Below are 57,671 nucleotides of genomic sequence, written 5' to 3' on the forward strand. Positions count from 1 at the left end.
CTTGCCGCAAGGCGAGATGCTCGACTTCGGCGACTCGAACGTGATCAAGGTGCGCGCGGACAACGGCACGACCACGTATCGCTTCTACGCCGGCAAGCGCCACGCCGCGAACCTCTGGATCGAAGGCGCGAGCAAGACCTGCGCGCCCTGATCGCGCTGCACTGACTGACACTGATCGATCGTCATTTGGCTTATGTAATCAAGGCGTTGCGTCATCTGAAAGACACATTGGCGCAAGCCCGATTACATCGGCTTACGTGCAGTAACTCCATGTAGTATGGCGACACATTTTCGCGGGCGGGTTTTAAGAATCGTTTAAGTCTTCGTCCGCATCATCGCGTCACCCATAAAGAAACGCAGCAGGAGGTGCCCGTGTACTGGACAGGTTCGAAGCAACCCGCAACAAAAGAAGCAAGCAGCGAGAAGACCACCAAGCCCGCGAAGCGCACGATCCTGCGCCGCCTGCTGAGCCATCATGAACTGGCCACGCTGCTGGTGCTGCTGCATGCCCCTATCGACGCGCACGCCAAGCCCGAGCTTTCCACCTTGCAGGAAGCCGGTCTGGTTGAGCAGGTGCCCGGCGACGCCGTGGCAGGCGCCGCTCAGATTCGTCTGACGCCCGAGGGCAACGCAGTCTTGCAGGGGCTCGGCCTCGCACGCTAACGTCACGCAAAGCCACGCGCGAATCACCCGCAGCGGGCACGAATCGTAAAACGGCGGCACGCAAAGGCGTGCCGCCGTTTTTTTACGCCCCGTTTTTACCGCCCGCTGGACGGTAGTGCCCAGACGGCGCGATCAAGCCGCCTCGCGCCCGCGCGGCACATGCCGAAACGGTGCGACCCTAAATAGATCGCAGTCAATCAGCGCTCAGCGCGTCTCCCAGAATACTCAAATGTTTAATTCACAGCCGCGCATCGCGCTTCGATGAAAATCACCCACAGTATCGTTGCAGCACCGGCATTCGAAGCTGGCAATCCCACCGTTGCAAGCGCAACTGTAGAGTCCGCAGCCTTCGCACCCGGCCCGCTCTCCTCTTTTGATCAGACTAAAGATTTCTGAGCGCTGACCGATAAGCCGCTCAGAGAATCGAATGCTGTCCGTGCCGTTGCTATCGCCCACTTTGGCCAAACGCACCTCGAATACACGACTTTAAAGCGCATTCATCTCAGTCTTATAGCGGCCGCTTAAACCGGGAAAACACTGATCGTTGATTCAGTCGTTTTAACTACATTAAAAACGTGACCGTCATTCCATACGCTTCATAGCCATCCCTGGTCAACACAGCCAGAAGTTTTTACGCCACGGCTAGCACGATTGCTTCGTATGCTTTCTCACAGACGCACTGGCTTGGCGTTCTTATCTTGATCCTTAGCTTTAAAGGCGTTTTATCCGCGCCATAAAACAACGCACGCGATAACAGTAGTTTCCCTGGGGGTGGGGTCATGGGAACAAAAAAATCCAATCTTCGATGGCCTATTCTTTTATTAATAGGATTCCTAAGTTCTAGCTCGGACGCACAGGAAGTATTTCTCCAGGGAGGCACACAGGGAGTTGGCATCGGCGGGGCCATTGCGATCGCATCGATGGCGGGAATTCGCGCAGACTTCAACGCGTTCAGCCTCCATCACGACTTTACGATCGCAGGCATCCGCTACAAGGATGACCTCGATCTGAGGCAAGGCGGCGTCTACCTTGACCTGTTCCCGTTTCGCGACAGTGGATTCCGGATAGCGGTAGGCGCGCGCTTCAACGGCGATCAACTGACCGGTACGTCGACGCCAACGAATGGCACGTACTTCTTCGACGGCAGAACGTACCGGGCACGCCCGGGCGAATATGCGGTCGCGGAAGTCCGCTACCCGACCGTCATGCCGTACCTCGGTATCGGCTACGGCCATCATCAGGTGACGAAAGGATTCGGATTCTTCGCGGACCTGGGCGTGGCCTATGGCGTACCCAATGCGTCCTACACTCTGTCGCCCAAGTTGATACAAATGGCCGGCCCTGCGATGAGCCAGCAGATAGCGAGCCAGGGGCTCAGCGAACTACAGGCGAAAGTCTCGCCGTACCGCTGGTATCCGGTCGTTCAGATCGGCGTGTCGTACCACTTTTGACGAGCGGCAAATCCCGACTGGCGGGAGCATTAAAACGGCGGCACGCAAAAGCGTGCCGCCGTTTTTGTGTGCCTTCGTTGCCAGCCCGGCGCCCTGAGGCGATTGCAATGATCGCCGCGATCAGGCCGCCTCGCGCTCGAGCGGCGCCTCGTCCTGCAAGCGCAGCAGACGGTAGCCGCTCTTATAAACGGGTTGCAGGCGAAAGCCGTTGTGCTCCTCGATGTCGAGCAGCACCCGCAGGCGCGACACATGACTGTCGATCGTGCGCGTGAGCGTGTGCAGTTCGCGGCCCCAGACCATCGCGTAGATATGATCGCGCGACAGCACGCGGCCGACGTTGGCGAAGAACAGCGAAGCCAGCCGGTATTGCGTGCCCGACAACTCGACCGCATTGCCGTGCACGGTGACGAGTTGGCGGCGCATGTCGAAGTGGTACGGCCCGGCGTCCAGCATCGGCATGTCGTAGCGCTCGGGAAACGCGCGCCGCAATAGCGCGTTCACGCGCGCACGCAGCACCGAGGCGCAAATGGGCAGGCTCACATAGTCGTCGGCGCCCACCGAGAACGCACGCACCACGCTGTCGTCCGAAGCGTCTTCGGACGCGAACAGCACCGGAATCTGGTTGCCGTTCAAGGCGCGCACCGTCTTCAGCAGATCCGCGCCGGAGAACCGCGTGCCCTGCCAGTCGAGCACCAGCATGTCGACGGTCGAAGCGGCCAGCGCCTTGGCAAGCGAGATGCCGTCGCTGAACGGCATGCACGCATGGCCGCTCTGGACGAGCGCCCGTTCGATCTGCCCGCGCTGGACGGCGTCGCGCTGAAGGATCGCGATACGCATAAGTAAACCTCTCATGTTCGGATAAAGCGGGTGCAATTTTGTGGAGAAGTGCAAAGTCCGCCCATAAGAGGAGTCTGAATTGCAGTACCTCGCAGTCAATTCCTGCAAAGGTGTCGGTAGATGGCCATGATTCCGACATCCGCGACGATGCCAGGCGCATCGTCGGCTTCCTGTAAAATCGCCGGCTGGCTAGAAGTCGTCGACGCGCGCCCCTCCTCATAGCCTACCCGGCCCCGCGCGCGCCGTATCCCGTGCCCACCCGCGCCCGCCTTCCGACCGCCGCCGCCCGACGCGCCACCCGCGCGCTCGCCGGCGTGACGCCACGCGACATCGATAACAACTTCTCGGTATTGGGACATTTCGGCAATGCAGGCAACGGATCTGGGCGCTCGTGCGAGCGCCCCGGCGCGCGCGCTCACGCGTAGCGACTACAAGACGCTCGGTCTTGCCGCTCTCGGCGGCGCACTCGAGTTCTACGACTTCATCATCTTTGTGTTTTTCGCCCCGGCCATCGGCCAGTTGTTCTTTCCGGCGGCGATTCCCGACTGGCTGCGCCAGTTGCAGACCTTCGGCATCTTCGCGGCGGGCTATCTGGCGCGTCCGCTCGGCGGCATCGTCATGGCGCACTTTGGCGACCTGCTCGGCCGCAAGCGCATGTTCACGCTCTCCGTACTGCTGATGGCGCTGCCCACGCTCGCGATGGGTTGCCTGCCGACCTACGCGACGCTCGGCGCGTTCGCGCCCGTGCTGCTGCTCGCACTGCGCGTGCTACAGGGTGCGGCCGTGGGCGGCGAGGTGCCTGGCGCGTGGGTGTTCGTCTCCGAACACGTGCCGCGCCGCCACACCGGCTATGCCTGCGGCACGCTGACGGCGGGCCTGACCTTCGGCATCCTGCTCGGCTCGCTGATCGCCGCGACGGTCAATCATCACTTCGCGCCCGCCGAGATCGCCTCGTATGCATGGCGCATTCCGTTCCTGATTGGCGGCGTTTTCGGCCTGTTTTCGGTGTATTTGCGCCAATGGCTGCACGAAACGCCTGTTTTCGCCGAAATGCAGGCGCGCAAGTCGCTCGCGGACGAAATCCCGCTCAAGGCCGTGCTGCGCGACCACCGCGGCGCCGTGATCGTCTCGATGCTGCTCACATGGATGCTGTCGGCCGCCATCGTCGTCGTGATCCTGATGACGCCGCCGCTGCTGCAAAAGCAGTTCCATCTGGACGCCACCACGACGCTGCTCGCCAACTGCGTCGCGACGGTATTCCTGACCGTGGGCTGCGTGAGCGCGGGCGCGCTCGCCGACCGCTTCGGCGCGCGCCGGGTGCTGGCGATCGGCGGTATTGCGCTGGCGATCGCGTACTACACGCTGTTCCGTCAGGTCGCCGTCGATAGCTCGTTGCTGATGCCCCTCTACGCCGTGGCCGGTTTGCTGGTCGGCACGATCGGCGCGGTGCCCTTCGTGATGGTCAACGCCTTCCCGCCCGTGGTGCGTTTCTCGGGCATCTCGTTCTCGTACAACGTCGCGTATGCAGTGTTCGGCGGCCTCACGCCGATCGTCGTCGCCCTGCTGATGAAGTCCGAACCGCTCGCGCCCACTTACTATGTCGCCGCGATCTGCGTGCTGGGCGCCTTGACCACGCTGTTCTTCAAGGATCCGGTCCGAGAGGATTGATTCGCCCGTTTGCATCGGCCAAAAAACGGCGCCGGATCATGATCCGGCGCCGTTTTTCGTTATCTGGCGATCGGTTCCGGGAGCACTTCGACCTTTCACGCCGGATTGAAACGTCGAAGCACCCTGCGTCCTAACATAAGACGCATGAATACCGCACACCCCACCCCGCCCGCCGCCCCGCACGTCCGCTTCACGCCCGCGCTCATGCGCGTGGTCGCGACCGTCAGCGTGGGCTTCGTCGTCACCCAGCTCGACGTCACCATCGTCAATATCGCGCTCGCGCGTATCGCCGCCGATCTGCACGCGAGCGTCGCGCGGCTCCAATGGATCGTCGATGCCTATACGCTCGCCTTCGCGGTGCTGATGCTCTCGGGCGGCGTATTAGGCGAGCGCTACGGCGCACGCCGCATGTACGCCATCGGCATGGTCGTGTTCGCGCTCGCCTCGCTGGCCTGCGGACTCGCGGCCAATCCCGCCCTGCTGATCGCCGCCCGCGCGCTGCAAGGCGCCGGGGCCGCCGCGATGCTGCCGAACTCGCTCGCGCTGCTCAACGAGGCCTGCCGCCACGAGCGCACGCTACGCGCCCGCGCCGTGGGCTTCTGGACGGCCGCAGGCGCGATCTCGATCGCCGCCGGGCCGGTTGCGGGAGGCTTGCTGATCGCCGCGTTCGGCTGGCGCAGCATCTTCCTCGTGAATCTGCCGCTATGCGCGGCGGGGCTAGCCGCCACGCTGGCCTGGATTGCGCCCCCGCGCAGCCAAGCCAGACAATCCGATCAGACGACCTCGGCTCCCCAACGCTCGCGTAGCCTCGACGTGCGCGGCCAGTTCCTCGCCGTGGTCGCGCTCACGGCCTTCACGGGCGCGGTGATCGAATGGCGGCCGCTCGGCGTCGCGCACTGGGCCGTCTGGGGCGGCCTGCTGCTGGCCGTGATGGCAAGCGTGGCGTTCGTCGCATGGGAGTCGCGCAGCGCCGATCCCATGTTGCCGCTCGCGATGCTGCGCAACCGCACCTTCAGCGCGGCCGTGCTGTTCGGCATCTGTGTGAACCTGACCTATTACGGCACCGTGTTCGTGCTGGCGCTCTTCCTTCAGCACGCGCGCGGGCAGACGCCGCTCCAGGCCGGCCTCACATTCATCCCGCTCACGGGGGGCTTCCTGCTCTCCAATATCGCCAGCGGCCATGTGGTCGCCCGCTTCGGAACACGTCTGCCGATGATCGGCGGCGCGCTTGTCGCGGGGTTGGGCTACGCCCTGCTGATACCTGTCGATGCGACTACGCCGCTCGTCGCGCTACTCGCGGCCTTTCTGCTGATACCCAGCGGCATGGGCCTCGCGGTGCCGGCGATGACGACGACGGTCCTGGGTTCGGTCGAGCCTGCGCGTGCCGGGACGGCTTCGGCGCTCCTGAATACCGCACGCCAGGCAGGCGGCGCCGTGGGCGTGGCCGCGTTCGGTGCGCTGACGGGCAGCGGCGCGGCGAGCGAAGTCGTAAAAGGCTTGCACGGCGATGCCGCCATCTCGGCTGCGATGCTGTTGCTCGCGGCCTGGCTGGCGTGGACGATGCGGCCGGACACGGCGCAGACCACCCAGCCGTCGACGGCAACACCGGGCATGAAGGTCTCGCGCTGAATCTGGATCGCGCTTCCTTCATACGAATCAATACAAAGAAGGCCGCATGACGCGGCCTTCTTCCAATATCAGATGGACGATTCGCGCCGGCTTACAGCGACGCCTCCTGGATCGCGCCCGTGCTCAGCGCACGCTCGATCAGCCCTTCCTTCTGCGCCTTGTTGATGGCATGGGCGATCAGCCGATCCGGCTCCTCGAGTTCCGCCTTGAGCGTGCCCAGCAGCCCGGTGGAATCGAGGATCACCAGCGTCTTCGCCGTATCGGCGGTGCTGATCAGTACACGGCGCGTGCCGTCTTCGGCGAGACTCGCGCAGAACTGCCCCGTCTTGCCGCCCACGTTGTAATCGAAATTTTGTATCAAAGCCGGCTCCCTGTTTCCAGTGGACTCGATGGATCGCGTCCGTTATCGACAAACTGTGCCGCTCAGCCGCGCAAACCGCCGCGCGGCGCACGCAGTCCATCAATGGAAGCACGTCCCGCGCCCGTTACCGTCAGCAGCAGGAAACCGCCAGCGATCGCGATGTTTTTCCAGAAGTGCACGACCGCATCCTGCTGCAACGAGGCCTGGGTGACGTTCCAGAAATCGTGGCCGAGAACAGCCGTAACAATAGAGTACACAGCCAGCACGAAAGCGACGAAACGCGTACGCACGCCAAATACAAGGGCAAGGCCGCCCAGCAATTCGATGGCCGTTGCGACCGGCGCGGTGAACTGCGCGTAGGGCACGCCATGCGCGTGCAGATAGCCGACGAAGCCCGCGTACCCCAAAAGCTTCATGGCGCCGCCCCACAGAAACAGTATCGCGAGCGCGAGTCGGGCGATGAAGATGATGAGGGAATCGGCGGGACGTGTCATGGAGGGCTCCGGTATGCAATAACGCAGTGACCGTGCTCGCGCCCTACAGTTCCCCGCTTACTGGATTACGTGAATATGAGAGACGTCTTCGGGGACAGTTCACTGCTCACGCTGCGCCTGCCGAATCGACGCAAATTGATTCGGAGTCCAATTGATTTTGCGTGTCATTCAAACGAGGAGTGCGGTATTCAACCGATGCGGGCTTACCCGCGCTTGCTGCCTGTTTCAGCAGATGATTTACCCGCGGGCACGCTCAATGCTTATGGTGCATGCCGTGAGAGCGATGAGCATCGAGCCAGCGAGTCACACGCTGCTCCAGCGCCCCACCGTAGCGGCGCGAGATCGCCCACATGCCCACGCAGACGAGCAACATCACCGCCGGACCCAGCAGATAAGCAGCAACCGTTTCCCTCATGGCCGTCTCCTTCGCCAAGCCGCCAGACAGAGTGTGAGTCTAGATTCTAGGCGATCAAAAGTCTCCCGATAAGCATCCTGCGCGAGCGCCGCAAGCGTTCATTCGCGCGGATTTCTTATGTCGCTGCGGAGCGTGTCATGAGCACGTAAGGTAGGCAAACATCGAGGCCCGCAGCCCGCAGCGCGCAGCGCATGACGTCCAAGGTAATGGAACGCACGCAGCGTTTCGTTAGAATCGGCCCCATGACCCTGCTCGCTCCCACCTGGTTTGCACCGCCCGCTGGCGAGGCGCGCCGAAGCGTCGGCGAATTGCTGCGCGAATGGCGGCTGCGCCGCCGCATGAGCCAGTTGCTGCTCGCCACTGAAGCGGAAATCTCAACACGTCATCTGAGCTTCGTGGAGTCGGGGCGCGCAACACCGAGCCGGGAAATGGTGATGCATCTGGCCGAGCGCCTGAGCGTGCCGCTGCGCGAGCGCAACGCCCTGCTGGTCGCGGCGGGCTACGCACCGCTCTATCGCGAGCGCGCGCTCGACGACCCACAACTGGCGGCGGCCCGCGAAGCCGTCGAACTCGTGTTGCGCGGCCACGAACCTTATCCCGCGCTCGCCGTGGACCGGCACTGGAATATCGTCGCGTCGAATTCTGCGCTCGCGGCGCTCATAGGCGAAAGCTCACCCGCCTTGCTGGCCGCACCCGTGAATGCGCTGCGTCTGTCACTGCACCCCGAAGGCATCGCGCCGCGCATCGTCAACTGGCACACGTGGCGCGCGCACCTGCTCGCCCGACTGCGACGCCAGATCGAGGCAAGCGCCGATGCAGCCCTCATCTCGCTCCACGACGAACTGGCGGCCTACCCTGCCCCGGCCGGCGCGTTGCCCACTACCGCCGAGCCGATCCAGCACCACATCGCCGTGCCGCTGCACATACGCACCGCACTCGGCGAGTTGTCGTTCTACAGCACGACCACAGTGTTCGGCACGCCCGTCGACATCACGCTTTCCGAGCTCGCCATCGAAGCGTTTTTTCCCGCCGATCCGCAAACCGCCGCAGCACTGCGCACCCTCGCCTCGTAAGCGCCGCCCAACGGCTCAGAGCCTACCCACAGCGCTGGCCCCCGAATCTGTCGCAACAACGCCACAGAAACGCCCTAAAAGGCGCTTGGCACGTTTATTTATGCGATTTACATATACGTGTAAACGAGCACCCGTACAAAGCGCGTCAACGCGACGCAGACTCGAGGTTTCTGTCACATCTTGACAAAGCCAGTTACACAGGGTCGAAACACCTGTTACAGATTAATCCTCATACGTATTAACTACTCACTGGGTATTTCTTACCTGTCAGCGTAATTCCTTTCAAAACGTTTATTCGGCATATGCAGGTGCAGCAGTCTTTTCCGATTCGTTGCGCATGCATCGACAACACCATCAAAGCCCTTATTTCATGGGGTTTTCCACGAATCGCCCCGTCCCGTAAAGCTTTGTAGACGGCTGTCACAGAAACGCCTTCAATCCGCAGAAAAAGTTACCGAAAAGATTTGTAACAGCCGGATTATTTTTTTGAGAAGGGATTGATTTCTGAGATTAGTCCTCATACAATTCGCTCCAACGTGTTACTAGTTGTAACACGTTGTATCAAAGAGTCAGGCGCCGCCACGAATGAGCGGACCGACCCAAGAGCCAAAAAAGTTACAACGGCGAAAAACGCCGGGGGGTTAATCGGGGCTTCGGAAAAGAGAGAAATGGACCGTAGCAGCGAGACGCTGGATTCAATCCGCGAAATTAATTTGTCGTATCTGATGCTCGCACAGCGCATGCTGCGCGAGGACAAGCCGGTCGGCATGTTCCGACTGGGACTGTCGTCGGAACTGGCTGATCTGCTTTCTGGTCTGTCGCTCGCACAGATCGTGAAGCTGGCCGCTTCCGACCAGCTTCTTTGTCTTTTCCGCTTCGACGACCATGCCATGTTGTCCGCACTGACGCAGACAACCCGGCATGCCGACGTGGCGGCTACACACGCGGCGATCCTGCTTGCAGGTCAGCCGGCTGTGCAATTCGCCTGAGGGACGGGTCATGACGACGAACCGCCGCAGCCTCACCGAAGACGCGCAGGAAGTATTTCGGGCGATCGCGTTGATCGAGCTGGGTGCGCGCATGCAAGTGCTGGAAAGCGAGCTATCGCTTTCGCGGGACCGCATGATCCGCCTCTATCGTGAGATTCGCGGCGTATCGCCGCCCAAGGGTATGTTGCCGTTCTCGGCGGACTGGTACATGACGTGGCTGGCCAACATCCACGCCTCGTTGTTCTACAACACGTACCTGTTCCTCAAGAACGAAGCGCGTTGCTCGCATCTCGACGCGCTGACCAAGGGGTTCCGGCTGTATCTGGAACACTGCCGCCACAGCGGGACCGAGCCGGTGCTCGATCTCACGCGTGCGTGGACCTTGGTGCGTTTTTTCGATGCGGAGATTCTGCAGATGACGCCTTGCTGCCGTTGTGGCGGTAAGTTCGTCGCGCACAAACACGACCTGCAGCACAACGTCGTGTGTGGTGCATGCCAGCCGCCTTCGCGTGCCGGCAAGACGAAGAAGGCGGCTGCAGCGCGACGGGGCGCAGAGCAGACCGAGCGCGACCTTCCGGTGGAAACGCCGGATGGCATCGCCGAGGCTGCATAAGCGTAGGAGAGCCAAGATCCGGTCTACCGGACGCAGCAGCAAAGACCTAGACGCGAAGCCGTCCGGCGCTCCGAGGGGCGACGGACGGCGAAGCGCATGGTGCGCCGCCTTTCGGCGCCGCCCACCTCGGTTTCAATTTCCCCCGAAGGTCTGCCAGACCAGCCACAGGTTCGCCGCCGTGATGACGGCAAAGAGCAGCCACGCGATCAGCCGCGTCGGCAGCCGGTTCGCGAACACGCCCATCAGGGTGCGATCGTTCGTCATGCGGATGAGCGGCCAGAGCGCAAACGGCAGTTGCAGGCTCAACACCACCTGGCTGGCGACCAGCAACTTGCCGACCGCCCCATTGCCCAGCCACCACACGCCGATAAAGGCGGGAATCAGCGCCAGTACGCGCGTGATGAGACGCCGCTGGTAGCACGGGATCTTCATGCGCAGGAAGCCTTCCATGACCACCTGGCCCGCCACGGTGCCGGTGAAGGTCGAACTCTGTCCCGACGCCAGCAGCGTCACCGCGAACAGCACCGCCGCCGCGCCGCTGCCGACCACCGGCGCGAGCAACTTGTAGGCGTCCTCGATCTCGGTGACCTGGGTGTGCCCCGTCGCATGAAAGGCCGCCGCCGCGAGAATCAGGATCGCCGCGTTGATGAGCAGCGCGAGCACGAGCGAGACGATGGTGTCGAGCCGCGACAGACCGATGGCCTGGCCAATGCTGGCTTCGTCGCGCTTCACGGCGCGCGTCTGCACGATCGACGAATGCAGGTAGAGGTTGTGCGGCATCACCGTGGCGCCCAGGATGCCGATGGCGAGATAGAGCGGCTCCTGCCCGGCGATCGCGTGCCAGGACGGCACCGCGCCCGCGAATACGGAGGGCCAGTGCGGCTTCACGAGCGCGAGCTCGATCACATAGCCGAGACCAATGGTGGCGATCAGGCCCGCCATGATCGCTTCGAGCGTGCGGAAGTTCTTGCCCTTGAGGCCAAGCACGATAATCGTGTCGAACGCGGTGAGCGCGATGCCCCACATCAGCGAGCAGCCCAGCAGCAGATGGAAGGCGAGCGCGCCGCCCAACACCTCGGCGAGATCACAGGCGATGATCGCCAGTTCGGCGAGCGCCCATTGACCCAGCACGACGGGCTTGCTGTAACGCGTGCGCGACAGTTCGGCCAGATCGCGTCCGGTGACGATGCCCAGACGCATCGCGAGGCATTGCAGCGCCATCGCCGCGAGGCTCGACAGCACGACGACGAACAGCAGGCTGTAGCCGTACTTCGAACCGGCCTCGATATCGGTCGCCCAGTTGCCCGGGTCCATGTAACCGATCGACACCAGCAGGCCGGGCCCGGCGAATTGCAGAAACTTCTTCCAGAAAGGCGCGCGCGGCGAGACCGCCACGCTGCCTTGCACTTCGGACGGGCAAAACGGCGCCGTCGCCGTGGTGGGTAGTCTGAACTCCAACGGTGCGATCCTCGAACGGGTGATGAGCGCGCGGCGAATGAGACGACGCTACGTGGAGCGCGGCGCGCGATCGGTCCCTCAAGTGTACAGCGTCGGCTCCGGCAGTTCGCGCGTGAGGGCGTGGCGGCCCACGTCGCGCACGCGATAGTCGAGCGGGTCATGGAGCGTGTGCACGCGCGCGTTGCGCCAGAAGCGGTCGAGCGCGAGTGCCGCGCTGGTGGCGCGCGCACCGCAGGCGTCGAAAAGCTGTTCGCCCGCATCGAGCGCCGCGCGATGGGCCACGATCTTCGCCTCGGAAACCGCGAGCGAGACTTCGGCCCGCGTCGCCGCGTCGAGGGCGTCGCCCTGCTCCCACGCTGCGTCGAGAATGGACGCCGCACGGTCGGCCAGCACAGCCGCGGAGAGCGCCTTGATGCGCATCTCGCCAAAGCGCTGCTGGAGGTAAGGATCGTCGGCGGCGCGCGGCACGCCCGAGTTGATCCACGGGCGGCCATTGGCGAGCACGTAATTGCGCGCTTCGACGAGAGCGCCTTCCGCGATCCCCACGAAGAGATTGGTCAGCACGAGTTGCGACACCAACGTGCGCAGCGACGCGCGCGGCGTGTCGGGCCGCAGCAGCACCTCGGCGGCACGCACCTCGACGGCGTCGAACGAGACCGTGCCGCTATCGGTCTGACGCTGCCCGATCGGGTCCCAGTCGTCGTGCACGGTGATCCCCGCGCGTGTGGTCGGCACGACAGCGAACACGGGGTTGCCGGTGGCGGGGTCGTGCCCGCTCACGGTCATCATCTGCGAACCCGTGGTGCCCGAACAGAAGCCCTTCTTGCCGTGCAGACGCCAGCCGCCCTTGCCCTGCGCTTCGTCGGTCTGGGCGACGAGTCGCGTATCGAGCGGATTGACGGCATTGCCCCACCACCAGCGATGCTCGACCGTGCCTTGCAGCCAGTTGGCGCGCTGCGCGGCATTGCCCCAAAGATCGACGGTCGCCACCTGCAAGAACTGGAACCCGAGCAGATGCGCGAGCGCGCTATCGGCGCGCGCGATCGTGCGGATGGTGTCGTAAAGCCTGACCCAGCGCGTGCCGTCCTTGCCGAACTCACCGCCGAATTCGTGCGGCACGGCGAGCGCGAGCAGCCCCGCATCGGCGATCAACTGCTTTTCAGCGGCGGCGTGCCCGCCTGCGAGGTCGCGGCGCGCGGCGCTTGAGCGCAGGGCCTCGATCAGCGTCGCGAGACGTGCATCGCCTTTTGTCTGCGTTGCGTGATCTTGCGTGGAGGCCTGTGATAGCGGCGGCCGTGGATCGTTCATGCCAGGATTCCCGAATGAGTTGCGCGGTGCCTGAGCGGGGCGAACGCACGCCATCCGCTCGAGCTTCGATCAAACGATGATAGTGGCGCGCACCGGGATGGTCTACGAACGGTTTACGCAAATGAAATCGCGGCTGGCGATATGCAAATGCATACCGGCCAGCCGCGAAGCAAGCGCAGACGTGAACTTAGCGCGACGCGAGCGGTGCGGGCGGCGGTGCGCCGTCCGGTTGCGCGGCGGGCTTCGCGTCGCCCCATCCGCCGCCCAGCGCGCGGATCAGGTTGACGGTCGCCACCGCCTGCGAGCCTTCCAGATGGCTCGCCTGCAACTGCGACACCAGCACCGAACGCTCGCTGTCGATCACGTTCAGATAGCTCACTTCGCCCTCCTCGTACTGCGTGCGCGAGAGATGCGCCGCGCGCTCCGAGGCATTCACGGCATCGTTCTGCTCGCGAATCTGGTCGTCGAGCAGACGCAGGTCGGAGAGGTTGTCCTCCACCTCGCGGAACGCCACCAGCACCTGCTGGCGATACTGCGCGACATCCTCGTCGTACTTCGCGCGCGCCTGGGCAAGATTGGCCTTGCGGCGGCCGCCGTCGAACAGCGGCACCGTGAGCGCCGTGCCCGCGAGCGGCCCGAGCAGGAACGCGCGGCTAGACCACATGAACAGATCGCCCAGCGTAGTCGACTCGAAGCCGAATGCGCCGGTGATATCGAGCTTCGGGAAGAAGGCCGATTTCGCGAGACCCACGCGCGCGTTCGCGGCGGCCATCGCGCGCTCGGCGGCGGCGATGTCGGGACGGCGTTCGAGCAGCGTCGAAGGCAGCCCTGCCGGTACACGCGCCGTCACCGGCACGAGCGGCGTTTCGGCGAACGTGAAGTCGGCGGGCGCCTTGCCGAGCAGAATCGCCAGGCTATGCTCCGACGCCGCGCGCTGGCGCGCCACGCCCACGGCGTCGGCACGCGCGCTCGCGAGTTCGTTGCGCGCCTGCGAGACGTCCAGTTCGCTGATATCGCCTTCCTTGAAGCGGCGCTCGACGAGCTTGAGCGCGTCCGCGCGCAGCGTCACGGTGCGGCGATACAGATCGACATCGGAGTCGAACTGGCGCAGCTGGAAGTAGTTCTGCGCGACATCCGCCTGCAAGGCCAGTTGCACCGAGCGGAACAGCGCCTCGCTTTGCTGCGCGTCGGAGCGCGCGGCGTTCACGTTCGAACTCACGCGGCCGAACAGGTCCGCCTCATAGCTCGACGTGGCCTGCGCGCGCCAGAGCGTTTGCGTCGGCACCTGGGTATTCTGCGGCAGATACTGCGAGGCCGGCGAAGCGTGTTCATAGGTTGGCCCGAAGCCCGCATCGAGCGACGGGAACCACGAAGCACGCGCCGCCTGCGTCACCGCACGCGCCTGCTGCACACGGGCGGCGGCCGCCTTGAGATCCTGGTTGGCGGCCTGCGCCTGCTCTTCGAGCTGGTTCAGCGTGGGATCGCCGAACACGGTCCACCACTGGCCGCGATGCGCATCGTCGGCGGGCTGCGCGGGCGTCCACGAGCCCACGTCGTGCGGGCCCGCGGGTTGCGTCTGCTGCGGCGCTTCCTTGTAGGCATCGGGCACGCCCGCGTCGGGCACCTTGTAGGTCGGCTCGAGCGAGCACGCCGCGAGCCACGCGAGCAACGCCACGCCCAGCGCGAGACGCGTACGGCGCCACAACGGACTGCCCATGCCTTGCGCGAATGAATAGTTAGTCATCTTGATCATCCTTCCTTACGCATCCACCGTGTGCGGCTCGTGACGCGCGTTGTCCTTCTGCGCGACGTGGATCTTGCCGCCCGCGAGCGTACGCAGCACCACGTAGAACACCGGCGTGAGCAACAAGCCGAACGCGGTCACACCGAGCATGCCGAAGAACACGGCGATACCCATCGCATGACGCATTTCCGAACCCGCACCCGACGACAGCACGAGCGGCACCACCCCCATGATGAACGCGATGGACGTCATCAGAATCGGGCGCAGACGCAGACGGCTCGCTTCGATCGCCGCCGAAAGCGGCGTATGGCCGTCATGTTCCAGTTCGCGTGCGAACTCCACGATCAGAATCGCGTTCTTCGACGCCAGCCCCACCAGCACCATCAAACCAATCTGCGTGAAGATGTTGTTGTCGCCCTGCGTGAGCCACACGCCGGTCAGCGCGCACAACACGCTCATCGGCACGATCAGGATCACCGCGAGCGGCAACGTGAGGCTCTCGTACAGCGCGGCGAGCACGAGGAACACCAGCAGCACGCTGATCGGGAACACCCACACGCCCGCATTGCCCGCGAGCACCTGCTGATAGGTCAGATCGGTCCATTCGAACTTCACGCCGCGCGGCAATACTTCCGCCGCGATGCGCTCGGCCGCCGCCTGAGCCTGGCCTGACGAATAACCCGGCGCGGGACCGCCGTTGATGTCGGCGGCGGTGTAGCCGTTGTAGCGCACCACCATTTCGGGGCCGTACGTTGGCGAGACCGTCACGAGCGACGAGAGCGGCACCATATCGCCCGCGGCGTTACGCGTCTTCAGTTGCAGAATGTCGTCGGCCTTCTGGCGGAACGGTGCATCGGCCTGCACGCGCACCTGATAGACACGTCCGAAGCGGTTGAAGTCGTTCACATAGAGCGAGCCGAGGTAAATCTGCATCGTGTCGAACACGTCCGTCACCGGCACGCCAAGCTGCTTGGCCTTGGTGCGGTCGAGATCGACGTTCAATTGCGGCACGTTGATCTGATAGTTCGAGAACGTCGGTCCCAGTTCCTTCGTCTGCGACGCGCGCTTCACGAAGTCCTGAGTCGCACGGTTGAGCGCCTCGTAACCGAGCGCACCGTGATCCTCAAGCTGCATCTTGAAGCCGCCGAGCGTGCCGAGGCCGAGCACCGGCGGCGGCGGGAACACGGCAATGAACGAGTCCTTGATCGCGCCATATTGCTGGTTCAGCGCACCCGCAATCGCACCTGCCGACAGCGCCTTACCCTTGCGCTCCTTGAACGGCTTGAGCGTGACGAACACGATGCCCGCGCTCGAACTATTCGTGAAGCCGTTCACCGAAAGACCCGGGAACGCCACCGCGCTCTCCACGCCAGGCTGCTTGAGCGCGATCGCGCTCATCTCGCGAATCACGTTTTCCGTACGGTCGAGCGAGGCACCGTTCGGCAGCTGCGTGAACGCGATCAGATACTCCTTGTCCTGCGCGGGCACGAAGCCGCCGGGCACGATGCGCCCCATCAACACGGTCGCGCCCAGCAGCACCACATAGACCACGAGCATCGCGCCCTTGCGGCGCAGCACACCGTTCACGCCGCGCCCATAGCTTTCCGAGCCGCGGTGGAAGACCCTGTTGAAGCGCTTGAAGAAGCCGCCCAGCACACGGTTCATGCCACGCGTGAGCCAATCTTCTTTCGCGTCGTGACCGCGCAGCAACAGCGCCGACAATGCAGGCGACAGCGTGAGCGAATTGAACGCCGAGATCACCGTCGAAATGGCGATGGTCATCGCGAACTGCTTGTAGAACTGGCCCGTGAGACCGCTCATGAACGCGAGCGGCACGAACACGGCCACGAGCGTGAGCGCAATGGCGATAATCGGCCCGCTCACTTCCTGCATCGCCTTATACGTAGCGTCGCGCGCGGCCAGTCCACTTTCGATGTTGCGCTCGACGTTCTCCACCACCACGATCGCATCGTCCACCACGATACCGATTGCGAGCACCATGCCGAACAGCGAGAGCGCGTTGATCGAGAAGCCAAAGGCGAGCAGCAGCGAGAACGTTCCCACGATCGAGACCGGCACGGCGATCAGCGGAATGATCGACGCGCGCCACGTCTGCAGGAACACGATCACCACGATCACGACCAGCGCAATCGCTTCGAGCAGCGTGTGAATCACCGCCTCGATACTGGAGCGCACGAACTGCGTCGGGTCATAGACGATCTTGTAGTCGACGCCGGCGGGCATGTCCTGCTTGAGATCGGCCATCGCCTTGCGCACCTGGTCCGAAATCGCGAGCGAGTTCGCGCCCGGCGCCTGGTTGATCGCGAGCGCCACGGCCGGCTTGTTGTCGAGCAGCGAACGCAGGCCATATTCCGAAGCCGCGAGTTCGATACGCGCAATGTCGCGCAGATAGGTCACGCCGCCATCGGGATTGGTCTTGACGATGATGTCGCCGAATTCGCTTTCCGTGCGCAGACGGCCGCGCGCGTTCACGTTCAGTTGCAGCGGCGTGCCGGGGACGCTCGGCGAAGCGCCGATCACACCCGCGGCGACCTGCACGTTCTGCTCGCGAATCGCGTTGACCACGTCCTGCGCGGTCAGATTGCGCTGCGCCACTTTCTGCGGATCGAGCCAGACACGCATGGCGTAGTCGCCCGAACCCCACAACTGCACTTCGCCCACGCCCTGAATGTTCGAGAGCCGGTCCTTGACGTTGAGCAGCGCGTAATTGCGCAGATACGTCATGTCGTACTGGTTGTTCGGCGAGATCAGGTGCACCACCATCGTGAGCGTGGGCGAGCTTTTGATGGTCGTGATGCCCAGACGCTGCACGTCCTCGGGCAAGCGCGGCAGCGCTTGATTCACGCGGTTCTGCACGAGCTGCGTGGCCTTGTCCGGGTCGGTACCCAGACGGAACGTGACCGTGAGCGTGAGATTGCCGTCGCTATTGGCCTGCGACTGCATGTAGAGCATGTTCTCGACGCCGTTGATCTGCTCTTCGAGCGGCGCGGCCACCGCCTCGGCGATCACCTTCGGGTTCGCGCCCGGATACTGCGCGTGGACGACCACCGAGGGCGGCACGACCTCGGGGTACTCGGAGATCGGCAACTGGAAGAGTGCGATCACCCCGGCCAGCAGGATCAGCACGGACAGCACGCCCGCGAAGATCGGCCGGTCGATGAAGAATTTCGATATGTTCATGGGTCGCTCTTTGATTCGGATGACTAACTGATAGAGAGGATCACGCATGCGGCGTCGTGCGCCGCATGCGAATCGCTACGCGTCAGGAAGTCTTTGCGTCCTTGGCAGGGGCGGATTGCGTCGCCATTGAAGAAGCGGCGTCGCCGTCCGGATCGCCGTTCATCGGCACCATATGCGAGCGCACCGCCTCGCCCGGACGCACGCGCTGCGTGCCGTTGACGACCACGTGATCGCCTGCCTGGAGACCGTCCGTGATCACGCGCAGGTTGCCCTGCTGGCCCGCGATCTGCACATTGCGATACGCCACCTTGCCCGCGCCATCCACCACGTAGACGAACTTCTTGTCCTGGTCCGTGCCGATGGCCGCTTCATCGACGAGCAGCGCCGCATGCGGCGCGCTGCCGCTCACCTTGATGCGGGCGTAGAGGCCCGGCACGAGTGCGCCGTCTGCGTTGTCGAAGCGGGCGCGCACGCGGATCGTGCCCGACGAGGTATCGAGGCGGTTATCGACCGATTCGATCGTGCCCGAGCGCGAGTAACCCGTTTCGTTCGCGAGTCCCAGATCCACCGGCACCTTCGAGCCATCCTTCATGCGGCTGATGTAGTCGAGGTAGGTCTGTTCGTCGGCGTCGAATTCGGCGTAGATCGGCGACACCGAAACCAGCGTCGTGAGCGGCGGCGCGCTCGCGCCCGCCGACACCACGTTGCCCACGGTGATTTCCGCGCGCGACACGCGGCCCGCCACCGGCGCGACGATGCGAGTGAAGCCCAGGTTGATCTGCGCGGCTTCGAGCGCGGCCTGTGCGGCCTTCAGGTTCGCACTCGCTTCGCGAGCGGCGTTCTGCTTTTCATCGTAGTCGCGTTTGGCGATGGCGTTGTCGCCAATCAGGCGCTGCGCGCGCTCCCAGTCGCTCTGCGCGTAACCGGTGCGCGCCTGCGCGGCGGCCACTTGCGCGGCAGCCTGATCGACGGCGGCCTGATACGGGCGCGGATCGATCACGAACAGCGTGTCGCCCTTTTTCACGAGCGCGCCATCGCGGAAGTTCACCGAGACGATCGTGCCCGACACCTGCGGACGGACATCGACTTTCTCGATGGCGGCCAGACGCCCCGAGTAACTCTGCCAGTCGGTGACGTTGCGCTTCACGACGGCGGCGACATCCACTTCGGGCGCGGGAGGGGCTTCGGCGGCGACGGCCGTGTGCGTGTCGAGGCGCATGGCGCCCAGGGTGCCGAGTCCCGCGACGACGAGTACGGCCACCACCGCAAGCGCGATGCGCGAACGGGAATGCGAGTTAAGTGACATGGCGGGCTCCAGAATGATGAGTGGTTCTTGTTCGTTGAATTCGGTCATCGGCACGCATAGCAAACGCTATCAACACGTTCCGGCTTCGAAACAGCAGCGGAAAAAGCGCACCGCTTCGGCAAGCGCTTCGGGGTGCGCACCAATCTGCGCGTGCGAAACGCTCGGATAGCGCACCACATGAGTGCGCACGCCCGCATCAATCAGGCGCGAGGCGTATTTCTCCGCTTCGATATGCAGTACGTCGTTTTGCGCGGTGACGATGAACGTCGGCGGCAAACCGGCCAGACGCGAACATTCGAGCGGCGCCGCATACGGATGCATGCGTTGCGCCGCCTCGGGCAGATAGGCGCGATAGCAGGCCGCGCATTCGCTCGCCGAAATATCGGAGGCGAGCCGTGTTTCGTCGCCCAGACGCGTGAGGCTGGGATCGAGCATCGGCGCGAACAGTGCTTGCGCCGCGAGTTTCAGGTCGCCGCGATCGCGCCCGATAAAGGCGAGCACGTTGGCGATCTGGCCGCCCGCGTCATGGCCCGCCGCGATAATGCGCTTCGTGCTGCCGCCAAAGGCGCGCGCACGCGTGAGCACCCATTGGGCGGCGCGATACGCGTCTTCCGGTGCGGCCGGAAACGGATATTTCGGCGCAAGCGAATAGCCCACCGAAACCACCAGCGCCGGTAAGCGTTCTGCGAAATAGCGCCCGGCAGTGTCGGCGTCGTCGAGCGTCCCGCGCACGAAGCCGCCGCCATGAAAATAGAGCAGGACCGGCAGATTGCTCGCGCCCTGCGGACGGTAGAGGCGCAGCACGATGTCCTGCACGTGGCCTTCGATCGTCACTTCGCTCACCTCGAGCGCTCCCGCACGGGCCTTTGGCGCAGGCGCGGCGGCGAGACGGCGCGCGGCGGGCACGGCCCGGGATTCAGTGTCAGACTCGGCGCCTCGCGCAACCTCAGTCGCGGCCTGATCGGCGGAAACCCACGGCGTCGAGCGTTTAAATGCATCCATGTCGAAACGGCGCAAAGCGCGAAAGTAAATTCGAATGGTGCGAATTGTGGGTTCGGCAGACTTGCAAATAAATGCCTATAATCCGGCAACACAATTCGGCGCACCTGAACAATGTGTTCCTTTTGTCGTCCGGCTCGCCCTTGCGAAGCACCGAGCGACTTGCGTCCGATGTCTTTTGGAGAATGGCAATGGACCGCCTTCAGGCCATGCAGGTGTTCACCCGCGTCGTGGACACCAACAGCTTCACCCGCGCCGCCGAAACGCTCGACATGCCGCGCGCCTCGGTCACCACGATCATCCAGAATCTCGAAGCTTTCCTTGGCGTGCGACTCATGCACCGCACCACGCGCCGTCTTTCGCTCACGCCCGACGGCGCTGCGTATTACGAGCGCTGCGTGCGCATCCTCGCGGATGTCGAGGAAACCGAGACCACATTCCAGGATCGCAACCGCAAGCCGCACGGCAAGCTGCGCATCGACATGCCGGGTTCGATCGGACGCCTGATCGTGATTCCGTCGCTGTGCGAATTCCACGGGCGTTACCCGGATATCGACCTGCAACTCGGTTTGAGCGACCGTCCCGTCGATCTGCTGCAAGAAGGCGTGGACTGCGTGGTGCGCGTGGGCGCGCTGCAGGATTCGTCGCTGGTCGCACGCCGCATCGGCATTTTCGAAGGCGTGTCGTGCGCGGCGCCCTCGTATCTGGAGCGCCACGGCACGCCGCAGACGCTCGAAGAACTGGCCGAGCATCGCGCCGTGAATTATTTTTCGAGCCGCACGGGCCGCGTGATCGACTGGGCTTTTCTCGTCGACAACAAGGAAGTCGAGGTCAAGCTCAAGAGCATGGTGTCCGTGAACGATGCGGATGCCTACGTAACCTGTGGTGTCGAAGGCTTCGGGCTGATTCAGGCGCCGCGCTACATGGTGCTGCCACATCTGAAATCGGGTGAACTGGTCGAGGTGCTGCCCGACTACAAGCCGCTGCCGATGCCGATTTCGGCCGTGTATCCGCACAGCCGCCATCTTTCACCGAAGGTGCGCGTGTTCGTCGACTGGATCGCAGAGGTGTTCGACCGTTGCCCGCTGCTCTCGGGCCGCGCCTCGCTCGACAAGACCTGCACGATGCGTACGCTGGAAGAGCGCGAATCGGCGCCTAACCTCGAAACGCCCGTGATCACGGAGTGGGCGGCCTGATTTTTCTGGCTTTACAGCCGGGTCCCAACGGGGTTCTGGCCCCGCTCAAACGCGCGCCCGCAGGCCATCTGCCGGCGCGCGTTTTAGTTTTCCCTCGATGATTGTTCCGGAATTTCGACAATTCCTTTCGCGTTAGAGACGTTTATCGCGCGAGCGCATCCCCCTACATTTGCACCTGTCGCCACGCCGCCCGATTCATCTACCGGCGCTCACGGCACTACAACACAGGAGCAGATCATGAAACGCACTCTCGCAAGCACCCTTGGCGCTACGCTCATCGTTACGCTCGCGGCCAGCGCATCGGCGTTCGCGGGCGGCATCGGCCGCTCGGGCACGTATGGTCCGCAAGACACGCAGGGCAGCGGCACGCAAGCGACGACACAGGTCGCGCAAGCCGAGCCTGTAGTGAGCAACGACAACAGCGCCCCGAAAACGCGCGCTCAGGTAAAGGCGGAACTCGTCGCGGCATATCGTGACGGCACTTTGCCCGCGCTGAACAAGACGAGCTATCCGGATCAGAGCCTGATCGGCCGCACGCAGGCGGAGCGCATCGCGCTACAGGAAGGCCGCAACAACGATACGACTCGCGTGGCCCGCGCCGGCGAATAAAGTCAGCGAACGAAGTTCAAGCACGACATCGAAGCATCAAACTCGATAAGGATACCGAATCATGATTCCGCAATCTTCAGAACTCGACAACTGGGACGCAACCACGCCGGTGTGGACGCCGTTCCGTCACTAAGCACAGGATCTCGCTCCTTAAAATGCAGGAAGGCCCGGCAGTCTCACGACTGCCGGGCCTCGGACGTTGTGGAGCCGGCTTCAGCGGTTCACGAAATCCGGCTCGAAAAACACCCAGCGCACCACTGGAAAACGCGCCTGCAAATCGGCTTCGATCTCGTTGATCGCTTCGACCATCGTGCGGCTGTGTTCGTAGTCGAGCATTTCGCACTGGACCGCCACCATCACCTCTTTGCCCCATTGCAGGGTAATCAGGCTGATGATGCTGCGAATCTCGGGCCGCGCGCGCAGATACGCCTCGATATCACGGCGCATTTCCGGGCTCGCGGATTCGCCCACGATCATCGACTGCACTTCACGCGCGATGAACCAGGCGATCAGCATCAGCAGCACGCCGATGGCAATCGACCCGCACGCATCCCAGATTGGGTTGCCCGTGATGACGGTGAGCAGCACGGCGACAAACGCGATGGCAAGACCCGCCAGCGCGGCGATGTCTTCACCTGCCACGACCAGCAGATCGGAATCGCGCGTTTCGCGTGCCCAGCGCCACAGCGATTTGGTGGGCGAGCCCTTGCGAATCTCCTTCATCGCGCCGTATAGCGAAAACGCTTCGAGCGCCACCGAAATGCCGAGCACCGCAAGCGCCACATACACGTATTGCAGCGGTTCGCGCAGAATCAGCCGGTGTATGCCTTCGTAAACCGAGAACGCACCGCCCACGAAAAACAGCAACAGCGCCACGAGCAGCGAATAGAAGTTGATCGCGCGGCCCGTGCCCATTGGGTGCAGCGGCGTGGGCGCCTCGCGCGACTGGCGCAGGCCGAAAAGCAGCAACAATTGATTGCCGCAGTCGGCGGTGGAATGGATCGCCTCGGCGAACATCGAGCCGGAACCCGTGAACGCCGCCGCGGCGAATTTGCAGACCGCAATACCGGCATTCGCGGCCAACGCATAAAAAATGGCTTTCGGCGATTCTCCGCTCATACGACCTCGACGCGCGCGGGGCCTGCACTCAATTCGCCGATCACACATGCCGAAGCGAAGCCATCGGCATGGAATACGGCGAGCACGCTTTCCACCTCTTCAGGCGCGCATGCGACCAGCAGGCCGCCCGAAGTCTGCGGGTCGGTCAGCAGCGTGCGTGCGGTCTCGGGAAGATGCGGCGCGAGGATCACGCCATCGCCATACGACGCCCAGTTGCGCCCCGATGCGCCCGTGTACACGCCCTGCTCGACGAAAGCTTCCACGCCCGGCAGCCACGGCAGATCGGCATAGCGCACACGCGCCGTGAGCCCCGCACCGCGCGCGATTTCAAGCGTATGGCCAAGCAGGCCGAAGCCGGTCACATCGGTCATCGCGTGCACGCCGTCGCGTTCGCCAAGCGGCGCGCCCGGCGTGTTGAGCTTCGTGGCGGCGTCGACCATTGCCTTGTAGCCGCTCGCGTCGAGCAGATCTTTCTTGAGCGCGGCGGAGAGCACGCCCACGCCCAGCGGCTTGCCGAGCACGAGTACGTCGCCTGCACGCGCGGAGGCGTTGCGTTTGACGCGTTCGGGATGCACCACCCCCAGTGCCGCGAGGCCATAGATCGGTTCGACCGAGTCGATCGAATGACCGCCTGCCACGGGAATTCCCGCCGCCGCGCAGACATCCTCGCCGCCACGCAGCACCTGCGCGATCACCTCGTGCGGCAACACGTTGATCGGCATGCCGACCAGCGCGAGCGCAAGGATCGGTTTGCCACCCATTGCGTAGACGTCCGAAAGGGCATTAGTGGCGGCGATGCGGCCGAAGTCATACGGATCGTCGACGATCGGCATGAAGAAGTCGGTGGTCGCGACGATCGCCTGCTCGTCGTTGAGCTTGTAGACGGCGGCGTCGTCGGCCGTTTCGGTGCCGACCAGCAGATTCGGGAACGCGGCGGTGAGCGGCGTGCTGCGCGCCAGCAGCGCGGACAGCACGCCCGGCGCGATCTTGCAGCCACAGCCGCCGCCGTGCGAGAGGCTGGTGAGGCGCGGCACGGCAGCGCCGGTGGGGGAGCTTTCGTTCATATCGGGAGATTGTCCTGTTAGGGCCAGCTCGAGCAACGTTCCCTATTATGGAGCAATCACCCATCGCGCGATTCGCGATGCGCGCCTCTACGCCCCGACTTGCGCCTTGGCCCGACAAACAAAAAAGAGCCCGGCAGTCTTTCGACTGCCGGGCTCCCGAACGAAAAGCGCTTAACCGCAGCGCCCTTCCACTACCCCCGTAGCATTACCACTGATAGCCTGCGCCCACGGTCACGCCGGTGTTGCCCTGCGAGCTGGAGCTAGCAGCCAGCTTGCCGACCCACTTGTTGTTCTCCGTGACGTAGGAGATGCCAAGCGCCATGCCATTCTGGCCGCCGACATGCGACGCGCCCGCAGCAACCATCGTCTTGCCCGGTTGCGTCGGCTGCGGCAGACCCGCCACCGCCATGGCCGCCGCAGCAGCGCCGAACGCTTGCTTCTGGACGTCGCTGACCTGCTTCTGGACGCCCGCGATGCGCGAATCCACATAGCCTTGCGACTGCGACGAAGCGGCGTTGAGCTGGTTGACGTTCACCGCGTCGGTGCCTGCCGTACCGGCTGCCACGTTGGTGATCTGGCGCTCGTTGCCCGCCGAACCGACCGAAACCGTGTTGTCGCGATCGGCAACGGAGCCTGCGCCCAGTGCAACCGAGTTTGCGGCGCTGGCGTTGGCATTGGCACCCAATGCCGTAGCGTGCGTGCCGCTGGCCACTGCGCCTTCCGTGGCGCGATCGCCATTGGCGGCGACGAACGGGTTGACCGCGTTGGCGGCTTGCTGCGAAACGGCCGACAGGGCGTCGTTCATCTGGCCGACGTTCACCGCGTCGGTGTCGGCCGTACCGGCCGCCACGTTATGCAACCCGACCGGGGTGGTAGCGCCTGCGCCGCCCAGCGTGATCGAATCGTGCGCCGACGAATCGTACGAAATGGCATTCGCCATCTGGCCGCCCAGGTTCGAGACGTTGGTCTGCAGATCGGCGATATCGCCCGTGTTCTTTGCCACTTGCTGGTTCGTTGCGTAGAGCTGCGAACCGTTCACCGCGTCGGTGCTGACCGCGCTGATGGCGCCTGCTGCCACGTTGTGCAGTGCCACCGGCGTCGTTGCGCCAACGCCGCCGAACGTGACGGAGTCATGCGCCGACGAGTCGTACATCACGGCATCCGCCGTCAGGCCTTGCAGGTTGCTGATCGCGTCGGTATTTGCCGTGGTGCGGGCGTCGACGTTCGAGAGTGCATCGCCAGCGTTGCTGAAGGTCTGGCCACCCACCGCGTATTGCGGCGCCGAAATCGAGCCATCGGCGTTGACCGACGAGCCGCCGCCCAGCGCGCTAGCCGTCGAACTCGCGACGCCGTACAGTTGCGAGCCGTTCACGGCGTCGAAACTCGATGCGTTCACCGCACCCGCTGCCACGTTATGCAGCGCGACCGGGGTCGTTGCGCCAACACCGCCCAGCGTCACCGAATCATGCGCCGACGAGTCATACACCACGGCATCGGCCATCTGGCCTTGCAGATTGCTGATCGCGTCCGTGTTCGCCGTCGTGCGGCCGTCGACGTTCGAGAGTGCGTCGCCAGCGTTGCTGAACGTCTGGCCGCCCACCGCGTATTGCGGCGCCGAGATCGAGCCATCCGCGTTCACCGACGAGCCGCCGCCCAGGGCGCTAGCCGTCGAGCTGGCGAGACCGAACAGTTGCGAACCGTTGATCGCCTGCGTGCTGGACACATTGACCGCACCCGGCGCGACGCCGGAGAGCAGGACGTTGCCGCCCACGGCCTTCATGGTGAGCGCCGCGACGCCGTCCGGCGACATGGTGATGGTGCCCTTAACCGCGTTGAGATCGATCTGCGTTCCGCCCGCATAGATCTGCGCGGCGTTCTGCGAACCCTGCACAGTGCCGTCGAGCCAACCCGGGCCCGCACAGCCCGATGCCCCAGTATTGCCCTGGTTGTCCGTGTAGGTGGTGCCGGTGGTGTTGGTAAAGCAGACACCTGCCGCCATTGCGAGTCCAGGCGCGGCGAGCGAGCCCAACGCGATACCGAGCGGCAACAGCGCGGCTTTCAGGGCAATCGACTTCTTTTCCCGCACCGAATTCCGGCGTTGTGCAGCCGCGTTCGAGATCTCACGATGATTCACTTTCATTCGCATTCCGTATTAATATGAAGTACCAGAAGCACCACCTCCGTTCCTGAGGCAAGGTGTTCAATTTCGTTGGTAAAAAGATAGATCAGGTAGAAGCGGATCCTGCTACGCACTCAGATTCACCGCATGATTCAAGAAGAAGAACCTGCGAATGTCGAATGAATCAGCCTCGACGAAAATAGTATTCCCTTCGTTTAGCCTGCTCATATCGAAAGGATTCGATAATCACCGCGACGTTGGGAGAAACGCTTTTTCGTGCCGTGGATCATCGGGTTGCAAAACTCTACGTACCGCGGTACGAAAAATTCAGGATCAGATAGGGGGCACGAATAAAAACCAACCGTTCCGATTCATCGGAGGCGCGGCACGAAGGCCTGAGCCGGGCGGCTCAGCGTTGGACGAAATCAGGCGCGAAGAACGAACGTGCTTACGCAGGGCATCACGCCGATCGTGTCGAGCAGCCACTGCGGATCGTCATGCGGCAAATCGTGTCCGGCCCACTCATGCACGGCATGCGACGCACCCCATGCTCGCGCCAGGCGCGCCGAGCACACCGGATTCACGAGGCGGTCGCCACGCGACGACACCAGTAGCAGCGGGCAGCGCGGCACGCCTCGAACCGTATAGCTCGCGGCAGCAGCGAGTTGACGCACGGCGTTCGCGCGACTCACGGGCGCACTCGCGCGGATCGCGCGCCACGCGTCGAGGTCTGCAGAAAGCGTATCGAAGCGCGCGCAGGTACGAAGGTGGATCGCCGCCTCCGCGATGCCTTCTTTGCCGGTCTCGCGCCAGTGCCATGCGGCGCGCAGCAGCGCAGGCCACGCGGCGGGCCGCAGACGCTCGTAGAAGCGGCTGTAAGGCCGCATGCTCGTGTTGATGAGCACGAGTTGTGCGATCTCGCCGGGATAGCGCAACGCCCATTCGGTCGCCACCATGCCGCCCAGTGACATCGCCAGCACCTTGTATGGTGGCCGTGCGCCCAGGCGCTGAACCTCGGCACGCACGGCATCCACGTAGGACGTAACGGCAACGGGCGAGCGCAGGTGCGCGAGCGTGCCATTACCCGGCAAATCGACCGGCAGCACCGCACCGCGGCGCGCTTCGAGTAGCGGCGCGAACGCGCCCCAGTGGCGCGACTCGCGCGTGAGGCCTCGTAGAAGAATCCACGGCGCGCTCATGGGCCGGTGGAGCCGGGGTTGCGATACCAATGGCCGATCGCGCTTTGCAGCACCTGCTGTCGCGCCACGCCCTCGGGCAGCCAGCGAGAGGAGGAAAACGCCGCGCGCGTGAGGAAATCGAACAGATTCGCGTGCCGACGCAACACGCGCGCCGTGCGGTGCTGCATCACCGGATTGAACATGCCCTGGCGTGAAAACAACTGGCGCGGATTCTTCTTGATCCACAGCCAGGAACCGAGTTCGAGCGTGAGCGGCAGGAACACGTTTTCCGCAGGCGCGCGGTCATACGCGCAGTCCCAAAGATCGCCGTGCAGCAGGTATTGATGGCTCTGCGGCTCGAAGGCATAGCCGTGATGCGGATGCGCGCGCTCGAACATCGTCTTGAGCACGTACATCTCGGGCAGATGGCGCATCAACTGGCGCGTGCGCGCGTAGGGAAACCAGATACTGTCACTCCAGCCGTAGCCCGAATGGCAATCGAGCGCGAACGCGAGCGGCCGATGCGCGAGTTCTTCGTCGACGATCTTGAGCAACGCGCTCGCCTCGGTCTCCATCGGCGCGCCGCGCCGGCCGCGATACCACGGCAGCCACGAACCCAGGCGCTGGCCGCCGGCGAGAAACGGCACGTGTTCGTCGGCGTCTTGCGGCGCGTTGCGCATAAGATCGACGCCGTTCGGATTGGCGCGCGTGGCGAGCCACATGCCGCCTGGATTGACGATCGGCATCATCACGAGGCGCACCGATTCGAGTTGCCGCATCAGCAGTTCGTCCCACGCGAGACGCCCGACCAGCGCGCGCATGTAATCGAGCACGAGTTGCGAGCCGATGCGCTCCAGCCCGTGAATGCCGCCAAAGAAGCCGATGGCGGGCGCGGCCGGATCGCGCGAGCCCACCGCCGCCACATAGAGCGAGAACGCGCGACCGCGCACTTCGACCTCGCCCGCGCTGCGGATGTCGAACCAGCGCGCGCCGGCGTCGAGCAGCGTTTTCAGGTCCTCGTATTCCGCAAAGCTGTCGGGTAGGAAGCTATACATAACGCGATATATGTACGGTGGGAACGGCTGAAACCCTTACCCGGCGCGGGCACGCACGCAGTCTGCCCTATGTTTGTTGCGGTTGCGCGCACAATGATGTGGCACTAATTGTAGATTGTCGGTGACCTGGCGAACGGTGACGGGCGAGTTTAATGTGCACGCGCGCTGCCACCCTCATCGCGATGACCAGCCGCTTTCTGGCGATAGGGCTGTCCGGTCAGGATCGGCTACGGAAAGTCGCCGGAGATCTGCGCCCACGCGTTGTAACGCCGACCTCGTACTTCCGCAGCAACCAGCCGTTCGCCACCTCTCCGCCGATCGCTAACAATCACAACTCCGATGCCGCGTGTAGCAACGGGGCGCATTCGGCTAGTCGCGCTAGCGCTGGACGCTAGGGATAGCCCTACAGGCAAGCAGATGTAGCTTTCCTACACTTCACAAGCGGCTTTTGATATCCCTAGCCGCGACGTGGAAACTTCAAAACCGCGGACTCGCCTCTGCGGTTTTTTTTGCCAGCTCGCCGCATAGCATCGACCTAGATTCGATCAACGAAAGCGGCCTCATTCGAGTACTGCGGTTTGCCGGTTCGGGCTGAAAAGCAGCGCGACAATCTCGCGTGTCGGCACGCTTGCAATGAGCGTCGCGATCTTCCGCGGTCGGAACCAGCGACAACGCAGTATCTCGTTGCTAGGCTCCGCCCGGGCATCGTCGGGAAGCACCGAGACAAATACATGATGGCGCTTGTTGAGACCACCGAACTGGAACAGGTAGTCAAGCCCATAGCCTTCCAGACACGTCTCTTCGCTTAGTTCGCGCCGGGCAGCTTCGACGGGAGATTCATCACGCGCGATCGTCCCGCCGGGCAGCGACCATCGAGACCGGCCTCGCTCAACGAGAAGAATTTTTTCACGCTGCCAACACACAACGGTTGCTCTCTCTTTCATGCTTCCAGGTTTCGTTGCAGGTGCTATATTTTTTAGACGAATCGAAACGTTGCTCAGGGAGATTGGTCCCCGGCTAGTACCGGGGGCCACTAAATGGGGGGCAACGATCGCGCCCGTGGCCGCGATGAGAGGCTGGCGTACCGGGTACGTTATTCTGCCGGGGAGAAAAAAATATGAAAACTCGCTCACCGCTGCAACTCTGCGCACCGATGGTCATCTTTGCGCTTGCCTGCGCGTTGTCGATTTCGACCTGTGTACTCGCGTTCGTCTGGATGACGATCGGCGTGTGCTGCCTCGGCTACCGACGCCTTGATGAATTTCCAGCCGAGGGTATGCCTCGTGCCTGGCGCCAAGGGCTGCGCGGCGCATGTCTACACTTCTACCATCTCGCGTGGTGGCCGTGGTACATGCGTAATGAATTTCGCCAACTGTTTAGTCGTATTCAAGGATCTATTTTTGCGCGTCGCACGCAAACCGGCGAGCCTGAAGTATCAGGCGAGAATGAACGCACGGATCAACAGTGAGTACGATGGCGGCTAAGCAGAAAAGCATACTGCAACTGTCCACTGATCCTCAGTGTCGCGATCGCGTCCAGTGGCACCACTCGTGGTGATCGAGGTTTCGAAGAAGATCGGCACGTCGTCGCTCGCGACGATAGTGCGCAAGAACCGCGTAGGTGGCAATCGCCAGCACCATGACACCGACAACCATACCCAGCAAGGACTCGTCCACGGCAGGCTCCACGGGCGCACATTGGTCACTGCCCGTCCACACGGGCAACACGCACCAAGAATATAGATTGCCTTGATGACATGCGATCTGTGCGTTCGCGCACCAAGCGCCTATGGATTCGGCCGAGTAGGAGCATTTCGGAACAAGTGGCAGGTTGCTGGCTGACCAGCAACCGTTGGGTCAGTGCCCTTCATGGCAGAACAGGTCATCAACAAGCTTGCACGCAGCGCTGTAGCCCCCCATCAGCGCGTCGGCTTCTGTTGTGAAAGGTCGGCCACCGGCTTCCCCAAAGCGCAGCGGCGAGAACGTTGCGACCGTATTGGATGCCTGAAAAATCCTGACGATTGCGACATAGCCTATGCGCCGCGGCACGGGCCGCATGGCGCCGAGCGTGAAATCGGACTCAACCGATATCTCAAGCATGAAGCCCTCATAGTCGTAACTACGCGTCATGACGGCCTCCAATGCGCTCGAATTTCACAATCATCTTTGCCCCTAATTCAGCCGCACAGAACGCGGATTTTTACCAGGGCGTCATTGTGACATTTTTATGACAATTTCGCAGGATCATCTCGGCGTGAGCCTCGATGTCGTCGTCCCGGAAGCTATCTGCGGTCGCAACCCCAGATCCCGGATCAAGCGATTGATATGTGATGCCGAATAGCGAATGCCGAACTCCCGCTCGATAAAGTCCCGAACAAGGTCATGCGTCCAGGACCTCCCTGCGAGGCCTTGACGGCGCGGAGTCGTCTTGATTGCCAAGATGATTCGCTCTTGCGCCTCAGGCGCAAGCCCACGGCGGCGGCCCACGTCGCCAAGCGCCATAAGTGCCGCGACGCCACCGCTTGCAAAGAGCGTCTGGTATCGCCGCGCAGTAAAGCGACTCAAACCGAGCTTCTGCGATACCAGTTCCATGCTGATGCCCGACGCCAGCATCCGCGCAGCGCGGGCGCGCCGGTCCGTCCACGGTGGGCCGTGGATTATGTCGTTTGCGCTCATGGCAACTCTCCCTGAATCACCCCCAATAATCAATGCCCCGGCGAACAGATGCCATCGGGACTAGACCGTACATCGAAGGGAGATTTGAACTACCGGAGGTCAAGAGACTAATGTGTTGGTCGCATCGCAGGATGGAGCGATTCCGCTTTTTCCTTGCCGACTGCCATAGCGGCGACGCTTGCGAGGCCGGGATCAGGCGCATTGGGACACAGCCCTTCGAAAATTGGGACCGCATTCGGATCGTCGGCGCGCGCAACCTTGTAGCGGCCATACCAGAGGCCGCTTGATCTCCGGCCGATGAGTGTTGTCACCTGGAAATGACCTACGATCTCCGTTGCCATATCGATCTCCTCTCTTCGAAGAGAGAAGATCGTAGCATGGTCAAATTGTGGCTATGGCGCTCGAACCACCTCTGCGAACCACTGCTCGCCGATTGAGTATCTCTTCTTCAAAATATGAATGACGGCAAGCCGAACCCGTGCTGTTGGCGCGTAAATGATAAAGATGTCTCCCTTCCGGGCGCGGGCCAGTTGGCCGCCCAACTGTTGCCCCACGTCGCGATTAGAACTTAGCACTGCGACGTGTATTTCCCCTCTGGCCTGAACGCCATCCAGATCGCTCAGTTTTGTAATGCCTTCGCCACTACGAACTTCAACAGCAATTTCCGGCTCATCGAGGACGCACGAAAAAACGTCTTCAACGTTGTTCAAACGTGCGTTGTCGAGGCCCATTGCCTTCTCTCAGGTTTAGTTTTGCTCTAGCTTGGCTGCCATCTGAATTCCTCAGACAACAGTAGCGCAAGATCTCGCCCCTTTCAATATGAAAGAATGGGGCAGCTACCATGCAAACGTTTGCAGGTGGGTTGGGAGCGACAAAACCCATATCGCATAAGGAGCTTTTTCGCGCGGTGTGCGGACACCCCAGTGAATTCGATGTGGGCTTGCTTCTGTCGTGGGCGCCTTATTCTTCCTGCTTTGCGCGTTCACTCGGCGAGATCTAATTCAGATCGCAATGAGAGTGCCGTCTCGAGCGGCCGCCGCCTTGCGTGAACGGTCTATGGTGGTCGTCGTCTGCCAGTGCTACGCGCTGCCTATGTAGCGTTCGGTTACGCACGACGTCCCTCGCCTTTGTCAGCTGCCGGGCTAAGAGCAGTCATATGAGAAGTTCGGTTGAGTGACCGCTCCAAGCCAGTTAGCCGTCGTCAGTTCGCCCGCATATGTCGACTGTCAGGTCGATGCACAGGCAACGTATGGATTATCGGGTTGCAGCGCTAATGCACCCGTCAGGCCACCCCAGCTGGACCGAACTTGAGGTCATACTCAACGCGCGTCACAAGCAGTCGGTTAACGCATTTGACCTCGACCGCTCCATCCGCAATGGGGTATCCGAACAACGCCAAGTTGGGAACAATCTTCGATTGCTCATGCTCTGCGTATCGAGCGATCACTCGGCCCGATAGTCCGTAGGCAATCTCGAAGGGGATTGCCCCGGTTCGCAGGAGGCTAAAGTACGACGGGTATACGATACCGTCGAAGCCCGACTCGGCTGCCATCAGGGAGAGACGTCGCGTAATGTCGTAAGAGTGGTTCGCTGAGAGAAATAGCATGTGCACGGACATGTCAAGGCTCTCAAACTCTGTCACGCCTTCGGGCTCGCGCAGAACCTGAGACAAATCGAGGAACTTCAACGGACGCGTCGGCGCAAGCGTTGCCACATACGTTTCATCCTCAGCAGAGACACGGCACTCATGCACGCATACCTGCAAGTCCGCTGAACCGTAGAGGACTGGATGGCCAAGGGAATCCAGTCGTCCCCTGCCACTAAACTCCTTCGGTGGTGCATCGTATTCAGCGGGATCCTCTGGGTTCTTTGGATTCACCCGAAGCCGAAAGAAGATGTCCTTTGGTGAGAGCTCCTTATCCGGATACTCGTTTAGTATTCGCCGGAAAACTGCGTCCCGTCGTTGTTCATCTTGCATCTCCTTGAGAGGCTCGACCTCCCCGAGCATCCACAAGCGCGGCCCATAGGGGAAGATTCCGATATTGAGTATCCTCTCCAATAGCGAGAGGTCACTCTTGAACCACGGAGGCACACTCACGGCACTGGCCTGCTTGGTGTTGAACGCAAGCGTAGGTGCACCTCCGAAGCGCATCCTGCGAATTGACCCCCGGTTGAAGAAGGAGCGTGCAGCATCATGGAGCGCAGTTCTGTTCGCTTTCCACCCGTTGCGTTGGCCGCAGTTCGGACATGCGGAGTCGATACGTTCTCCGCGGCGCGCGACCTCTAGGCTCAAGCCGAAATCCGAGAAGCAGCCCGAGCAGCAAACATGGTCCGGGTGATTGTCTTGAAGTGGGCCATCGCACTCAAAGGCCATGATTGCCTCAAACACTTGTTTGAATTGCTCGTCGTTGTCCATGTTCCCAATGCGATGCATCTTTGACGCGCCGACCAGCCAATGTCGAGACGATTGCAGCGGCCTGTTCGAGAAATGCCCAGCGCCAGCCTAGGCACGAGAGCGCCGGCCGGAATGGACTAGCGGCGACGGGCGCAGGAAAGATGGTACTCGGCGATGGCCGATCACGGTTCGCTGTCTCGCTGAGCGAGTAACCGCAATCGCATGCTAAACGGCCATTGGATGAAGCCCACTCGAAGGACCACAGCGGGTCGTCAGCCGTCGCCGCGAATCGCTTGAGGCGGTTACAACGCACCGCCGCGCGCAGTTTTGATCGGACTCAGCAAGCAAATCCTCGAGCGCGAACGGCCTCCTCTCCCCCCCAACATACAGATGTTTGCAAAGCTATACATAACGCTATGAATGTAGGGTTGGAACGACTGAACCCCTACCCGGCGCGGGCACGCACGCAGTCTGCCTTATGTTTGTTGCGGTTGCGCGCACAATGATGTGGCACCAATTACATGACGTCGGTGGTCTATCGAACGGTGCTTATCTGTTTGAACGTGCTTGCCTTGGATCGAGTCAGTGAGCGCTCACAGACCTTCCTCCGCCGCTTGTAAGGTCTAGTGCCAATCCTGCGCTACTTGAAGTCAACGATAAAATCATGATGTCGCCGCAAACGCGGCATTCGCATGACGGACCATGCCCGATCTCAAAACCCTGCGCGCGGACCTTGGCCACGTGAACGATCTGCTGGCCGACGCCCGAGCGCGCGAAGTGGCAGCCGCCTTGGCCCGGTTCCGCGATGAAGTCGAGTTGCTCGGCATTACCGAAAAGGAAGTGCGCCGAGCGTTAGGCTACGATCGCCCTGCACGCGCTCCCGCCAAATACTACGATCCCGCGACCGGGAAAAAGTGGTCAGGTAAGGGGGCACGCCCAAAATGGCTCGTGGGCAAGCGCCTTGAGGACTACGCGATCGACGCGCCGCAAGCGCAACCCTGGTGGCCCGGCGAAAACTAACGCCGATCATGGACAAGATAAGAAACAAACCAGGTGGACAAGGAAGCGAAAGCTGGATCGTCAGGTTGTCGGTCAAGCCAACGCCAACGTCGAAGCAGACGCGTCACGTCAAGCGAACGATTCGTCCTAGGGATTCAATAGACGACTATTATTGTCTAGAGAACGCTCGATAGACAATAGAGGTTAGTTAGCTTACTTTGCGGCCGAGAACACGACAGGGCTCTCTCCCAAGCCGTTCATCTTCGCTACGCCCAATTTTTTCGACCGCGCTTGTCAAAATGCCGCCTTGTGCGAATGCAAGCCGAGGATCAAATGAGAAAGCCAGCCGAAGAGCTGGCATTCTTACTTCCATCGCTGTCTTAACAACCAGCAGCGTCGTAGTCAGCTCTTTCGCATGAACTGCTGCATGTTCGCAGGAGTAACGAGTTCGAACGGGACATTAACGAAGCGATCCACCGGTTGCTTCTTGATCAGCTTCATTGCGGTGTCAACAGCGTCGGCCCCTTGCGCGGCCGCATTCTGAAACACTGTAACCTTGAGGTCACCAGCCTTCATAGACGACAGGGCGTCCGGCGTAGCATCGATGCCTGCAACTACGACGTTAGGCAGTTTCTTCGCTGACTTGAGTGCGGTAATAGCCCCGAGCGCCATTTCGTCATTGTTCGCGATGATGGCGTCGAATTTGATTCCCGACGATAGCCAATTGGTAGTGATGTCCATTGCGTTGACACGAGACCATTTCCCTTCGCGCTTGTCGACGACCTTTACACCCGGGCAGTCTTTTGAACCAGCGACTGTTTCGACTGCTTTGGTTCTGGTGCGCGTCGCTTCATGCATCAGGTCACCCATCAAAACGACCACGTCGCCTTTGCCCTTCAGCAACCGGCAAACCTCCTTGGTCTCCAGTGCAGCCCCGACCCTTTCGTCTGAGCCGACAAACGACGCAGTGGGCGGCAGTTTGTCAAAATCGGAAGGCCGCAAGCTGATATAGACCAATGGAATGTGCGCGTCCGTCACCATCTTGGTGATCTTGGGCGTTGCGTCGGTGTCGACCGCCTGCACGATAATGGCGTCAACCCGCTGCGCGATCATGTTCTGGATCTGCGCAAGCTGCGTGCTGACATCCTGCTTGCCATCCTCAAACTGCACCGTTGCACCAGCTTTCTTCGCGGCATCGGCAATGCCGGTTCGCAGCATCGAACGAAACGTGTCATTGTAGTCCACCATCGTCACGCCGATTTTCTCAGCATGAGCTGCCAGCGGGCTGGCAAGGCTAGCTGCGAGGCCAATACCAAAAAAGAAGCGCCGGATTTTCATGTTTTGTCTCCTGATAAATTCATCTTGCTGTTGAAAATATATCTTCTAAACGACAACTTCAATTAATTAGGAAATCAAATCAATATGCGTTGAGATATACCTAAATTATAAGAACAAAAACCTATCCAACAGGGAAAGACCTGATCTTTTCCGCGACTTCCCGTCCGATCGCCTCGTGCCCTTTCGCATCGAGGTGAATCCCCTCAATCGCACTCATTTTTGCAACTAGCCCGGCATACAGAAACGACACGCCCCTACTTGCGGCGACTTTCTGCATGTGGATTCTAAGCTCCGATGACTTTGCGTTTGCACCATAAAACACATCTGCGAGACATCCCACCTCATTAATCACTGGTGGGCAAACCAGCAGTATCCAAGGTGGTACCTGCACTGGAAGCGTATGCTGTAGCACGCAGTCGATCAATCCATTCGCGCTCTCTGCGATGCCTCTTGCATCTCTTCCAAATCTCGCCTTGCAGTCATTTGTGCCTAGCATGAACACTACGACGTCCAGAGGCCTATGGCTTTGCAGACACGCCGGGAGATATCGTAGGGCGTTACGATCATCTCCCTCGACGGGATCGTCGAGCGAGATGGTTCTTCCCGGCAGCCCCTCCTCAATGACTCGCCACGCGCCCCCCAGGTGCTGCTGCAAAACACCCGGCCAGCGCAAACTGTAGTCCCATCGCTCAGTCGAATCCCGGTTCGACATGGGCTTCGTGCCGAAAGTGTTCGAATCTCCGAAACAAAGTACGGTTGGCATGTTGATCTTTCAGGCAGCCTTGGCGTTTGCGCGCGCGAATTCTTTCAGATCAACTGTCTGGCCAGTCTTCAAGGATACCGAGGCCGCTTCGGCCAAAGTCGCTGCTTGCAATCCATCGAAGGCATTCACCGGCATATCATCGCCTCGGGACGCACACTCGAGAAATTGCCTGATTTCTTCGCTGTAGCTGTCGCCATACCTTTCTAGGAAAAATTCAAGAATCGGCGCGCTTGAATCGACCTCACCGCTCAGGTATTTTCTGAACCCAGATTTTTTAGGATTGTCAGATATAACCATGCCGAGCGAACCAAACGCCTCAATTCTCTGATCGAAACCAAAAGCGCATCGACGGGAGTTGGTGACATTAACAATGACCCCGCTCGCTGTTTCCATTGTGACCGAAGCGGTATCAATATCGCCCAATTTCCCGATTTCCCGATCGACAATTGAACTTCCGTGCGCCGTGATCTTCGTAGGCTCCTCACGAAGGACATAACGAGTCATATCAAAGTCATGAATCATCATGTCTTTGAAAAGACCTCCAGAGCGCGGAATGTATGAAAGAGGCGGAGGAAGAGGATCCCGGCTCGTGATGATCAACTGTTCGAGATTTCCAATGACTCCGTTTGCAACCGCATCACGCATGCTCGCGTGACCGATGTCAAATCGACGGTTGAAGCCTAGGAATACCTTTTTCGCTGCGCGCTCCCCGATCGCCTCGATGCATGCATAAGTCTCGGAAAGGCTCGGAGCCAGAGGCTTTTCACACAAAATCGGCTTGCCCAGCTTCGAACCTTCGACGATCAGCATCGAATGGGTATCTGAGGAAGTCGCAATAATGATCGCATCTACATCGCTTGCGGCCATCGCCTCCGCAGCATTGGCATAGACCTTTGCGCCGGTCTGCACGGACAAATCGCGAGCGGCCTTTTCCACTGGATCATAGATTGCAACAATGCTGGCGCCCGCTGATTTAATGGCAGTTGCGTGGACAATTCCCATCCGTCCTGCGCCAAGCAAAGCAATACCTGTCATCACCGTCTCCTGGATCATTAAATTCTTATCGAAGGTTCTAAATTTTATTTTTAATTTAAATTTTTAAACAAGAATTTAAAATTAAAATTGCTTATAATTCACATGTACTTGGGCATATCGAAATTATCAATCTCATCTCAAATTTATAGTACCTCGCGCCGCAACAGCAACCGATATCTTGAAGAGAATTCTTCAAATTCTCGTACTACCGCCATATTTTCTTACGCGAGCTATCCCGTGAGCGCTGAGGATGCACTCAATTGCGAAAGCCAACGATATTGCTTTATCTTGCTCTCGCCTAACCCGTTGCTCGAAGACGTGGCTATCTGAGAAAATGGAAGAGGACTGTTCATGTTCGCCAGCACGATCGTGGCGTACCCTAGGATGGCATATCCATGCAGTCCCAACGCGTTTGGTATCGGCGATACTGTGGAGAGCGTCGAATGGAACCGCGCATGATGTTGCGCTTGACGCAGCGATGGTAAGTTAAGGGGGCATTAGTCAGGGTTCCGCACACCGTTGACCAATCAAGCCAAGAATCGAAGTTCAACTCCAGTCGTACTTCAACGCACGCAGAAGGTTGCAATAGCAGCGTTGACCGACATTGTCAGACCATGGAGTACCCCTACTCGAGCTGCGCTGATATCGATACCGGGATGGCATTTATCCGCAGCAGATGCCTGTCTTACCCATCCGCAGACTCGTTATCAGCTGTGCCAAGGCAGCCAGAGGATGAATTTTGCAAAGTTGACCATCTGATCGACGATCCACTTGGGTTCAGTCTGTATTGCTTGCGCCTGGCTCAGTGGTGGGTATATATGACAGTTCAAGCCGGTACGCAAGAGCAACAAAAAGACTCTGCGCAAGTCCCATCGTAGCGGACAACGCCCGGAACCCAAATGTCTCGCTATCCTGTACAAGCAGAACTGAGTCGGCCTCGCGGGCGAGAGGACTCATTCGACTATCCGTGATAGCAATCATTTTCGCTCCACGCTGTCGTGCCAGATTGGCCACCTCCACCGTCTCTTCCGCGTAGGGCGAAAACGAGATTGCGATCAAAACGTCATTACGTTGAACCGAGCGAATTTGTCCGAGGTGCATATTGCCCAAGCCGCTAAACATGCCGATACGCTTATCGGTATGTTGCAATGCGTAGTCAAGGTAGACAGCGATCGGAAAGGATCTACGCGAGCCTGCAATCCAGATTGCTTGGGTCTTCGCCAGCATATCAACTGCACGAGCGAACTCCCCACCTTCCAGCGCTTGTCGCAACTGCTGCATGCCAGCAATACTACCGTTAATGAACTCGTCTGCAATCTGCTCAGGTTTCAGGCTGGGCGCCCCCGATTCGATCACGTCTCTCAATCGAAGGCTATATGCGCGTCCGGGTGAGATTTGCTCGGCCAATCCATCGCGGAACATGCGTTGCATCTCAGAAAATCCTGAGAATCCGAAGTGCTTGGCAAAGCGGACGATCGCCGATGGTTGTACGCCGCACTGATCTGCGAGCGCCTGAACCCCTTCAAGTCCGAGATGATCGCGATTCGCCTCGACATGATGTGCGATGGCCTTTAGACGCTTGCTCAGGTCATCGTATTCCTGAGAAACGCGCTGCAGAAATTCATCAACGGTAGTTGGCGGTTGTACGAATGAACTCATCTCTATCAACCAATGTGGCGATTCCAAAATCGATGTTCGGCTTGTTACGTGCGGACACCAAGATTCGGGCAAAATGTTGTGCAGGTATGCCCCGTGGTACGCCGATAGAGGCGCGCTTTTTTCATGACGCTCCCCCGGCTTCGATAGAACTCTTTCGTACTCGATAGCCACGACGAATACGCCATGATGCCACGAAGTCTGGTACCGCTTCCAGCCCGCTCCGTTGGGTCAGAACGAAGTGGGGGATTTCAGGGACATATCTGCATTAAATAAAATGGTTAGCACGCGAGCGTAGCCACAAAGGAAACCCAAGAGCGGCCCGAACATTGAGCGCGTATTTTTATGTAGCAAGCACCGGGATAGTCCTCGCCGTGATGACCTCTGTCATCGTTGCGCGAGCAGAGCATCGGCCACGCCGGTCACGACTAGCGCGTGTCTTCGCGCCGCACTACTCAGTCGATTCAATCCAATGGAATGCTCATCGTAGCGGTCCTGAGTCAAATACTGACAATAGCGGGGTGCAGTGCACTCGCCATAGCCAGCGAATTGGAGGCGATGGGAAAATTGCTGTTCAACTCATCTAGCACGACCTTCTCGATGGATCGTGGCCTCCAAATCGACTGGGTACAACCACTTAGTTTGAGTAGAAGGTAGGACGTTCAGCAATTTTGATTCGTTCGACCTTGCCGGACTGCTGTGCCAGAACGCATGCATCTGCGGCAATGGCCGCCGAATATCCGTCCCATGCCGATGGTCCCGTAAGCGCGCCCGCTCCCACGCCGTCAATGAATGCCTGTAACTCAACATCGTAGGAAGCAATGAATCGCTCCTTCCAGTCGGTCATGACCGGCAACGAGTGCAGCGCCGCATTTTTCAAGGCGACCGCTGGAGGATCGGGCAACCTGGCGGTACCTTTCTCGCCCACCACTTCACACTGGATGTCATATCCGTACTGGCAATTAACGAAAACTTCGACATCGATACGGACACCGCTGACGGTTTCGAGCATCACGATCTGCGGGTCCGCAAGGTGAATCGATGCATTACGTGTCTTTTTAGGATAGACGACCTGCGTGCTCACGTAATCTTCGTTGAGCAACCAGCGAAGCACATCGAGTTCATGAATCAGTGTGTCCGTGATAGCCATATCGGTCGTGTAGCGCTCACCAACCGACTGGTTTCGATGAGCGCAGTGCAGCATCAGCGGTGCACCGATCGTGCCGCTGTCGATTACGCTCTTTAGTGCCCTGTAACCATCGTCGTAGGGACGCATGAAGCCGACCTGGACGAGACGACGACCATGGGCCTGCTCCGCATCGACAATACGCTTGCAGCCTTCGGCAGTAACGGCCAGCGGCTTCTCGCAGAAGACCGGCTTACCTTGTTCGATCGACTTCAGCACATACTCTTCATGCGTCGGCCCCCAAGAGGCTACCAGAACGGCCTGAACGTCTGACGCTAGAATCAGATTGATGCCATCAGAGTAAATCTCTGCATTCAGTCCGTAGCTGGATACGGCATCTTGAGCAAGCTGAGGATTGATGTCGGTAACAGCGACCACCTGAGCACCGGAGAGAGTGCGGGTGAGTCGGCGGATATGGTCCTGGCCAATCGCGCCACAACCAATCACCCCGATATTTAAAGTCATGCTTTTTCCTTTTCGATCCAAAAGTGAAGAGTGCGCGGCCTGACTCAACACTGGGCAGAATCCCTGTCAATTCCGCGATTTTTATGGTCCACACCAGCCTGCGGGCCGATAGCCTGATGCGAACAGAACCGTTGACGGGACACGTAGCGACGGCTGCCGTCGCCACGTACGATCCCGGATTGATGTTTAACGACGCTTTTTCCGGTTGCGGTATTGGTCTGCGATAACAGCGGCCACGATAATCGCGCCCTTGACCATTTCCTGGTAGTACGCATCGATGTGGAGGAAAGTGAAACCGGAGGTCATCACACCGAGGATCAGCACGCCGATCACGGTACCGGTGATGCGGCCCATGCCACCGTTCAGTGACGTGCCTCCGATCACAACCGCCGCGATTGCGTCAAGTTCGTACATCATTCCCATACCGGACTGTCCGGAGATAGCACGCGCGGCGGTCACTGTTCCTGCGAGACCGGAGAGTGCGCCGGCAATCGCGTAGATCCAGATCAGATGACGTGTGACATTGATACCGGAAACGACGGCGGCCTGGCGGTTGGCACCAATCGCGTAAGTCACCTTGCCAAAGCGGGTGTATCGCAACACCACGTGAAAAACCACTGCAATTGCGAGGAATATCAGCACGGGGTTGATGCCGGCACCGATCGCTGCAAACTGGTCGGTCAGCATCGAGACAGGCATACCGTTGGTGAACCACTTCGCAAATCCGCGCGCTGCGACCATCGTTCCCAACGTTGCAATGAACGGCGGGATGCCGGTCCACGAGATCAGCGTACCGTTGAGCAAACCCACCAGCAGGCCGGTGACCACGCCAGCGAGCAGCGGCCAGATGACCGGCAGGTCTGTCAGGTGAGGGAAGACCGCCGACGCATAGTCCGAGACCTGCGCAAGGCTCGCCGATACGACCGCCGCTGCGGCGACTACGGAGCCAGGGGAAAGGTCAATGCCGCTCGTAATGATCACGAGGTTGGCGCCGACCGCGATGATGCCAATCACGGCCATCTGCAGGATGATGATCTCGAGCCGTTGGGCATTCAGAATGAAACTTTGTCCAACGAAAACCCAGCCGAGGGCTTCGAAAACCAGGCTGATGCCCACCAGCACCAACAGAATGCTCAGCTCTGGCGGCCATCTGAAGCGCCGTGACTTCACCGGAGTAACCTGGGGGTCTGCGACCGAATTGAAATTGCTCATTGTATTGTCTCCAAACGTTGTTTAGGTCGGGCGCGCTCAGCGTGAGGCCAGATCCATAATGCGGACCTGATCCGCGTCTTTACGGTCGACGATGCCAGTCATGCGTCCTTCGTGCATCACCATCACGCGATCGCTCATCCCAAGTACCTCCGGCATTTCGGAAGAAATCATCAACACGGCTACTCCTTCACCCGCAAGCTTCGAGACGAGCCGGTGAATTTCTGCTTTCGCGCCGACGTCGATACCGCGGGTCGGCTCATCGAGAATCAGGATTCGGGGCTTCGTCAGTAGCCAGCGACCAATCAGCACTTTCTGCTGGTTGCCGCCCGACAGGTTCTGGATTTCTTCGTGCAAGCCCGGCGTCTTGACACGCAGCATGCGGCTCATTTCTTCGCAATCCTTTCTGAGCTCTGCCTGCTGGACAAAATTGAACTTCACGTAGCGATTCCTGAGAACCGCCGCTTCCATATTCGACAGCAGATCGAGACTCAGGAAGCAGCCCGTGTCTTTGCGGTCCTCGGTCAGGAAAGCCATCCGGTGTTTCATTGCCTTCGCTGGCGTGTCGATCTTCACCAGCTTTCCATCGATATGGATCTCTCCCGACGTGGCGGGCACCACGCCAAAAAGCGCTTCGGCGACGTTCGATCGTCCCGATCCCACGAGCCCGGCAACCCCCAGAATCTCGCCCGCGCGCAGATCAAAACTCACGTCATGGAAGACACCTTCGACGGTCAGGTTTCGCACTGACATCAGAACGCCGCCGATTGCCACTTCCTCCTTCGGGAACATCTGCGTGATCTCGCGGCCAACCATCATGCGGATGATGTCGTCGCGCGTCACGTCGCTCGAAGCATGCGTGCCGATGTACTTGCCGTCACGGAAAACTGAAAATTCATCAGCAATCTCGAACAGCTCGTTCATCTTATGAGTGATGTAGACGATGCCTTTGCCCTGCTCGCGTAATTGCCGGATGATCCGAAAGAGGTGCGAGACTTCCTTATCGGTCAGCGCGGATGTTGGCTCGTCCATAATCAGAATGTCCGAGTCGAATGACACCGCTTTCGCAATCTCCACCATCTGGCGGCTAGCGACACTAAGCGTTCGCACTTCGACCTCTGGATCGATGTCGATTGACAAGCGGTCGAAGAGCGCCTGTGTGCGCTTGCGGAGTGCCGCGTGATCCACGAAGCCGAACCGGTTTTTCGGCTCACGACGGATCCAGATATTTTCGGCCACCGTCATGAAGGGCATCAGGTTCAGTTCCTGATGAATCATCGCGATACCGCGGTTTAGCGCGTCCAGAGGACCCTGCAGTTTGACCGGCTCGCCTTTCAGGCGAATTTCGCCTTTGTCCGGCATATAAATGCCAGCGATGATCTTCATCAAGGTCGACTTGCCCGCGCCGTTCTCACCCATCAACGCGTGCACTGTTCCGCGACGCACACGAAACTTGACGCCGTCGAGTGCAACAACACCTGGAAAAGATTTCCCCACATCACGAACCTCGAGCAGACAATCCTGCTCCGACGTGGAGGGCGAAGGGGCTGGCTCCGTGCGACCCGAAACGGTCGGAGCCATCTTGGCAGTCAACATTTGAGTTCCTTCGAATGGATCCGCTGACGGTTTACCGCCGGCAGATGAGCGAAGTCAGTGAAGCGCACGACGCCGATTGCTTGCGCGCCAAAATCTGCTGCCGGGCAAGGACAGCCTGAATGCCCTGGTGACGTTGCCTCTCCACGAGTAGCAACGCCATCGACAGAACACTCGAAGTTGCCACGGCCAGTAAGTGGGGCATCGCGTTCACCTTGTCTCCTATCTAGGTTGCTCACAGAGCGTCTGGCGACGAACTCTTGAGCTCTTGAAGTGCATGGCACCTCTCGGATTGAACTGTAGATCACCGCAGAATTTTTTTGGAAATATTTTTCTAAGGAGTTTTACCTAGGGAATAAACTTTCCAAATTGTTATAAACTGCCGTCACTGCCTGGATCTTTCCGGACACTTGTCTTTGTCAGACTGAGAAGGATGTCTGACGAAAATTCGTGACCTTGTTCTCAATTTGCTGACGTCGCGGTGCGCCGCCTGCCTACGTGAAGACCGATATGAACCTGTTCAACTTTCCAACTGACCGCCGCATCGATCTCGCCTGTCTGGGGCGCGTCGCTGTAGATCTGTATGCACAGCAGTTCGGCAGCCGCTTGGAGGACGCGCGCACCTTCCAGATGTACCTCGGCGGATCATCGGGAAACGTTGCATTTGGCGTTGCGCGGCTTGGCCTTAAGACCGCAATGATTTCGCGCGTGGGCGATGAGCAGATGGGGCAATTCATCCGGGAAACACTCGAACGGGAGGGCTGCGACACCAGCCAGTTGCAGACCGACCCGGAAAGGCTGACCGCGTTTGTACTTCTCGGATTGAAAGATCGCGACACGTTCCCCCTCCTATTCGTCCGCGAAAATTGCGCTGACATGGCGGTCCGTGCCGACGAGATCAGCGAGGAGTATCTTGCTGGCTGCCGCGCGCTCGCGATCACTGGTACCCATCTGTCGACGCCGACGACCCGGGAAGCGTCCCTGACCGCTTTGAGCTATGCCCGTCGCCATGGTGTGGTTCGGGTTCTGGACATCGATTACCGGCCCGTTCTCTGGGGCCTGACAAGCCGCGGGGCGGGCGAGAACCGTTACGTCCCCGACGAACGCGTAACACGTCAGCTTCAGGAAGTACTCGGCCAGTTCGACCTTCTCGTCGGTACTGAAGAGGAATTTTTAATCGCCGGCGGCGTTCCGCATGATCTGATCGGATCGCTGCGTAAGGTCAGGCAGATCACAGCCGGGACGCTTGTGGTCAAACGAGGCGCATTGGGCTGTTGCGTAATCGAAGGCGATATTCCCGACCGCATCGACGATGCCCCAACCTATCACGGTGAACGCGTCGAGGTGCTTAACGTGCTGGGTGCTGGTGACGCATTTCTGTCTGGCCTCCTCTCCGGTTTGCTACGCGGACGCGACTGGGCCGAGTCTACGCGCATCGCGAATGCTTGCGGAGCGATCGTCGTATCGCGACATGCATGCTCCGCAGCCATGCCGACCCCCGCGGAACTCGATCACTGGTTTGGTGGCAGCCGGAATCCGGAAGTCGACGCAGATCAGGACCTCGCCCACCTGCATCGCGTTACAACCGCCCGCCAGGAATGGAATGAACTCTGCGTCATGGCTTTTGACCATCGCAGCCAGTTCTACGATCTCTCCGTCGAAGCCGGTGCCGACGAATCCCAGATCAGGACGTTGAAGCGCATGCTCGTTCAGGCGGCGGAAAAGGTTGAGCAAAGCCGCGGAATCTCGGGTCATGTCGGCGTACTGATTGACGGCGGCGCATACGGCCGGGATGCGCTTGCCTCCGCGACCGGACGCGGCTGGTGGGTTGGCCGACCTGTGGAACTACCTGGGTCCCGTCCTCTCCGGTTTGACCAGACCCGATCCGTAGGTTCGGCGCTGGTCGACTGGCCGACCGAACAGGTGGTCAAGTGCCTGGTGCATTACCACCCGGACGACCCGGTCGAGCTGCGTCTTGACCAGGAACAACGGGTGCTCGAGCTGTGGGAAGCGACGCGGCAAAGCGGGAATGAGCTGCTTCTCGAACTGATCCCACCCCGTGCGGTAACGCCCGCCGGAACGGACGACGACGCAGTCCTGCGCTCCGTCTCACGTTTCTACAACCTCGGGGTCCGTCCGGAGTGGTGGAAGCTTGCGCCGATGAGCGGAGATGGTTGGGCGAAACTTTCCGCCCTGATTGCTGAGCGCGATCCGTATTGCCGGGGCGCCGTGATCCTCGGGCTCAACCAGCCGCTTCAATATCTCGTAGACAGTTTCCGCTCGGCGACCAACCCCATCGTCAAGGGTTTTATGGTCGGTCGAACGCTGTGGGCGGATGCATCGCTGAAATGGCTGCGAGGCCAATCCGATGATCAGGCATTTGTCGATGAAGTGGCCGGCAATTTCTCCCAGCTGGTCGATGCATGGATGGACCGCCACGCTGCATGAATCGCGCGAACAAAATGAAACGATGGGATCGCCAATGAAACCAACCATAAGACTCACCGTGAGCCAGGCGCTGGTTCGCTATCTGTCTGCGCTGCGCGCAGAGGTCCTTCAGCCGGACGGCCGCACCGAACTTTTGCCATACTGCGGCGGCGTGTTTGCCATTTTCGGACACGGTAACGTCGCCGGTCTGGGCGAGGCGCTCCACGCACAAAGGGAGCAACTTCCGACCTTCCGTGCCCATAACGAGCAAGGAATGGCCAATGCAGCAATCGCTTTTGCGAAGGCGAACTTCCGGCAGCGCATGATGGCAGTAACGTCGAGCATCGGCCCGGGTGCGACCAACATGGTCACCTCGGCCGCGCTCGCGCATGTGGGACGGTTACCGCTGCTGCTGCTCCCCGGCGACGTCTTTGAATCCCGCCTGCCCGACCCGGTTCTGCAGCAGGTCGAGAGCTTCGACGAGGGTGATGTCAGCGCGAATGATTGCTTCCGTCCGGTCACTCGCTTTTTCGACCGGATTACGTCACCGGCCCAGTTGCTGGTAGCACTTCCCCGGGCCATCCAGGTGATGACCGATCCGGCGCAGTGTGGTCCGGTCTGCCTCGCGTTGCCGCAGGATGTACAGACTTTCGCCTACGACTGGCCCGAAGAATTCTTCCAGCCACCTGTCATCCGCTTCCGCAGGTCACCTCCCGACTCGGTCGAACTGGCGGCCGCAGTCGAATTGATCAGGTCGGCCAGAAAGCCGCTGATCGTTGCAGGAGGCGGTGTCCTTTACAGCCAGGCGTGGGACGCGCTCCGCGCGTTCGCGGAGACGCATGGCGTACCGGTGGCAGAGTCCCAGGCCGGCAAGGGAAGCCTTGCATGGGATCACCCGCTGAACCTCGGCTCCATCGGCGTGACAGGATCGCCCGCGGCAAATCGTGCTGCAGAACAGTGCGATGTGGTTTTCGCGGTCGGCACGCGACTGCAGGATTTCACGACTGGTTCACACGCGCTCTTTGGTCACGCGAAGCTGCTGAGCCTCAATGTGCAGCCTTTTGATGCAGGAAAGAAGCGCGGCCAACAACTGGTAGCAGACGCCCGCACAGGCCTCAACCAGGTGTCGTCCGCGTTGAACGGCTGGCGCGTTGACCTGACCTGGACTGCCAACTGCGGTGACTGGGCAAGCGCCTGGAGCGCTCGCGTGACCGAACTGACGTTACAGGTACCCAGGAACACCCTACCCTACGATGCCGAGGTAATCGGCGCGGTGCGCGAATCAGCATCTGACGTGGGGCTCGACAGTGCGCTCAACGATGTCGTCGTCTGCGCCGCAGGCACGCTCCCGGCCGAACTTCACAAGCTCTGGCGCAGCGGCCTTCCAGGCAACTATCACATGGACTACGCCTACTCGTGCATGGGTTACGAGATCGCAGGCGGCCTGGGGGTCAAGCTCGCCCGGCCTGATCGCGAGGTGGTCGTGATCGTGGGTGACGGCTCTTACATGATGCTGAATGCCGAGCTTGCGACATCCGTCATGCTCGGTCGGAAAATCATCGTTGTTATCCTGGACAACCGCGGCTATGGCTGTATCGAAAGACTGCAGCTCAAATGCGGCGGCGCCAGCTTTAACAACATGCTGGACGACTGCGTACCCGAAGATGGTGAGCGCTCCACTATCGACTTCGCGATGCACGCTCGCTCGGTGGGAGCGGAAGCCGTCCATGTCGCGGACGTTCTGGAATTGCGCAGCGAAATGCAACGGGCGCGCAGCGCGAAGAAGAGTCAGGTCCTAGTTATCAACACGACCCACACCCGTACGACGGAAGACGGCGGTGCATGGTGGGAAGTGGCTGTTCCGGAAGAGTCTGCGCGCGCCGACGTGCAGGCGGCGCACCGCGCATACCTCGACAAGAAGACCAGGCAATGGCGCTGACCAGATTGCCAATGCAAGCCAACATCAAACAAGGATCATCGTCATGAGCTGGAAAGTTCGCATCGGTATCAATCCGCTATCCTGGATGAACGACGACCTGCCGTCGCTTGGCGGCGAGACGCCGCTTGAAACAGCCCTGAAGGAAGGAGCCGAAATAGGCTACGAGGGCTTCGAACTGGGCAACAAATTTCCGAAAACGGGACCCGCGTTGAAAGAAAAGCTGGCCGAGTTCGGGCTCGTCTGCGTGTCCGGCTGGTATTCGGGTTTCCTTGCCGAAGTCGAACCTCGACAGAGCGACGAATCCGCAGTCGCTGCCGAGATCGACAGATGCCGCGAACACCTCGCGAAGCTGCAGTACAACGACGTGAAAGTCGTGGTCTACGGCGAATGCGCTGGAACAATTCAAGGCAATATCGAATCGCCACTCTCCAAGCGTCCGCGATTCGAAAGTGACGATGCCTGGCGCCGCTATGCGGCTCGCCTGAACGCGTTCGGCGAGCACCTAGTCGAAACGTACGGCATCAAGCTGGCCTATCACCATCACATGGGTGCGTACGTCGAATCCCCGCAGGACGTCGACCGCCTGATGGAGCTCACCGATGCGGACAAGGTGTTCCTGCTGTTTGACACCGGCCATGCCTATTTCGGCGGCGCATCCGATCCTGCGGCCCTCCTCAAAAAGCATGTCGCGCGGGTCGTCCACGTGCATTGCAAAGACGTGCGACCACAGGTAATCGCAAAGGCGCGCAACGACAGCTGGAGTTTCCTGAATGGTGTCATCAATGGCACCTTCACTGTTCCGGGCGATGGCGCGCTCGACTACGAGACCCTGCTTCAAATGCTCAGGGACGCGAACTACGAGGGCTGGCTTGTCGTCGAAGCGGAACAAGACCCTGCGGTTGCTCCGAGCTACGAATATGCGAAGAAAGGTTACGAGACGCTACGTACGCTTGTCGACCGGGTCGGCGGTCGCAAGATCATGAACAACGACTTGGCGAGGAAGCCATGACGATCTCTCCGTTGCTGGTCAAGGCATCCGCCGACCGGGAAATCTGCAACGTCACTCCGGAATCCGCAGGGTGGACGCACGTTGGCTTTCGTGCACTGCGATTGAAGGCCAACGAATCCGAGACGGTCCACACCGGTACGCGCGAGCTCTGTGTGGTTGTTCTGACCGGGACCGTACGTGCCGAAGTCGGCGCCGAGATTTTTGAGGGACTCGGCTCGCGCGATCGCGTTTTCGACGACGTGTCGCCGGACGCACTGTACGTTCCCGGAGACAGGACGGTCACACTTACGGCTACGCGCGACGCTGAAGTTGCGCTGTGCACAGCGCCCTACTCCAGCGGTCGCAAGGTGGTTAAGCGACTCGACGGCTCGAACATGCGTCGAACGGCGCGAGGCGAGGGCTCAAACAGACGGTATGTGTGCGACATCCTGATGGGTGACAATGACGCAGCTGACCGCCTGCTGGTCGTTGAAGTCATTACGCCGGCGAGTCACTCGAGCAGCTATCCGCCGCATAAGCACGACACGGATTCTGCCCCGAACGAAACTGTCCTCGAGGAAACCTACTATCACCGGATCAATCCGCCACAAGGCTTCGCCTTCCAACGCGTTTATACCGACGACCGAAGCCTCGACGAGGCTTGCGTCGTCGAAGACGGCGACGTCGTAATGGTGCCGCGCGGCTACCATCCGGTAGTCGCGCCTCACGGCTACGATCTGTACTACCTGAATGTGATGGCTGGTCCAAGCCGCGCGTGGGCTTTCAAAAATGATCCGGCCCACGAGTGGATGCTTCAACCAACGACCTAGCGCTGGGCGATGCAGTATTGCTGCAGTGCGACGCCTGCTCCACCTCTGTCGCACTGCAACCGGATCGCGCCGACGTTGTCTATTAAGGGGCGCCACGAATCAATCACCCTTCTGCAGCGAAGCCCTGAAACGGCTCGGGCACGATTGCCCCCAGGCAACCGCCCCTCGCGCGAGCACTTCGTCTTCGTCCATTTCCTCCCGCGCGACATATCCTAGACGGAGATGGGGAGATTGCCGGCGGACAGCATACAACTGCGCCAGTGATCACCTGCCTATGACGTTTTCCGGAATAATGGTCGCTATCCTTGTCCCTCGCGATCCATGATGAACGGTCGAATGACGAGGAACAGTGCAAGCACTCTGTACGAGTTGCAGGAAGTTTTGTCACGAGGTTGACCATGGGGCGCCCAACAATCAAAGACCTCGCATCCGCAGCAGGCGTGTCCGTCGCGACCATCAACCGAGTCATCGGGGGATCTGGTCAAGTCAAGGAACAGACCATGCACAGGGTGCTGGAGGCCGCCGAGCAGGTGGGTTTCTACGGCCTCGGAGCGCTTCAACACCGGGTCGCGGCCGCTCGCGAGAAATTTCGCTTTGGCGTGGTAATCCAGTCGCCGAACAAGGCGTTCTCTGCGGTCGTGGCGCGCTCGCTCAAAGCTGCAGCCGAGTCGCACACGGAGAGTCAGATCCTCCTGCAGGTAGAGCTTCTTGAAGACCTGTCGCCCGAACAGGTGTCCTCGAAGATGCTCGAGATTTCCTCAAAAGTGGACGGAATTACAGTCCTCGCAGCCGAGCATCCCCTAGTCGTTGATGCGATCGATCGGCTCTCGTCGCAGGGGCTACCGGTCGTTGCGTTGATCTCATCGCTTTCGGCCCATTCTCAGGTCTGCTATGTGGGCCTGGACAGCTGGAAGGTGGGACGCACAGCCGCCTGGGCGTTTGACCACATGTGCAAATCGCCCGGCAAGATCGGCATTCTTGTTGGAACTCATCGCTACCGGTGTCACGATCTGTACGAAAGCGGATTTCGTTCGTATTTCCGTGAACTTGCAGCCGAATTTACGCTGCTTGAACCCATCTCGACATTCGAATCGGATACGATCGCACGTGAACTGACAGAGACGCTTTTGCGCGAGCACCCCGACCTGAAGGGGATTTACGTATCCGGGGGTGGCATCGGGGGCGTTCTGGCTGCCCTGAGAGCTGGCAACCACGAAAGAAAACTCATCACTGTTGGCCATGATCTCATGGAGACAACGAAGAGCGGGCTGCTTGATGGCACCTTGACCATGGTGATTTCCCATCCTTTCCAGACAATCGCAAACGAGGCGATTGTCGCAATGATCCGCGCCAGAAAGGCCGGAAACGAAATGGGACGATACGCCGCTGTCGTCCCATTTGAGGTCTACACATCAGAAAACATTTGATGGTATCTCTCAGGCACCATCACACTCTCGTTATGAAAACCGCTTAATCACATGTGGCTCAACTACGGGCAGTGCAAGCCTAGCATAGCAGTCGCCGAGCGGATGCCAACGCTCAACTCCATGGCGAAAGGGCCGCTCATAAAGCGGCCCCTGCGGTTACTGCCGGCCTAGATCGATAACAGATCTGCAAACCGTCGCGCTGACACCTGAAACACGGCTGTCACGCGGCAGAAGTTCAGGACGCCGTCGCTCGAAGAAGGCTTTTCAGATTGACTGACGGATCCTGGAGAGAGGCCGGCGATGGACTCGCGCCGCGCGCAATCAGCATCTCAGCCAGCTTGATCTCTTTCGCAACACCGTGCCCTCTTCCCAGTCCACTCGCAGACAGCAGGCGCCCGTCCCCACCAATCTGAAACAGCACTTCGGAATCGTCCGTGAGGCGGCGAACTACATTCGATAGTGCTGGGTCTGGAATGCCCGCTATCTGCAGCCCGAGATCGTACTGATCGGACCAGAACCATGGCACTGCATCGAATGCCATGTCATGTCCCAACATGCTCTTCGCAGCGTGCAAACCCTGATCCTGCGCGTTTCGCCAACTCTCCAGTCGCAATGATCCTCCAGCCGCATACCGCGATGGAGCGCGCGCACAATCGCCGGCCGCGTAGATATCCGGATCCGACGTAGCAAGCCGATGATTGACCACGATGCCATTGTCCGTGATCAAGCCAGCCTGTTCGGCAAGCGCCGTCTCAGGCACGACACCAATCGCCGCCACAACAACTTCGGCTGGAACAGTCGTTCCGTCCGTCAGAATGACCTTGTCATCCTCGATCGTCGACACAGCAGCGTTGAACCGAAACTTGACGCCCTCTTCAAGATGCCTGGCGAGTAGCCTGTCCGCAAGCGTTGCGGGTACCGCACGACCGAGCGGACGCGGCGCCGCCTCGATCACCGTGACGTCGATGCCGGCGGTGCGCATCGTGGCCGCGAGTTCCATCCCGATCAATCCAGCACCGATCAGCGCAACGTGACGCGCATTCCCGATCGCACCGTACAGACGCTGCGCGTCGTTCAACGTCCTGAACAGTAGCGCACGCTCGCCGCCCGCGCATGTCAGCGCCCGCGCCCGCGCGCCCGTGGCGAGCAGGAGCTTGTCATATTCAATCTCAACTCCGTCGGACAGCCGCACGCGTTTGGCTGAGCGATCCAGTCTTTCAACTTCGACACCGCAGAGGTATTCGATCTTCGCGTCGCTCAGGCGGGCATCGTCGCAAACGGGCCGGTGACAGACACCTGTCTCTGTCGGCTTTGAGAGGGGTGGACGCTCGTACGGCACACCCGGCTCATTGCCGATCAGAACAATCCGACCGTCCCAACCAGATTCCCGCAACGCAAACGCGGCGCGCGCGCCGCATTCACCGGCGCCGATAATGACCATGGCTGTCACGTTAGACCTCGATAAAAACCCGACCGTCTTCCGATTTGGCCGGGTAGGTCTTCAGGTTCCGGCAGGCAGGTGCGCGCACAGCCTCGCCGGATCGATAGTCAAATTCGCCGCTATGCTTCGGACACTCGACCACGTAGTCCATGACCAGCCCTTCGGCGAGGTGCACCGATTCATGCGTGCACAGGCCATCAGTGCAGAAGTATTCGTCGTCCGGGCTGCGATAGATCGCGAACGTTCGTCCGGCGTGATCAAAACGGATTGCGCTTTCGACTTCGATATCGTCAGCTGCACAGGCGTTAACCCATTGAGCCATGATGTTGCTCCTTGTCTCCGGAATCTGATCCGGCGCGTCGAATGACGCACCAGACCTTTTCATTGTTGGCGCCGCTTAGATCAACTGGCCATCAGCCAGCGTTCAGGCGAGCCTTCTTCTTTGCAAAGCGCTCCTGCATCCGGCGCTCGCCTTCAGGTGAACCGTCGTGCCACGAGCCAAACCATCTATCGAGCGGGAAAAAGCCGTTGTCGCAGTAGTTCACTTCGAAAAACTTGTGATGCAGATAGTGGGCGTATGCATGGCTCGATTGAGCTACGTCTTCAGTCAGTTCAAGCTTGTCGAATCCGATATGACCGACCACGGCACCGAAAGCAGCGAGGTGGAAAAAGTACACCGCGATGAAAGGATGCGACGGAACAGCCAGAACCCAGAACGCGACACCGAAGTACAGCGTGGACTCGACTGGGTGCATCGACATCGACGACCACGGCGAGGGATTCACCGAGTTGTGATGGACCGAATGAACCCACTTGTACAACGGTCCCCAGTGGATGGCACGGTGGATGAAGTAGAAATGCACTTCATGAACGATCGGTGCGACCAACGTCAGGAAAATGAGGTAGCCCGGATGCGCCTGCCACGTGACCATCGGTGTAAAACCGTTCGCAAAGGCCCAGAGCAGGCCCACTTCGATCGCAGTACCGATCGGAATCGACACGAAGAAGCTACGGATAAAATTGTCGATGTTCTGACTGCGGAACATGAAGACGTCGGACGGCTGCTCCGCAGGGAATTTGGTGTTGTATTTAAACCGGCGCTCCTGCACACGCTTGCCGTAGTACCGCAATTCGATAAAGCCGTAAAACAGGAAGTTGCCGATCCAGTTAGCCGCAAGCAGCTTGACAACCCAGGGCCACGCGATAGTCTTCATCGTCGTCATGTCAGGCACGACGAAGTACCACCAGAGAACCGTTGTGGCCATGATGAACAGATTCCACGGCCAGATGTAGCCAACGACATAGCTGAAAAGCTTGCCGATGCTCAGAGGCCAGTTCCAGAATGGTGCAACATCGAGCCGCTCAGCTGGCGCCCAATCACCACGCTTGTTTCGCGTACCAAATTTCAGATCATCCATAGTCTCCACCTTTTCATTCATCGCACTCGGAGATCGAGGCGCGTCGTTTCCCTGTGACAAACTGTAGATCGATGGGCCGATTCACTCCATCGAATACTGCGTGTTCGATTTCAAAACGTATCATTTAGTATCAGAAACTATTTCAACAATGACGCGTTTTATCTCATTTCTGGTCGCGGCAAATCCGCCAGTGGCGAGTCGATCAGTTCCGGCCTTCGAACTGTTTCAGATCTGCTGGCGTGACAAGCTGAAATGGCAGATAGGTTGCAGGAGGTACGCTTTCCCCGCGCGCAAGTTTCAACGCGGCGTCGATCGCGCCTCTTCCCTGGCCACCCGCATCCTGGAAAACAGTAACTTTCAGATCACCCGTCTTCATCGCTGCAAGGGCATCATTGGTTGCATCGATACCGGCCACAATCGTGCCGTTTAGCCGCTTGGCCGACTTCAGCGCCTGGATGGCTCCCAACGCCATCTCATCGTTGTTAGCAACCACAGCGTTGAACTGAATGCCACTGCTGAGCCAGTTGGTGGTCAAGTCCTGCGCAGCAGTCCGTGACCACTTCGCACTCTGTTTGTCCACGACCTTGATGTTCTTGCAGGCCGGCGTAGAGGTAACCTCTTCGGCGCTCTGGGTGCGCTCACGGGTCGCCTGATGAGACAGATCGCCCATCAGAATCACCACATTCCCCTTGCCGCCAAGCATCCGACAGACATCTGTCATTTCGAGGCTACCGGCTTCGGATTCTTTCGAACCGACGAAAGTCACTTTGGGCGGCAACGTCCGGTCAGATGGCTTCAGGTTGACATACACGAGGGGGATGCCAGCTGCAGCCGCCATTTTTGTGATTTTCGGGCTGACGTCAGTGTCCACGAGGCTAACCACTATGGCGTCCACTTTTTCAGCGATGAAGTTTTGAATCTGAGATATCTGGCGACCGATATCCAGTTGCGCGTCTTCGAATTCGACGTTCACTCCCTTCGCGACACCCTCCTGCTTCATGCTGTTTCGCAAAAGAGCTGCGAAGGTGTCATTGAAGCGATTCATCGTCACACCGATCGTCGCAGCATAGGCCGCCGACGTCGTCACGGACAAAGTAGCCAAAGCGATCGAGCACGCAAGTTTCTTCATTCTGTTCATCTGAGTCTCCAGTTATTTGTATCGAGACCGATCGGAATGAATGCTGTAACGCACGCTCGGGAAAGCCGAATATCGCCCTGCATACCTGCTGCCGTCCGAAACGTCCAGTGCACTCAGATGGCTCTGGTCGCAGGGACTCACAGCATGGTCGAAGTAAATCCCCGCAGGCTGTCACCATTACGCCGATGGTGGGAATGTGAGGATTTCCGTTTCCGACAGACCTCGCATGCGGGACGTTTGTCGCAGCCGTGAGTGAACCCGTTCAGTCAGCATCCAATCCTTCGTTCTTGTCCGATTGATGGTAGTTGCAAGAAACCAGTCTCTCAAACGAAATTCTGAAGACATTTCCTCAAAAGCGGTACGGCCAAGGGTTTATGCCTAGTCGCCGGCGCGGTCGATCGCCTCATGCACCGGTCGAATGTCTGTGCTAGCCCGAAATTCGAAGACCGGAATACAGTCTGTACGCCTGTGGCGCCCGAGGGTGGATATCCATCTGATCGAGTGCCGGAGGCTCGCGGAGAGGCGGCGGCCAAAAATGGCAGGGAGGGTTGACGGTGACACTGATGCGATCATTGCCGCAAGGCAAATCACGCGGCAGCCAGCGCTAAACCGCTGAGACCCACAGGCTAACGCGGATCGTCATGGATCACCGTACGGCAGCAGAGAGGGGACAGGCGAGATGGTCAGCGGCGCGCGTTCTGGGAGTGGCGCCTTGACAGAATTCGGTGGGACCAGACAGGGGACTGTCATTTCTTGAGTCCATCGCGAGCAACCCTGAAAATCTGATCGAGCCTGGTTTTTGCACGACCCAATATTTCAGCATTCGTCGTTTCAAGCTGCTGGTCGAAAATGCGTAGGAATTGGCAGAATGCATCTTCAGCGCTAGCTGACACTGTCCACTGACCTGACTCATAACCCCGCCTAGATGCAGCCTCCAGTTCACGTTCGGCGCGCAGATAGAAATTTGCATCTGCGACGGCGAATCCTTCCGACCAGAGAAGGTACGACAGATATACGGCATAGGCGATCCTGTACAACAGGTGCTGATTGCCGTGCCCTGTCCGGCAGGCAACGAATGCCAGATGCGCTCCCAGCAGCAGATCGACTGCTTCGTGGCTGAGTAGCGGCGAGACGTCGGGGAGATTCCTTTCGTCAACAATTGCCGACGTTGCATCTGTATCCGCAGCGGAAATGTTACTCATTGAGTGATTTTCTGACAGTTGAAAAGCGAAAGCGCCTCCCTCGCCGGAGGATCGGTCAATCAGCGACACTGGACGTTGAGGGTATTGCGCGGGAGCGGATGCGGGAATGTCGCTTTGGCCGGCTGCTGCACATGCTTCTGGCCGGCCCACTCCGTTTCTGTGAGTGGACGTAGGGTATTCGCTCAGGTCATCGAGCGCCAAAGAAAAGCCGACGTGCCAATGGGCAACGCCGGCAAACCTGAGCAACAGCGCCTAGCACCCTAGCGCTTGCGCGTGATGCGAGAGATGGTCCTCGATGAACGTCGAAATGAAGTAATAGCCGTGGTCGTAACCTGCATGACGCCGCAGCGTCAGCGGCTGACCGGCGGCCTTGCACGCCGCTTCGAACACATCCGGATTCAATTGCTCGGCGAGGAACTGATCCGCGAGTCCCTGATCCACCAGAATGCCCTCGGCAAATTTCCGCGATGCGCGCGCGACCAGCTCGCTCGCGTCGTACTGCTTCCATGCTTCGCGGTCGTCGCCGAGATAGCCGCCGAACGCCTTTTCGCCCCATGGGCAACGCGTCGGCGCGGCGATCGGCGCGAATGCCGACACCGAGCGGTAAATCTCCGGATTGCGCAGCGCGAGCATCAGCGCGCCGTGACCGCCCATCGAATGCCCGAAGATGCCTAGGCGCGCGCCGTCCACCGGCAGATTCGCGAGCACAGCATCGCGCAGCTCGTCGCGCACATACGAGTACATCCGGTAATGCTTCGACCACAGCGCCTCGGTCGCATCAACGTAGAAGCCAGCGCCGACGCCGAAGTCCCATGCTTCGCTTTCGCCCGGCACGCCCGCGCCACGCGGACTGGTGTCCGGCGCGATCAGCGCAATACCGCGCTGGGCCGCGTACTGCTGCGCCCCGGCCTTGATCGCGAAAGTTTCTTCCGTGCAGGTCAGCCCAGCGAGGTAGAACAGCGCCGGAACCTTCCCGTGTCTCGCCTGAGGAGGCAGAT

General features: G+C 60.3%; 51 protein-coding genes (2 of these 51 only partly in view). 17 read left to right on the plus strand and 34 right to left on the minus strand.

The window, feature by feature from the left end; translation table 11 throughout:
* The 3 genes from U5782_RS25660 to U5782_RS25670 all read left to right on the plus strand — a co-directional run.
* Nucleotides 1–151, plus strand: the end of a protein-coding gene (locus tag U5782_RS25660; RefSeq protein WP_322046703.1) for a hypothetical protein. 182 nt of this gene lie to the left of the window's left edge; the window shows 151 of its 333 coding nt (coding positions 183–333); its start codon lies beyond the left edge, outside the window; the stop codon is at nucleotides 149–151.
* A gap of 299 nt (nucleotides 152–450) precedes the next feature.
* Complete coding sequence (locus U5782_RS25665; RefSeq protein ID WP_322046753.1) at nucleotides 451–663, plus strand: hypothetical protein; 213 nt, start codon at nucleotides 451–453, stop codon at nucleotides 661–663.
* A 779-nt stretch (nucleotides 664–1,442) separates the two neighbouring features.
* The gene (locus tag U5782_RS25670) at nucleotides 1,443–2,114 is read left to right on the plus strand and encodes a hypothetical protein (protein ID WP_322046704.1); all 672 of its coding nucleotides are present in this window, start codon (nucleotides 1,443–1,445) and stop codon (nucleotides 2,112–2,114) included.
* 120 nt (nucleotides 2,115–2,234) lie between these two features.
* Here the strand turns inward: U5782_RS25670 and U5782_RS25675 are convergent, their stop codons facing one another.
* Nucleotides 2,235–2,951, minus strand: coding sequence for a response regulator transcription factor (locus U5782_RS25675; protein WP_322046705.1), 717 nt, complete (start codon nucleotides 2,949–2,951; stop codon nucleotides 2,235–2,237).
* Between the two features lie 366 nt (nucleotides 2,952–3,317).
* On the opposite strand from U5782_RS25675, the gene U5782_RS25680 reads away from it, so the two are divergent.
* Both U5782_RS25680 and U5782_RS25685 read left to right on the plus strand, forming a co-directional pair.
* Nucleotides 3,318–4,619 (plus strand): MFS transporter, encoded by a 1,302-nt coding sequence (locus U5782_RS25680; RefSeq protein ID WP_322046706.1) that lies wholly within the window; start codon nucleotides 3,318–3,320, stop codon nucleotides 4,617–4,619.
* A 144-nt stretch (nucleotides 4,620–4,763) separates the two neighbouring features.
* The gene (locus tag U5782_RS25685) at nucleotides 4,764–6,248 is read left to right on the plus strand and encodes an MFS transporter (RefSeq protein WP_322046707.1); all 1,485 of its coding nucleotides are present in this window, start codon (nucleotides 4,764–4,766) and stop codon (nucleotides 6,246–6,248) included.
* A 91-nt stretch (nucleotides 6,249–6,339) separates the two neighbouring features.
* Here the strand turns inward: U5782_RS25685 and U5782_RS25690 are convergent, their stop codons facing one another.
* The 3 genes from U5782_RS25690 to U5782_RS25700 form a co-directional block, all read right to left on the minus strand.
* A complete protein-coding gene (locus tag U5782_RS25690; protein WP_322046708.1) occupies nucleotides 6,340–6,609 on the minus strand; it encodes a hypothetical protein in 270 nt (89 codons plus the stop codon).
* A gap of 62 nt (nucleotides 6,610–6,671) precedes the next feature.
* Entirely contained in the window at nucleotides 6,672–7,103 is a 432-nt protein-coding gene (locus U5782_RS25695) for a DoxX family protein (RefSeq protein ID WP_322046709.1), read from the minus strand.
* A gap of 253 nt (nucleotides 7,104–7,356) precedes the next feature.
* Complete coding sequence (locus U5782_RS25700) at nucleotides 7,357–7,518, minus strand: hypothetical protein (protein WP_322046710.1); 162 nt, start codon at nucleotides 7,516–7,518, stop codon at nucleotides 7,357–7,359.
* A gap of 242 nt (nucleotides 7,519–7,760) precedes the next feature.
* Between U5782_RS25700 and U5782_RS25705 the strand changes: the two genes are divergently transcribed.
* The 3 genes from U5782_RS25705 to flhC all read left to right on the plus strand — a co-directional run bounded on the left by U5782_RS25705 (nucleotide 7,761) and on the right by flhC (nucleotide 10,193).
* A complete protein-coding gene (locus U5782_RS25705; protein WP_322046754.1) occupies nucleotides 7,761–8,591 on the plus strand; it encodes a helix-turn-helix transcriptional regulator in 831 nt (276 codons plus the stop codon).
* 668 nt (nucleotides 8,592–9,259) lie between these two features.
* A complete protein-coding gene (flhD, locus tag U5782_RS25710) occupies nucleotides 9,260–9,580 on the plus strand; it encodes a flagellar transcriptional regulator FlhD (RefSeq protein ID WP_028220752.1) in 321 nt (106 codons plus the stop codon).
* Nucleotides 9,581–9,590: 10 nt separating this feature from the next.
* The gene (gene flhC, locus U5782_RS25715; protein ID WP_322046711.1) at nucleotides 9,591–10,193 is read left to right on the plus strand and encodes a flagellar transcriptional regulator FlhC; all 603 of its coding nucleotides are present in this window, start codon (nucleotides 9,591–9,593) and stop codon (nucleotides 10,191–10,193) included.
* A gap of 132 nt (nucleotides 10,194–10,325) precedes the next feature.
* Here the strand turns inward: flhC and U5782_RS25720 are convergent, their stop codons facing one another.
* The 6 genes from U5782_RS25720 to U5782_RS25745 all read right to left on the minus strand — a co-directional run bounded on the left by U5782_RS25720 (nucleotide 10,326) and on the right by U5782_RS25745 (nucleotide 20,212).
* Nucleotides 10,326–11,651 (minus strand): Nramp family divalent metal transporter, encoded by a 1,326-nt coding sequence (locus U5782_RS25720; protein ID WP_322046712.1) that lies wholly within the window; start codon nucleotides 11,649–11,651, stop codon nucleotides 10,326–10,328.
* Nucleotides 11,652–11,729: 78 nt separating this feature from the next.
* Nucleotides 11,730–12,959 (minus strand): acyl-CoA dehydrogenase family protein, encoded by a 1,230-nt coding sequence (locus tag U5782_RS25725; RefSeq protein ID WP_322046713.1) that lies wholly within the window; start codon nucleotides 12,957–12,959, stop codon nucleotides 11,730–11,732.
* Between the two features lie 187 nt (nucleotides 12,960–13,146).
* Nucleotides 13,147–14,676, minus strand: a complete 1,530-nt coding sequence (locus U5782_RS25730) for an efflux transporter outer membrane subunit (RefSeq protein WP_322046755.1) — start codon at nucleotides 14,674–14,676, stop codon at nucleotides 13,147–13,149.
* Nucleotides 14,677–14,718: 42 nt separating this feature from the next.
* The gene (locus U5782_RS25735) at nucleotides 14,719–17,904 is read right to left on the minus strand and encodes an efflux RND transporter permease subunit (protein WP_322046714.1); all 3,186 of its coding nucleotides are present in this window, start codon (nucleotides 17,902–17,904) and stop codon (nucleotides 14,719–14,721) included.
* An 82-nt stretch (nucleotides 17,905–17,986) separates the two neighbouring features.
* Nucleotides 17,987–19,210 carry an efflux RND transporter periplasmic adaptor subunit gene (locus U5782_RS25740; protein ID WP_322046715.1) on the minus strand — a complete coding sequence of 408 codons (1,224 nt, stop codon included), beginning with the start codon at nucleotides 19,208–19,210 and terminating at the stop codon, nucleotides 17,987–17,989.
* A gap of 69 nt (nucleotides 19,211–19,279) precedes the next feature.
* On the minus strand, nucleotides 19,280–20,212 hold the full coding sequence (locus U5782_RS25745) for an alpha/beta hydrolase (protein WP_322046716.1): 933 nt from the start codon (nucleotides 20,210–20,212) through the stop codon (nucleotides 19,280–19,282).
* Between the two features lie 188 nt (nucleotides 20,213–20,400).
* On the opposite strand from U5782_RS25745, the gene U5782_RS25750 reads away from it, so the two are divergent.
* Nucleotides 20,401–21,405, plus strand: a complete 1,005-nt coding sequence (locus U5782_RS25750; protein ID WP_322046717.1) for a LysR family transcriptional regulator — start codon at nucleotides 20,401–20,403, stop codon at nucleotides 21,403–21,405.
* A gap of 237 nt (nucleotides 21,406–21,642) precedes the next feature.
* A complete protein-coding gene (locus tag U5782_RS25755) occupies nucleotides 21,643–22,014 on the plus strand; it encodes a DUF4148 domain-containing protein (RefSeq protein ID WP_322046718.1) in 372 nt (123 codons plus the stop codon).
* 213 nt (nucleotides 22,015–22,227) lie between these two features.
* Here U5782_RS25755 and U5782_RS25760 read toward each other — a convergent pair whose 3' ends face one another.
* The 6 genes from U5782_RS25760 to U5782_RS25785 all read right to left on the minus strand — a co-directional run bounded on the left by U5782_RS25760 (nucleotide 22,228) and on the right by U5782_RS25785 (nucleotide 29,493).
* Nucleotides 22,228–23,133 carry a cation diffusion facilitator family transporter gene (locus U5782_RS25760; protein WP_322046719.1) on the minus strand — a complete coding sequence of 302 codons (906 nt, stop codon included), beginning with the start codon at nucleotides 23,131–23,133 and terminating at the stop codon, nucleotides 22,228–22,230.
* Nucleotides 23,130–24,197 carry a selenide, water dikinase SelD gene (gene selD / locus U5782_RS25765; protein ID WP_322046720.1) on the minus strand — a complete coding sequence of 356 codons (1,068 nt, stop codon included), beginning with the start codon at nucleotides 24,195–24,197 and terminating at the stop codon, nucleotides 23,130–23,132. Before selD ends, U5782_RS25760 begins: the two co-directional genes overlap by 4 nt.
* Nucleotides 24,198–24,402: 205 nt before the next feature.
* The gene (locus U5782_RS25770; protein WP_322046721.1) at nucleotides 24,403–26,337 is read right to left on the minus strand and encodes a YadA family autotransporter adhesin; all 1,935 of its coding nucleotides are present in this window, start codon (nucleotides 26,335–26,337) and stop codon (nucleotides 24,403–24,405) included.
* Nucleotides 26,338–26,741: 404 nt separating this feature from the next.
* Nucleotides 26,742–27,515 carry an alpha/beta hydrolase gene (locus U5782_RS25775; protein WP_322046722.1) on the minus strand — a complete coding sequence of 258 codons (774 nt, stop codon included), beginning with the start codon at nucleotides 27,513–27,515 and terminating at the stop codon, nucleotides 26,742–26,744.
* Nucleotides 27,512–28,549: a M14 family zinc carboxypeptidase gene (locus tag U5782_RS25780; protein WP_322046723.1), complete on the minus strand. Its 1,038-nt coding sequence runs from the start codon at nucleotides 28,547–28,549 to the stop codon at nucleotides 27,512–27,514. The genes U5782_RS25775 and U5782_RS25780 overlap by 4 nt, the downstream gene beginning before the upstream one ends.
* Before the next feature lie 560 nt (nucleotides 28,550–29,109).
* Complete coding sequence (locus U5782_RS25785; RefSeq protein ID WP_322046724.1) at nucleotides 29,110–29,493, minus strand: NUDIX hydrolase; 384 nt, start codon at nucleotides 29,491–29,493, stop codon at nucleotides 29,110–29,112.
* 173 nt (nucleotides 29,494–29,666) lie between these two features.
* Between U5782_RS25785 and U5782_RS25790 the strand changes: the two genes are divergently transcribed.
* Nucleotides 29,667–30,017 carry a hypothetical protein gene (locus U5782_RS25790; protein ID WP_322046725.1) on the plus strand — a complete coding sequence of 117 codons (351 nt, stop codon included), beginning with the start codon at nucleotides 29,667–29,669 and terminating at the stop codon, nucleotides 30,015–30,017.
* Nucleotides 30,018–30,405: 388 nt separating this feature from the next.
* Here the strand turns inward: U5782_RS25790 and U5782_RS25795 are convergent, their stop codons facing one another.
* From U5782_RS25795 to U5782_RS25815, 5 genes are all read right to left on the minus strand, one after another.
* Complete coding sequence (locus U5782_RS25795; RefSeq protein ID WP_322046726.1) at nucleotides 30,406–30,678, minus strand: hypothetical protein; 273 nt, start codon at nucleotides 30,676–30,678, stop codon at nucleotides 30,406–30,408.
* A 114-nt stretch (nucleotides 30,679–30,792) separates the two neighbouring features.
* A complete protein-coding gene (locus U5782_RS25800; RefSeq protein WP_322046727.1) occupies nucleotides 30,793–31,224 on the minus strand; it encodes a winged helix-turn-helix domain-containing protein in 432 nt (143 codons plus the stop codon).
* A 107-nt stretch (nucleotides 31,225–31,331) separates the two neighbouring features.
* Nucleotides 31,332–31,565 (minus strand): hypothetical protein, encoded by a 234-nt coding sequence (locus U5782_RS25805; protein ID WP_322046728.1) that lies wholly within the window; start codon nucleotides 31,563–31,565, stop codon nucleotides 31,332–31,334.
* Between the two features lie 51 nt (nucleotides 31,566–31,616).
* Entirely contained in the window at nucleotides 31,617–31,955 is a 339-nt protein-coding gene (locus U5782_RS25810) for a hypothetical protein (protein ID WP_322046729.1), read from the minus strand.
* Between the two features lie 551 nt (nucleotides 31,956–32,506).
* Entirely contained in the window at nucleotides 32,507–33,640 is a 1,134-nt protein-coding gene (locus U5782_RS25815; protein WP_322046730.1) for an RES family NAD+ phosphorylase, read from the minus strand.
* 681 nt (nucleotides 33,641–34,321) lie between these two features.
* Between U5782_RS25815 and U5782_RS25820 the strand changes: the two genes are divergently transcribed.
* Nucleotides 34,322–34,639 carry an H-NS histone family protein gene (locus tag U5782_RS25820; protein ID WP_322046731.1) on the plus strand — a complete coding sequence of 106 codons (318 nt, stop codon included), beginning with the start codon at nucleotides 34,322–34,324 and terminating at the stop codon, nucleotides 34,637–34,639.
* Nucleotides 34,640–35,020: 381 nt separating this feature from the next.
* On the opposite strand, the gene U5782_RS25825 is transcribed toward U5782_RS25820, so the two are convergent.
* The 7 genes from U5782_RS25825 to U5782_RS25850 all read right to left on the minus strand — a co-directional run bounded on the left by U5782_RS25825 (nucleotide 35,021) and on the right by U5782_RS25850 (nucleotide 43,851).
* On the minus strand, nucleotides 35,021–35,956 hold the full coding sequence (locus U5782_RS25825) for a sugar ABC transporter substrate-binding protein (protein WP_322046732.1): 936 nt from the start codon (nucleotides 35,954–35,956) through the stop codon (nucleotides 35,021–35,023).
* 121 nt (nucleotides 35,957–36,077) lie between these two features.
* Complete coding sequence (locus U5782_RS41670) at nucleotides 36,078–36,719, minus strand: SGNH/GDSL hydrolase family protein (protein ID WP_415914407.1); 642 nt, start codon at nucleotides 36,717–36,719, stop codon at nucleotides 36,078–36,080.
* 9 nt (nucleotides 36,720–36,728) lie between these two features.
* Complete coding sequence (gene iolG / locus U5782_RS25830) at nucleotides 36,729–37,754, minus strand: inositol 2-dehydrogenase (protein WP_322046733.1); 1,026 nt, start codon at nucleotides 37,752–37,754, stop codon at nucleotides 36,729–36,731.
* A gap of 777 nt (nucleotides 37,755–38,531) precedes the next feature.
* On the minus strand, nucleotides 38,532–39,413 hold the full coding sequence (locus tag U5782_RS25835) for a MurR/RpiR family transcriptional regulator (RefSeq protein WP_322046734.1): 882 nt from the start codon (nucleotides 39,411–39,413) through the stop codon (nucleotides 38,532–38,534).
* A 634-nt stretch (nucleotides 39,414–40,047) separates the two neighbouring features.
* A complete protein-coding gene (locus U5782_RS25840) occupies nucleotides 40,048–41,061 on the minus strand; it encodes a Gfo/Idh/MocA family oxidoreductase (protein ID WP_322046735.1) in 1,014 nt (337 codons plus the stop codon).
* 186 nt (nucleotides 41,062–41,247) lie between these two features.
* Nucleotides 41,248–42,273: an ABC transporter permease gene (locus U5782_RS25845; protein ID WP_322046736.1), complete on the minus strand. Its 1,026-nt coding sequence runs from the start codon at nucleotides 42,271–42,273 to the stop codon at nucleotides 41,248–41,250.
* 36 nt (nucleotides 42,274–42,309) lie between these two features.
* Entirely contained in the window at nucleotides 42,310–43,851 is a 1,542-nt protein-coding gene (locus U5782_RS25850) for a sugar ABC transporter ATP-binding protein (protein WP_415914408.1), read from the minus strand.
* 522 nt (nucleotides 43,852–44,373) lie between these two features.
* On the opposite strand from U5782_RS25850, the gene U5782_RS25855 reads away from it, so the two are divergent.
* The 5 genes from U5782_RS25855 (at nucleotide 44,374) to U5782_RS25875 (ending at nucleotide 51,474) form a co-directional block, all read left to right on the plus strand.
* Nucleotides 44,374–46,311: a bifunctional 5-dehydro-2-deoxygluconokinase/5-dehydro-2-deoxyphosphogluconate aldolase gene (locus U5782_RS25855; RefSeq protein WP_322046738.1), complete on the plus strand. Its 1,938-nt coding sequence runs from the start codon at nucleotides 44,374–44,376 to the stop codon at nucleotides 46,309–46,311.
* A 34-nt stretch (nucleotides 46,312–46,345) separates the two neighbouring features.
* Nucleotides 46,346–48,229, plus strand: coding sequence for a 3D-(3,5/4)-trihydroxycyclohexane-1,2-dione acylhydrolase (decyclizing) (gene iolD, locus U5782_RS25860; protein ID WP_322046756.1), 1,884 nt, complete (start codon nucleotides 46,346–46,348; stop codon nucleotides 48,227–48,229).
* Nucleotides 48,230–48,272: 43 nt separating this feature from the next.
* Nucleotides 48,273–49,238 (plus strand): myo-inosose-2 dehydratase, encoded by a 966-nt coding sequence (iolE, locus tag U5782_RS25865; RefSeq protein WP_322046739.1) that lies wholly within the window; start codon nucleotides 48,273–48,275, stop codon nucleotides 49,236–49,238.
* Complete coding sequence (gene iolB, locus U5782_RS25870; protein ID WP_322046740.1) at nucleotides 49,235–50,047, plus strand: 5-deoxy-glucuronate isomerase; 813 nt, start codon at nucleotides 49,235–49,237, stop codon at nucleotides 50,045–50,047. Before iolE ends, iolB begins: the two co-directional genes overlap by 4 nt.
* Before the next feature lie 398 nt (nucleotides 50,048–50,445).
* Nucleotides 50,446–51,474: a LacI family DNA-binding transcriptional regulator gene (locus U5782_RS25875; RefSeq protein WP_322046741.1), complete on the plus strand. Its 1,029-nt coding sequence runs from the start codon at nucleotides 50,446–50,448 to the stop codon at nucleotides 51,472–51,474.
* Nucleotides 51,475–51,709: 235 nt separating this feature from the next.
* Here the strand turns inward: U5782_RS25875 and U5782_RS25880 are convergent, their stop codons facing one another.
* The 6 genes from U5782_RS25880 to fghA all read right to left on the minus strand — a co-directional run.
* Nucleotides 51,710–52,915, minus strand: coding sequence for an NAD(P)/FAD-dependent oxidoreductase (locus U5782_RS25880; RefSeq protein WP_322046757.1), 1,206 nt, complete (start codon nucleotides 52,913–52,915; stop codon nucleotides 51,710–51,712).
* 10 nt (nucleotides 52,916–52,925) lie between these two features.
* Nucleotides 52,926–53,237, minus strand: coding sequence for a MocE family 2Fe-2S type ferredoxin (locus tag U5782_RS25885; protein ID WP_322046758.1), 312 nt, complete (start codon nucleotides 53,235–53,237; stop codon nucleotides 52,926–52,928).
* A 91-nt stretch (nucleotides 53,238–53,328) separates the two neighbouring features.
* Nucleotides 53,329–54,333: a sterol desaturase family protein gene (locus U5782_RS25890; RefSeq protein WP_322046742.1), complete on the minus strand. Its 1,005-nt coding sequence runs from the start codon at nucleotides 54,331–54,333 to the stop codon at nucleotides 53,329–53,331.
* A 202-nt stretch (nucleotides 54,334–54,535) separates the two neighbouring features.
* Entirely contained in the window at nucleotides 54,536–55,462 is a 927-nt protein-coding gene (locus tag U5782_RS25895) for a sugar ABC transporter substrate-binding protein (protein ID WP_322046759.1), read from the minus strand.
* Nucleotides 55,463–56,217: 755 nt separating this feature from the next.
* Nucleotides 56,218–56,673 (minus strand): hypothetical protein, encoded by a 456-nt coding sequence (locus tag U5782_RS25900; RefSeq protein ID WP_322046743.1) that lies wholly within the window; start codon nucleotides 56,671–56,673, stop codon nucleotides 56,218–56,220.
* A 252-nt stretch (nucleotides 56,674–56,925) separates the two neighbouring features.
* On the minus strand, nucleotides 56,926–57,671 hold the 3' portion of the coding sequence (gene fghA, locus U5782_RS25905) for an S-formylglutathione hydrolase (RefSeq protein WP_322046744.1). 100 nt of this gene lie beyond the right edge of the window; 746 of the gene's 846 nt are visible here — the last part of the coding sequence; the start codon falls outside the window, past its right edge; the stop codon is at nucleotides 56,926–56,928.

Origin of the sequence: Paraburkholderia sp. J67 (assembly GCF_905220265.1) — a bacterium.
Lineage (GTDB): Bacteria > Pseudomonadota > Gammaproteobacteria > Burkholderiales > Burkholderiaceae > Paraburkholderia.

Bases quoted from the DNA above. Each gene is read 5' to 3' on its own strand.
- U5782_RS25670 (WP_322046704.1), top strand. From the start codon at position 1,443: ATGGGAACAAAAAAATCCAATCTTCGATGGCCTATTCTTTTATTAATA.
- U5782_RS25675 (WP_322046705.1), bottom strand. From the start codon at position 2,951: ATGCGTATCGCGATCCTTCAGCGCGACGCCGTCCAGCGCGGGCAGATC.
- U5782_RS25680 (WP_322046706.1), top strand. From the start codon at position 3,318: ATGCAGGCAACGGATCTGGGCGCTCGTGCGAGCGCCCCGGCGCGCGCG.
- U5782_RS25685 (WP_322046707.1), top strand. From the start codon at position 4,764: ATGAATACCGCACACCCCACCCCGCCCGCCGCCCCGCACGTCCGCTTC.
- U5782_RS25695 (WP_322046709.1), bottom strand. From the start codon at position 7,103: ATGACACGTCCCGCCGATTCCCTCATCATCTTCATCGCCCGACTCGCG.
- U5782_RS25700 (WP_322046710.1), bottom strand. From the start codon at position 7,518: ATGAGGGAAACGGTTGCTGCTTATCTGCTGGGTCCGGCGGTGATGTTG.
- U5782_RS25705 (WP_322046754.1), top strand. From the start codon at position 7,761: ATGACCCTGCTCGCTCCCACCTGGTTTGCACCGCCCGCTGGCGAGGCG.
- flhD (WP_028220752.1), top strand. From the start codon at position 9,260: ATGGACCGTAGCAGCGAGACGCTGGATTCAATCCGCGAAATTAATTTG.
- flhC (WP_322046711.1), top strand. From the start codon at position 9,591: ATGACGACGAACCGCCGCAGCCTCACCGAAGACGCGCAGGAAGTATTT.
- U5782_RS25725 (WP_322046713.1), bottom strand. From the start codon at position 12,959: ATGAACGATCCACGGCCGCCGCTATCACAGGCCTCCACGCAAGATCAC.
- U5782_RS25730 (WP_322046755.1), bottom strand. From the start codon at position 14,676: ATGGGCAGTCCGTTGTGGCGCCGTACGCGTCTCGCGCTGGGCGTGGCG.
- U5782_RS25735 (WP_322046714.1), bottom strand. From the start codon at position 17,904: ATGAACATATCGAAATTCTTCATCGACCGGCCGATCTTCGCGGGCGTG.
- U5782_RS25740 (WP_322046715.1), bottom strand. From the start codon at position 19,210: ATGTCACTTAACTCGCATTCCCGTTCGCGCATCGCGCTTGCGGTGGTG.
- U5782_RS25745 (WP_322046716.1), bottom strand. From the start codon at position 20,212: ATGGATGCATTTAAACGCTCGACGCCGTGGGTTTCCGCCGATCAGGCC.
- U5782_RS25750 (WP_322046717.1), top strand. From the start codon at position 20,401: ATGGACCGCCTTCAGGCCATGCAGGTGTTCACCCGCGTCGTGGACACC.
- U5782_RS25755 (WP_322046718.1), top strand. From the start codon at position 21,643: ATGAAACGCACTCTCGCAAGCACCCTTGGCGCTACGCTCATCGTTACG.
- U5782_RS25760 (WP_322046719.1), bottom strand. From the start codon at position 23,133: ATGAGCGGAGAATCGCCGAAAGCCATTTTTTATGCGTTGGCCGCGAAT.
- selD (WP_322046720.1), bottom strand. From the start codon at position 24,197: ATGAACGAAAGCTCCCCCACCGGCGCTGCCGTGCCGCGCCTCACCAGC.
- U5782_RS25770 (WP_322046721.1), bottom strand. From the start codon at position 26,337: ATGAAAGTGAATCATCGTGAGATCTCGAACGCGGCTGCACAACGCCGG.
- U5782_RS25775 (WP_322046722.1), bottom strand. From the start codon at position 27,515: ATGAGCGCGCCGTGGATTCTTCTACGAGGCCTCACGCGCGAGTCGCGC.
- U5782_RS25780 (WP_322046723.1), bottom strand. From the start codon at position 28,549: ATGTATAGCTTCCTACCCGACAGCTTTGCGGAATACGAGGACCTGAAA.
- U5782_RS25785 (WP_322046724.1), bottom strand. From the start codon at position 29,493: ATGAAAGAGAGAGCAACCGTTGTGTGTTGGCAGCGTGAAAAAATTCTT.
- U5782_RS25790 (WP_322046725.1), top strand. From the start codon at position 29,667: ATGAAAACTCGCTCACCGCTGCAACTCTGCGCACCGATGGTCATCTTT.
- U5782_RS25795 (WP_322046726.1), bottom strand. From the start codon at position 30,678: ATGACGCGTAGTTACGACTATGAGGGCTTCATGCTTGAGATATCGGTT.
- U5782_RS25800 (WP_322046727.1), bottom strand. From the start codon at position 31,224: ATGAGCGCAAACGACATAATCCACGGCCCACCGTGGACGGACCGGCGC.
- U5782_RS25805 (WP_322046728.1), bottom strand. From the start codon at position 31,565: ATGGCAACGGAGATCGTAGGTCATTTCCAGGTGACAACACTCATCGGC.
- U5782_RS25810 (WP_322046729.1), bottom strand. From the start codon at position 31,955: ATGGGCCTCGACAACGCACGTTTGAACAACGTTGAAGACGTTTTTTCG.
- U5782_RS25815 (WP_322046730.1), bottom strand. From the start codon at position 33,640: ATGGACAACGACGAGCAATTCAAACAAGTGTTTGAGGCAATCATGGCC.
- U5782_RS25820 (WP_322046731.1), top strand. From the start codon at position 34,322: ATGCCCGATCTCAAAACCCTGCGCGCGGACCTTGGCCACGTGAACGAT.
- U5782_RS25825 (WP_322046732.1), bottom strand. From the start codon at position 35,956: ATGAAAATCCGGCGCTTCTTTTTTGGTATTGGCCTCGCAGCTAGCCTT.
- U5782_RS41670 (WP_415914407.1), bottom strand. From the start codon at position 36,719: ATGCCAACCGTACTTTGTTTCGGAGATTCGAACACTTTCGGCACGAAG.
- iolG (WP_322046733.1), bottom strand. From the start codon at position 37,754: ATGACAGGTATTGCTTTGCTTGGCGCAGGACGGATGGGAATTGTCCAC.
- U5782_RS25835 (WP_322046734.1), bottom strand. From the start codon at position 39,413: ATGAGTTCATTCGTACAACCGCCAACTACCGTTGATGAATTTCTGCAG.
- U5782_RS25840 (WP_322046735.1), bottom strand. From the start codon at position 41,061: ATGACTTTAAATATCGGGGTGATTGGTTGTGGCGCGATTGGCCAGGAC.
- U5782_RS25845 (WP_322046736.1), bottom strand. From the start codon at position 42,273: ATGAGCAATTTCAATTCGGTCGCAGACCCCCAGGTTACTCCGGTGAAG.
- U5782_RS25850 (WP_415914408.1), bottom strand. From the start codon at position 43,851: ATGGCTCCGACCGTTTCGGGTCGCACGGAGCCAGCCCCTTCGCCCTCC.
- U5782_RS25855 (WP_322046738.1), top strand. From the start codon at position 44,374: ATGAACCTGTTCAACTTTCCAACTGACCGCCGCATCGATCTCGCCTGT.
- iolD (WP_322046756.1), top strand. From the start codon at position 46,346: ATGAAACCAACCATAAGACTCACCGTGAGCCAGGCGCTGGTTCGCTAT.
- iolE (WP_322046739.1), top strand. From the start codon at position 48,273: ATGAGCTGGAAAGTTCGCATCGGTATCAATCCGCTATCCTGGATGAAC.
- iolB (WP_322046740.1), top strand. From the start codon at position 49,235: ATGACGATCTCTCCGTTGCTGGTCAAGGCATCCGCCGACCGGGAAATC.
- U5782_RS25875 (WP_322046741.1), top strand. From the start codon at position 50,446: ATGGGGCGCCCAACAATCAAAGACCTCGCATCCGCAGCAGGCGTGTCC.
- U5782_RS25880 (WP_322046757.1), bottom strand. From the start codon at position 52,915: ATGGTCATTATCGGCGCCGGTGAATGCGGCGCGCGCGCCGCGTTTGCG.
- U5782_RS25885 (WP_322046758.1), bottom strand. From the start codon at position 53,237: ATGGCTCAATGGGTTAACGCCTGTGCAGCTGACGATATCGAAGTCGAA.
- U5782_RS25890 (WP_322046742.1), bottom strand. From the start codon at position 54,333: ATGGATGATCTGAAATTTGGTACGCGAAACAAGCGTGGTGATTGGGCG.
- U5782_RS25895 (WP_322046759.1), bottom strand. From the start codon at position 55,462: ATGAAGAAACTTGCGTGCTCGATCGCTTTGGCTACTTTGTCCGTGACG.
- U5782_RS25900 (WP_322046743.1), bottom strand. From the start codon at position 56,673: ATGAGTAACATTTCCGCTGCGGATACAGATGCAACGTCGGCAATTGTT.